Consider the following 43,070-nt stretch of genomic DNA (forward strand, 5'->3'; position numbering starts at 1 on the left):
ATGAGCGGTCACGATGCGCCAGAATGGTCGGTCACGATAGACCAGAATCGGTGGTCACGATCGGCCAGAATACCCAGCAATCTGATGCTGAAATGCTGCTGCTGTAATAATGCTGCTGAAATACGCTGATTTCACACTACCTATGTGACATTGCATATCTAACTCCGGCACCGTAATACGCATGTTGGAAAGACTGCCGATACCAGTCCCGCTAACGATTCATCTAAGCGTTCGTTATCAGGATGGGAGCTAAAAGTTTTCAAAACCTGTCAAGGACAGACAGAAAAGGGATGATTGTGAGAAAATCCGGCTGGAACCAAATAGTAACTGGCGAATGAGTAGCAACTCAGCAATGAATAACCGCCCAATAACTACCCATAACCGCCGACCGCCGCACGGTTGCGTACATCGTCTACATTCAATAAAAACACGCCAATTCTTTACTATGCCCTTCGTCGTCACTGATTCCTGCATCCTCTGCAAATACACAACCTGCGTCGACGTTTGTCCGATGAACTGTTTCCGGGAAGGTCCGCAATTTCTTGTAATTGCGCCCGACGAATGCATCGATTGCTCGTTGTGCGTGTCAGAATGCCCAGTGGGAGCGATTTACTCCGACAGCGATTTGCCAGCGCATCAACGCCACTTCACAAAGCTTAATGCAGAACTGGCGGCGCACGCCGACTGGAAGCGCATCACGCGGTCAAAAGCCCCGCTACCAGATCATGACGCGTGGCGCACTGCATCCAAAAAATTAGATTTATTGGATGACAATTTACTTGCGCCCCGCAAGGAAACTACAATCAAATAAAACAGCGAGGTCTGCGCTCCTCACTGTCGCATCATGATGCTGACATAGAAGCGCGCCGAAATTAATCAGCGCCTCCTCGCGCCACATTAATTATTAAAAACGTCAGCACCTTTTGGCACGACAAACTTAAAGCCGCCGCTAGGTGGCGCTGGATTTTTAACGAAATTCTTGAACGACAACATCGAAGTCTGCCCAAACGAATCTCTCAATTCCATCGCCTCAGGCAAACCATTCCGTAAGCCAACGCCGATGTGATCGAACGTTGTATCCTTGGCTTTTGGCGTCACTTCCAGCCATTCCAAACCATCCTTAGGCGTCCCCTCTTTGAGGGTAAAATTCTTTTCCAAATCGTTGCTGCCAAACAGGATCGCTGCCGGCGACGAGCCCAGCGCATTGCCAAGTTTTTTGGTCGTTACCTGATTCAAATCTTTGTCATAAATGAATAGTTTGTCGCCATCCGCTTGCAACACTTGCTCGTATGGCTTGGTATAGGTCCAAATAAATTTACCAGGACGCGCAAAAATAAAAGTGCCAGAAGAGGTCGTCGACACCTTTGGTTTATTTGTCCCGCTATCGGTTGTCACCAAACGTTGCGTGAACTCGCCCTTGGCAGATTGCGTACTGCTAACAAAGGACTTAAATTGTTCGAGCGCAGTTGCACTTGCCATGCCCGGCAGCAAAGCCGCGGACAGGGCTAGTATGCACATGACTTTGCGTACCTTGCACGGCGCTCCAAACCCACTACTTGCCGATTCTTTTGATTTATTCATCACAATGTTGTTACCTTCGATTGCTTGCCGGTTTTGAATCACAATAACTTTCATTTCAGAGTCACTATGGCAAAGACAATCACCACCGATCATCGTTGCAGAAGTTTGTTTGAGATAGCCACTTATCCATAAAGGCCCTGAACATTTTACGGCGTTCTATCTGTCCATCTTCAGCTATCAATATTTCCAATTTGAATGGTTTTGGGATAATCGCATTATTGGACAACCTTTTAACAACCCACCTAGGCCGCATCAACCGCTTTTACCCTACCATTCGAATTTACTCCGGATTGCCAACCGGCACCAAAATCTCACGATTTCCGTTTGATTGCATGGTCGAGACCAATCCACTTGTTTCCATTTGTTCAAGCAAGCGGGCCGCGCGGTTATAACCGATGCGTAAGTGTCGTTGAACCAGCGAAATCGAGGCACGACGATTCTTGAGCACGATAGCAACTGCCTGATCGTATAACTCGTCGCCTTCAGAACCACCGGCTGCCACGCCACTGCTACCGTCGACACCATCCTCCATAACGCCGCCTTCCAAAATACCTTCGACGTAATTCGGCTCGCCTTGTTCCTTCAAATAATCGACCACCCGATGCACTTCTTCATCTGACACAAAAGCACCATGGACCCGAATCGGCAAACCCGTACCGGGCGGCATGTACAACATATCGCCCATCCCGAGCAATGCTTCTGCGCCCATTTGATCAAGGATGGTACGAGAATCAATCTTGCTGCTGACCTGAAACGCGATCCGGGTAGGAACGTTGGCCTTGATCAAACCTGTTATGACATCTACAGATGGACGCTGTGTCGCTAAAATCAAGTGAATACCGGCCGCGCGCGCCTTTTGTGCAATCCGGGCAATCAACTCTTCGACCTTTTTACCCACAACCATCATCAAATCAGCCAACTCATCGATAATCACAACGATGGTGGGCAATTTTTCAAGCGGTTCTGGGGCGTCTGGTGTCAGGCTAAACGGATTTGGAATCTTGTCTTCGCGTTTGTCAGCATCGATGATCTTCTGGTTATAGCCAGCAAGGTTTCGTACACCCATCTTAGACATCAACTTGTAGCGCCGCTCCATCTCATTGACGGCCCAGTTCAACGCATGACCGGCCTGCCGCATATCGGTCACGACTGGCGCGAGCAAATGTGGAATGCCCTCGTAAATGGATAATTCCAGCATTTTTGGATCGATTAAAATCAATCTGACCTGCTTGGGATCGGACTTGTAAAGCAACGATAAAATGGTGGCATTAATACCCACCGATTTACCTGATCCGGTTGTTCCCGCCACCAGCAAATGGGGCATTTTGGCCAAATCAGCGACTACCGGATGACCGCCAATATCCTTACCCAAGGCAATCGTCAGACTAGAGACGCCATCGTTATAGACTTTGGAGCTCAGAATTTCAGTCAAACGCACAATTTGGCGCTTTGGATTTGGCAACTCCAGACCCATGAACATTTTGCCGGGGATCACTTCCACTACGCGTATTGATGTCAGCGACAACGAGCGTGCAAGGTCGCGCGCCAGGCCGACAATCTGGCTACCTTTGACGCCGGTTGCCGGTTCGATTTCATAGCGCGTAATAACGGGACCGGGATAGGCCGCGACTACTTTTACCTGTACGCCAAAATCCGAGAGCTTTTTTTCAATCAGGCGGCTTGTAAATTCCAGGGTTTCAACGCTGACCGTCTCCTGCACCGGTGGTGCTTCATCAAGCAAAGACAAGGGCGGCAAGTTGGTATCTGGGAGGTCCTGAAATAGCGTCGTTTGCCGCTCTTTCTCGACCCGCTCGGATTTTTGTACATTCACAATTTGCGGCTCAATCCGGATCGGTGCTGCCTCAACGGTTTTGGCGCGCTCCTGCACGACTACTTCTTCTCGCTTGACGGCGGCGACATGGCCGACCTTGCGATCTTCACGGGCGGCGATCAAATTTCTAAGCCAGAGAATGGCGCCTTCAACCCCGTGGCCGATACGTTCCGCGACAGTTAGCCACGAAACATGAAAAAACAGACTGACGCCGAGTGCAAACAGCAATAGCAACAATAACGTAGCACCGGTAAATCCCAGCGCGCTTTGTGCATTACCGCCTATTAAACGGCCTAATACACCTCCCGGCGCACGTGGCAGCTGCATGTGCAACGAATACATCCGCATATATTCGATACCCATACTTCCGACCAGTATCAATACGAAACCAACGCCACGCAAAATACCTTCGTATGGATGTTCTTCTTCGCGATCAACGTCTACCTCAAAACGATGTGATATGCGCTGATAACCACCCCACAACGAACGTAATAACAAGACACACCACCACCACGCCGACGCGCCGAAGACAAACAGCATCAAGTCTGCCAGCCATGCACCTAAGTGTCCGCCCCAATTATCGAGATGCGGCACGACTCGCGCCTGCGACCATCCCGGATCTGCTTTGGAATACGTTACAAAAATGATCACTAAATAGGCGGTCAGGACCGCAAAGATGATCCAGCGTGCCTCAGATAGCAGGCGAACCAGCCGATTCTGTGTTGGAGGCGCTGGTTTCGGTTTAGCGCTGCGGGTATAAGCTTGCGTTGTTCTAGTCATAAATCCAATTGGCAATACTAATACTGGTTAATACTGAAAATACTGATTGAAACGCTTCGACCAAACGCTGATCGTCCATCATTCATTGCTTACTTCCACTTTGACGGTCAGTAAGAACCAAACTGATCTCTAACTTGCTCATTTTTGCACCGTCAGACGCTTGCAAGTCTATGAAAAAGCAGGTAATAGACCTCCGTACCTTTTCAACAATTGCCCTACCACTACATTAACAATGTGAAATTATGCACTGTAATGGGCCTCGAATGATGGAATGGTATGCATCCTTTGATGCAGCGCGGCAAATTGGTTCTCGCTATCAATACAATTAGTTTGTTCCACACGTCAAAGTCGCTGCTTCGACTATAATCTTAACCAGTTTTGAGGCAACATTTGGATACGTCGAGAGAATATTTACGTTTTATCAGGGATTGCCAACTTTATACCAGTCCCTGTGTAGCCTGTTGAGGTAGCTTGAAATCCACACCCAACCTCCCCATGTTAGAAAATATGAAAGAACGACGGTCTTTTTGCAGCGCTTTTGCCCGTTATTTACCCCGCTGAGACATCGGGAGGCTTGATTTGTTAGCAAGATAGCCGCTTGCATCCGATGCCCACGACAATTTCACTGAGATTATTTTATGACCACCGAAAAAACCATTAAGCACGCCAAAGTATTGATTCTTGGCTCTGGCCCCGCCGGTTATAGTGCTGCGGTCTACGCAGCACGCGCCAATTTGAATCCCGTGTTGATTACCGGCATCGAACAAGGCGGTCAGTTAATGACCACGACCGACGTCGAAAACTGGCCGGGCGACCACGGCGGCGTCCAGGGTCCTGATTTAATGCAACGTCTGTTAAAGCATGCAGAAGAATTTAAAACGGAAATCATTTTTGATCATATCCACACCACTAAATTATCAGAAAAACCGTTTCGCCTGATCGGTGACTCTGGAGAGTACACCTGTGATGCGCTGATCATCGCCACCGGCGCATCAGCGCAATATCTGGGCTTGCCTTCGGAAGAAGCCTTCATGGGTAAAGGCGTATCAGCCTGCGCCACATGCGACGGTTTCTTTTACAAAGGTCAGGAAGTGGCAGTGGTCGGCGGCGGCAATACCGCAGTTGAAGAGGCACTATATCTCTCCAATATCGCCACTAAAGTCACCCTGGTCCACCGCCGTGAAAAATTCCGCGCCGAGCCTATTTTGATCGACCGCCTGATGGCGAAAGTTGCCGAAGGTAAAATTGCCATCGAATACAACCATACATTGGAAGAAGTCACTGGCGACACCAGCGGTGTTACCGGCATGAACATTAAATCAACCGTTGACGGTACGGTCAAGCCAGTAACCTTACACGGTGTATTTATCGCTATCGGTCACAAACCGAACACGAGTATTTTTGAAGGCCAACTGACTATGCACAACGGCTACATCAAAACCAAAACCGGCCTTGAGGGCATGGCGACGGCAACAAGTGTACCGGGCGTATTTGCCGCTGGCGACGTGCAGGATCACATTTATCGTCAAGCGATTACCAGCGCCGGAACCGGCTGCATGGCTGCGCTGGACGCTCAGCGCTTTTTGGAAGAATAAAGACCATGCCGTTGCCATCTCTGGTCGGCAACGGCGTTATTATGAGTACGTTGAGAACCACGCATTAAGCACGTTCGCTTGCGACCCCGTTTGTAGTCCATCTGATGTTTGCCATTGCATACAGACGCAGCGGATGGGCTTAGCAGAACACCCTCCCGAAGGAAGCCTCATGCCCGCCCCAATCAAAGACTTTAACGATCTTAAGTTTCTTCAACAAAAATTGAAGGCGGAAGAAGAAGTTCGTCTGGTCGAAGCAGCCGAACGCAAGCAACTTGCCGAGCAAGCTGATCGCGACGCCAATGTTTTTCGAAAGAGTGTTGGCAACATCCAGCCACTCGTATCGCCGTCAAAGAAAAAATAATCCGAATTTGAGACCACGTACATTTAAACCACGCTATGTCTGGCCCAATCAAAGATTTTCGCGCACTCAAACCGCTACGCAAAGAACTGACAGCGCAGCACCAGGCCCGACAAGAAGCTGCCGCTGAAGAGCTGCGCCAAAAACAACAACTAGAGCGTGAGAGCGAACAGTTTAGTCAAAAAGTAGGACCGGTCTTCCCACTGAAATCATCCAGCAACGCCCCACCGCATCAGCACCATCCAAAGCCCTTCCCCCGCACTAGCCAACACTTTACGCATCTGGACGCATCGTCACAGAACTCAGCTATTCTGGAAGCTTCGCTTTCAGATCAATTTAGTATAGAAAACCTGCTCGACTCGGACGATCATCTGCGCTTCGCCCGCGATGGCGTCGGGGCCGACGTGCTGACAAAACTCCATCGGGGACATTGGGCTATACGGCAACAGCTTGATTTGCATGGCCTGCGTACCGATCAGGCCCGCGACACACTGGCCGAATTTCTACAACTAGCCATTAAACGGCGTTGGCGCTGTGTGGCGGTCATTCATGGCAAGGGGTTCGGTTCTGTGAATCAAGTCCCCGTTCTCAAGGGCAAAGTGCGTGACTGGTTGGTGCAAATCAATAGCGTGGTAGCGTTCTGTCAAGCCAGCGATGCCAACGGTGGCTCAGGTGCAATAGTGATTTTGCTCAAAGCGCAATTGCGCGATTAAGCCGATCCGCCCAAGACCGGAATTCACCATGTCTTAGCGCTTATCCGGGTCACAATTAGACCTACAAGCTGACCGACGAATGCAGATCAGATTCGCGTCAATCACCAATCGTATCCCTCGACAGTAAGCGGTACGTTCCCCGCATCCCGCTAAAAGAAAGTTGGTAGAAGAACGTAACGGCTACGCGGCGCAAGTTCACCCGTCATACGAATCGTGCGTTGCCATGCTTCCTTTGCGCCAGTAGCCTGAAGCGCGGATCATTTTAGGATTAGCGGCGCACTCCGTCACCAGATACGCGCGCAAGGCTTTCGCCTGGGCTGACTCACAGCCGATCCATGTATGGAAAATACCGGGCGATATCTGCACATCATGCAATGCATCCAGTAGCGGCGCATCACCTTGGGCGGCATCACTACGATGTACCCACACAATGTCAAACTCGGCGGCACTTTCAAACGTGATGTGATCGGCGGGTCCGTCCACCTCAAGTAAAACCGTAGCCTTGGCGTTTGGCGGCAGTTCAGCAAGTCGCCTCGAAATGGCAGGCAAAGCCGTATCGTCGCCAATTAAAAGATGCCAATCAAAACCTGTTGGCACGATGAACGAACCTTTGGGTCCGCCAACGCCTAATTGTTGACCCGGACGCGCTTGCTCAGCCCACAACGTAGCTGGTCCAGCGGTATGCAAGGCGAAATCGATGTCCAGAGTACGAGCAGCGGCGTCAAATCGGCGTGGAGTGTAATCGCGCATAATCGGTTTTATACCTTCAGGCCAAATAAGACCGTCTGGGCCCATCGTCGGGATCACTAGTTTGCCGGTCAATGGATCCGGGAAAAACAACTTAACGTGATCGTCAAATCCCAGGCTAGAAAATCCTTCCAACGCGTCGCCTTCGAGCTTTACGCGCACCAGATGTGGCGTGATTCGCTGCACTTCACGCACCTCGAGCACGCGAAAACGCATTGGATAACGCACACGCTGCGGGGCAAGTGCAGACGCCCGATCAGACGCATGCTGCGTTATTGAGTCGGCCTGTTCGCAAAGGCCATTGGAAAATGTGTTATTAGTCGAGGTATTCATTAAATTTGCTCCAGTTGTTGCGCCGCATGATCAAGCACAGCAGCGAAAGCGTTGGCTTGCTCCGATGTTAGCGCATCACGCGAGAGCCGCATACGCATCGCCAGCTTAAGATTTTCAATCGCCCGCATTACCTGATGCGGGCGACCACCACGCGGACCAGCGCCATCAACGCCACCTTGCATACGCGCCAGCATCGCGTCCACGGTTACGCGGTTTTCCGCAAGAAAAGCCCGGCCGGCATCGGTGATGCAATAGCGCTTACGTCCTCCTGCATCGGCTTCTTCAACCTGAAGATAATCTTGCTCTTCCAGCAATGTCAGCGTGGGATAGACGGTACCCGGACTTGGGCTGTAACTTCCACCGACGCGATCCTCGATCAGTTTGATCAATTCATAACCATGGCTGGGCTTGTCACTGATCAGTTGCAGCAGTACGAAGCGCAAGCTGCCGTGACTAAAAATCCGGCCTCCTCTTGGACTGTGGACACCCCTTCCGCGATGCTCGCCAGCCGATCCCTCGCTATGACCGCCATGACCGCCATGATCATCGTGACCGTCGCGGCTTATGTTGCATTGAAAATCTCTGAAATATCGCATGACTATATCTCTTTAACTTATTTAGATTTAATTAAGATATATCTAAATAGGGTCTAAGTCAAGATTCTGTTTTATTGATATGCACTTGGCAACTGCCGACATTTCCCCAAGTTGGCATTCATGTCTTCCAAGTCAGCTAACGTATGACGTTGGCTTTAAGATTAAGACTGACGCCACTTTTTCTGAGTTCTCCGCAAAATAAGCGTCATGGTCTATTTTAAAAAAAGGGCTTTTGTAGCTATCAATCGACACTACCAATACAAACCGCAGTCCCGACAAACCAAACAGCGTATTGCCTATTGAACTATTGTTTAGTGGGAGACCGTCCCCCATATTGCTCACTAGGGCACCCACTTATTAAAAAAATGATAATCTACTTTTAGGAGTAGCCCTGCAAACTGCACAATCGTGCTCGCTTTCAAGGAATTGGTATGCGTACGTATGACAAGTTGATTGCTGTAATTCGTGTTGGTCAAAGGAGCGGCAGCTTGCGCTCATCCTTTGGCCGTGACATTGAAGATAGTGCAAATGCACCGTCCGGCAAGTTCAACGCATCACACTGCTACGAACACCCCCAGATATATTGGGAAAATACAACTTGAAAAGGCACTATCATGACCCGCAAGACCCCTATTGAGCGGTATCGGAATATCGGCATTAGCGCGCATATCGACGCTGGCAAAACCACCACCACAGAACGCATTCTTTTCTACACCGGCGTCAAACATAAAATTGGCGAAGTCCACGATGGCGCAGCCACCATGGACTGGATGGAGCAAGAGCAAGAACGCGGCATCACAATTACATCAGCCGCCACGACTGCTTTCTGGAAAGGCATGGGCGGCAATTTCGCCGAACACCGCATAAACATTATCGATACGCCCGGACATGTCGACTTCACCATTGAAGTCGAACGCTCCATGCGCGTGCTCGACGGCGTCGTCATGGTCTACGACGCTGTTGGCGGTGTGCAACCGCAATCCGAAACCGTATGGCGACAGGCCAATAAATATGGCGTGCCGCGCGTCGCGTTTATCAACAAGATGGATCGGGTCGGCGCAGATTTTTTCCGCGTTTATCAACAGATACAGGATCGCCTTAAAGGCCATCCAGTGCCGATACAGATTCCTGTCGGTGCAGAAGATCACTTTCAAGGTGTGATTGATCTCGTCAAGATGAAAGCCATTATTTGGGATGAAGAAAGTCAAGGCGTCGTATTTGAATATCGCCAGATTCCGGATGACCTGCTTGGGTTGGCGCAAGAATGGCGCGACAAGATGATCGAGCAAGCCGCCGAAGCGACGGACGAACTCATGGAGAAATATCTCAGCGGCGAACAACTATCCGAAGCCGAGATCATCCATGGCCTACGTTTGCGCACGGTTGCCAATCAGATCGTGCCGATGCTGTGTGGCAGCGCTTTCAAAAATAAAGGTGTGCAGGCGCTGCTTGATGCAGTGGTTGAATACTTGCCATCGCCGCTAGACGTTCCGGCGATTCTTGGTCATGACGAAAACGATCAGGAAATAGAACGTCATCCTGCCGACGCCGAGCCTTTCTCTGCACTTGCCTTCAAGATCATGACCGATCCATTTGTCGGGCAACTGACTTTTTTCCGCGTCTATTCCGGCGTAGTTAATTCAGGCGACTCGGTATACATCCCAGTCAAAGGTAAAAAAGAAAGACTGGGTCGCATCTTGCAGATGCACGCTAACGAACGCAAAGAAATCAAGGAAGTCTATGCAGGCGATATTGCCGCGGCTGTTGGATTGAAAGACGTGACGACCGGCGACACATTATCTGATCCCGACCACGTGATTATCCTTGAGCGGATGATTTTTCCGGAACCGGTTATTTCGCAGGCGGTGGAACCAAAGACCAAGCCCGATCAGGAAAAAATGGGCCTTGCCTTAAATCGACTGGCGCAGGAAGACCCGTCGTTCAGAGTGCACACCGATGAAGAATCCGGCCAGACGATTATCTCCGGCATGGGAGAACTGCATCTCGAAATTCTGGTCGACCGGATGCGCCGCGAATTTGGCGTAGAAGCCACGGTTGGCAAACCGCAGGTGGCATATCGCGAGACGATTCATAAAGCCGTTGAAGATGTCGAAGGCAAGTTCGTTAAACAATCCGGTGGACGTGGTCAGTATGGTCACGTCGTGCTGAAGCTAGAACCGCTTGCACCGGGTAAAGGCTATGAATTCGTCGATGCCATCAAAGGCGGCGTGGTTCCGCGTGAATATATTCCCGCAGTCGATAAAGGCATTCAGGAAACCCTAAAGAGCGGCGTGTTGGCAGGTTATCCCGTGGTTGATGTCAGGGCTACACTGACATTTGGGTCCTATCATGACGTCGATTCAAACGAAAACGCCTTCCGCATGGCAGGCTCCATCGCATTCAAAGAAGGCATGCGTCGCGCCAACCCGGTCCTGCTGGAACCGATGATGATGGTCGAGGTCGAAACGCCGGAAGACTTCATGGGCAACGTCATGGGCGATCTATCATCGCGCCGCGGGATGGTACAGGGCACCGACGATATCGCTGGCGGCGGTGGCAAAACTATCCGTGCAGAAGTGCCGCTGGCAGAGATGTTCGGCTACTCTACAACCCTGCGCTCATTGAGTCAGGGACGCGCCACCTACACGATGGAGTTCAAGCATTATGCGGCCGTACCGAAGCATATTTTGGATCATATCAAAGTCGCAAAATGAGAGGGATTTAATTGATGGTATGAAGCGCTACCGACCTCAAACATTCAGGGCTTGAACCCGCGCCGGCCATTTGACTTTAGGAAGTTCAAAGTTGAAGGTTATCAAAACACCGTAAGACATTTTTAGATGTCTTGCGGTGTTTTTTTGTCAGCTTGAATAATTGATTCGCACCGTAACCCCAATCACGCAATGCGCGGTTGGCTAACTGGTGCGTCCCCCGGCATTCTACAAGACGATTAAACGCTGGTTTCTATAACGATGACCAATGGCTTCAGACAGCTAAACCGATAGTGAATATAAATTGTTTTTTAAAATTCAATTAAAAACTCACATCAATTACTAGAATCTTCTTAGAACTATTCGTGGCAATTAGCGCTTAGTATGTCGGCAGAGTTTCTCACCTCTGCGATTTTATTAATCGTCCTCACAGTCGTTACGGAAGGCCTCCCCCCGTTTTAAGAAGTCGCCATTTAAGCGCATATTCGAGCGCTATTCCAACACGCCTGAAGCGATCTGCTTCGTTCGCAATATTCCCCTTTAGCCATATCGACCGGGATCCAAACGGCAACCGGGAAATCGATAAGAAAACGGCGGCTCCACATGGCACGGTCCCCATTCCAACCAATCTGAAAAAAACATATGATCTATTACGGCCTTGACCCACAGCATCCCGCATTATGCAGTCAGATCGAAGCAACCTTGGCTGAAGTTCATAATAAACATAGACGCCTTTCAACCTACCTGTTGATCAATGGCACATTTGATGATGACTTCGGTATCGAAATGTGGAAAAAAAGTCGAAGCGAAAACAGTGATGTTGTCTCGCTGTACGACAAGACGGTGTTAAGCGAGCTGGAAGAATGTGCACCCTTCCTGATCGCCATCACCGCAATGAATTTATCCGGTGTACTAAAAAATTGTGAGGGCAAGCCGATGCTCAGCATTATGCAAAGCCCGCTCACCATCCATGCGCTACAACGTCACTTCGCGCCATTCCTACAAATCCGCACACCATCTGACGGATTGTGTTTTTCGCTGCCATTTTCGGACACTATCTGCAGTGAAGATATTCTGTACAGCTTCGATGCCGCACAACGTAAAGCATTTTGTTCCGGCTTTGCCAAATGGCACTTAATCAACCGCAAAGGCACGCTGACGACCATCGACGGAACATGCATTGATACAGCATCCTACGTACCTTCAGCAGTGGGCGAATCAAACGCCTTCGATATTACCGACAAGCAATACGCATGGTTAATCGATAGCGGCGAGGCAGATTATATTTTGCGCCATTTCGCCCAAAACATACCTGCGATCACCGCACAGCGAAAGCCATCACAACTGTACGCGATGATCACTGATCTCATCACGGGCTTGAACAGGCGTGAAATTCTGAACGATCCAGAGCGCAGAAAGTTGATCGCTCACGCATTGGTGATGCCAGATCGGGAGCAAGCCATGGCGTTATTGGACGAAGCCCAAAAACACGGAACCGAGATTGCCCTTTTACGTTTCGCTTGATCTCTCCCCCGAATTTCCTACCTAATCTCAAGGATCAACCAATGCGTCTAAAAAGCACCTTATTCATTGCAGTAACAATTTTGCTAACCGCTTGCTCGACAGCGCCAACAAAACCCGCTCGCCCGTCAAAAGCTATTCCGTATGTTGATATACCAATGGCACCCGTATCGTTAGGTTGTCTAAGTCATGACGGTGCGCCCTCCATTTCTTCATTCAGGGTGCAGGAATTTTATAGCAAGCGCATGGTAGGCGGACTGAGTTGCGGCGGAATCGGTGCATTCGGCTACATGCTGCCTCTGCAGTGGCAACCAGGTATGAAAGTTAAAGTGCGCTGGAAACCGAATGCACGTGACTGGATGGAAAAAATTACCACGATTAAACGGTATAAAAAACCAGGAACGCTCTATGTACATTTTTTTCAGAACGATGAAGTCCGGGTGGTTTCCTCTCCGTTGGCCGGGGCACAAAGCCCTCAACATCCTATTTTGAACAACGCAACAATCGCCCCGCCGGAGGAAGAATAATGGACGCCCTCATCCAATCCGCGCCGCTGATTATTTCTGACCGCATCGAAAATGAAATGGCGATGTCAATCACCGAATTATGCGCGGTCCAGGCTGTCGATACACGTCTTGCAAAAATTGCCAATCCTTAACGGCACGTCACCACACAACCGCTTCAACTATCGATCCAAAGGTTCAATCAATGCGACTAAAAAGCACCTTATTTATTGCAATAACAATTTTACTCACCGCCTGTTCGACAGCGCCAACAAAACCCGCTCGCCCGTCAAAAGCTATTCCTTATGTTGATATACCGATGCGGGCGGTAGATATGGGATGCTTAAGTCATGACGGTGCGCCATATATTTACTCCTTTAGGGTGCAGGAATTTTATAGCAAACGCATGGTAGGCGGCCTCAGTTGCGGCGGAAGCGCCGCCCTCGGCTACATGCTGCCTTTGGAATGGAGACCAGGAATGAAGGTTAAGGTCCGCTGGAATCGGCCCATCAAAGGCGAAGATTTTTGGGTAGAAAAGTTTACCACGATTAAACGGTACGAAAAAGCAGGAACACTGTATGTACATTTTTTTCATAACGATGAAGTCCGGGTGGTTTCTTCTCCGTTGGCCGGGGCACAAAGCCCTCAACATCCTATTTTGAACAACGCAACAATCGCCCCGCCGGAGGAAGAGTAATGGACGCCACCGTCCAATCCGCACCACTGATTATTTCTGATCGCATCGAAAATGAAATGGCGATGTCAATCACCGAATTATGCGCGGTCCAGGCTATCGATACACGTCCGGCCAAAAACGGACCTCCGTGCCAAGTTGTAGTCAAGATTGGTTTATTCTTCGACGGAAGTAACAATAATAAGGAGCGGGATGAACCCCTGAATGGTCATACCAATATCGTGAAATTATTCAATGCCCATAAGGACGTCGATGAAAAAAGTGCGCTACAGGTTCCTTATCACTATAAATTTTACGTGCCCGGTGTAGGAACCCGCTTTCCAGAAAACGTCGAATGGCGCGAATTGCAAGGCGGTAAGGCTTTCGGCGATGGTAGTAAGGCTAGAATTTTATTTGGATTGTTACAGGTTTATAACGCAGTATTTCGAACCTTTAACAAAGATAACAAAATGCTTGATCTTGAGGAAATTACAGCCAAACTGAAGCAATACGGTGCAGATAAAGATCCCACCGATCCACTAGCCGATAGACATGACTCGCGTCCTGACCGGCACAGTTGGTTGGCCGAACTCACTGAAAAGCTACGTGCAGCGCGCAAATCGCGTCCGTTGCCGGGAATTGACCATATCAGAATTTCCGTATTCGGGTTCTCACGCGGTGCGGTAATAGCACGCGCTTTTTGCTATTGGTTTAACGACGTATTGGATGCAGATGGCACGTTTGCAGGGATGCGAGTCAGTATCGATTTTTTGGGATTGTTCGATAGCGTAGCAAGTATCGGGTTACCAAACTCTGCGAAGGAAACCATACCCGTGGTGTGGTCTGACGGTCATAAGGATTGGGCAGGAGAAGTCCTCAAACCGCTCCCGGACTGTGTCAGGCAGACCGTTCATTACATCGCCGCGCATGAGCAACGGCGCAGCTTTCCCCTTACCCGTGTGAAGGGAAAGAATGTGTCCGAAGTGATTTATCCCGGTGTTCACTCTGATGTCGGTGGCGCTTACAAACCCGGTGATCAGGGGCGCGGCATCTGGAATGGGAAGGGTGAGATGGGCATGTTGGCATCGCAAATCCCTTTGGCACACATGCATCGGGCCGCCAGCAAAGCGGGTGTGCCGCTCGCGGCTTACTGCGTGATGGATGAGCGCCTGAAGAAAGACTACATCATCAGTCCCAAATTAGCGCTGGCCTGGAATGATTATATGGCGGCCGGTAAAGCCGAGTTTGTTGGTGTGCCGGGCGACAAGATTGAGCGCAACTATCACAGTATTGTGCGCAAACACATGGCGTTGTATTACGCTTTTCGGCGGCTACGGCTGAGTGGTTTGGAGGAATCTTTCGGCTATAGTCGCGCCAATCCGCAAGATCAGGAGGATTTGCAAAGCTATAACGATCTGCTCAGAGGCGACGTGGCGGTGCTCAAAGAGCGTGCGCATTTAGCGAGAACGTCGGTTAGTCGCGACACTGCTGTCAGAGCGTTTGTCAGATTTTCAGATATGGTGGATGGCAGCGCCAATGCATGGCAACTCCGATTGGCGATACAGGGCTCCCCTCCGGGACCAGATGAGTTATGGGCCCTGGAAGAGATGACAAAAGTCGCGGCATCACAAAAGACCCCATTTTTAGTCCTGCTGGAAGGCTATCTGCATGACTCCTTAGCGAGCTTTTCTATCGCAGGATACGGCTCTGATGAGGATAAAGCGGAGGCATTACTTGAGATGGCGACAGCGTATGATAAAACCGGAAAATCGCCATCAACATCGTATAACGGTCAGGTATGGAGAAATTATCAACGTGCTATCGCGGTCAGCCCAGAGTTGAGCGACATACTGCAAAGCCGTATCGATACGATGAAGCAGGCCGATAAGGCACCCGGCTATCGGGCAGACCAAATCAGGGCTATGGAGAGCGCCAAAAAACAAACGGTTTTTGCTCCCCATGAACAGGCTGCACTCGCTAAGTTTTTTCCCATACAGACCGATGCTGATGCACCTGAGTTGCGCTCCGTCTTTATTCGCACGCAAACCAAAACGCGGCGTGAAGGCAGTGGATACTTACGACAGCGCCATGTGTTTGAATAAGAAATAATCGAATAATCGATAACGATCTACTCGCGTAGATAAAATCAAATAAAGATAAATTTGTACGCATCACAACGACTATTTTGTCACTGCGATGCGTACTTTTTTAGCGCCACCTTAAGTTTTAAGCGCGTGACTTACATTCCAAAGCGGCATTACGTAGCGATCGGGAGGCAACCCACACACCGATTATATCGCTGACTTTCTATCGCCGGATTCAGACCTCAGGATCAGGACTCAATCAATACTATTTAAGCTTCAAAGTCCAATCCTGTAACGCCACGAGCATTGTTGCCATAAATTCACGCGTTGGCTCGTGTGTTAGTTTGCCTGCGCTATCAAAACGATCGCCAGCCCCGCCAATCATCACCTCCGGCTTATTCAACACTTTCAAGTCAAGAAATACCGCAATCTGACGCAAATGATATTGTGCACGCGCCGTACCGATTACACCGGGACTAGCGCCCATGATTGCCGCCGGTTTACCCGCGAATGGTTGCTCCGGTGGACGCGAGGCCCAATCAATGGCGTTTTTTAATACGCCGGGAACCGAATAATTATATTCTGGCGTCACAAATAGAAGCGCATCGGCGTCGCGAATTTGTTGCCGAAATCGTTCCACTGAAGGTGGTCGGCCTTGGGCATTAACGTCTTCGTTGTAGAGCGGAATATCCGAGATATCGGCTTCGATGATGGTGACGCCTTCCGGTGCCAATTCGATAGCGGCGCGTAACGCTGCTGTATTAAACGAGCCCTTTCGTAAGCTGCCCGAAATGCCCAGTATTTTGATAGGTGGTTTAGCCATTTGAAATTCCTTTTAAATTACATCATCGACCTCAAAATAGTTCGCGCTAATGCTCAAATAACGTGCTTACTCGCCTAACAATTCTGCAATCGGCGACATTCCTTCTACATGTTCTGCGATAACTTTAATGATCACCACAATCGGAATGCCAACCAGCAGTCCGGCAATTCCCCACAGCCAGCCCCAAAATAATAAAGCCACAAAAACAGCCGAAGGATTCATTTTAGCTATTTTTCCAGTCATCCACGTAGTGACAAACGTGCCGACAATCGCCGCGATCCCGAGAGAAATACCAGCCAACAAAAACATCATCGAAAAGGTTCCAAACTGCATAAACGCCGCCACGCTAGTTGCAATGGCGATTAACAGCGAGCCGAAATAGGGAATAATATGCAGAAAACCACCCGCAACCGCCCAAGCCCCGGCATTTTGTAGGCCAATCAGACGAAATGCTATCCACATCAATAACGCCAGCAAAATATTGGTGACCAGCAACATAAACATGTAATTCTGTATCGACGTATTAATCTGATCCAGAATCTGCACGGTGACCTTTTTGCGACTCAATGAAGGACCGGTCAACTTCACCAATTTTCGCTTAAATGTATCTCCCGACTGCAAAAGGAAAAATACCAGGAATAGAACGACCAGCGCCTGTCCTAACAAACCAATCGCACCTAGCGATCCGGCCAGCAACCAGTCACTCAATCTGGAAGCCGACGATGATTCGCGTGCGGAGGGTTGCCCACCCGTAGCTTTTGCAATTTCATTAGCCGCGGCTTGCATTTGCTGCATGGTCGTTGGCTGACCGTCACGCAACTTCGCTAGTCCTCGCGATAACTTATGCGAAGCCTGTGGCAATTGTTCCAAAATAGACTGAAATTCTCCCCGCAAAGCATCTGTCACCACTGCGCCACCACCCAAAATGGCTAGCAGGACGATGCTGGTAGCGACGACGCGGGGTAGCTTTAATCGCTGCAACCATACGACGACAGGATTGAGGGTGTAGGCAATGAAAATTCCAAACACCACGGGTGCCAGAAATTTTTGCGCCCATTGCAGCGCAAAAATAAAAACCACCGTGGCGATAATTGCCAATGCCGCGCCACGAGCGTCAACATGCAGCCGGCTGGCAAGCGGTTCGCGCGCCCGCGTCGAAGTCAGAGCGGAAATCGGATCGCCAAAATGTGCAGGTTCGGGATTGGCTTTGGCGCCAGCGGTCCCCAATCCGCTTTCCGCTGAGGGTGGCATCGCGTCAAGGGCCATATCGGTTTTTGATTCAAGTCGCTGGCTATTTTTGGGTTGCATAATATTGCCTATCGGTTGCCTATCTTAAATCGTCACTCAACTATGGCGATAGTATATTTGTCCAATTCGCATCTATCGTGCACAAATATATCTTATCCTTCCTCGACCATAAATGGTTAAGGTTTAGCTTCAAGAAGGCGATTTTTAGACAATGCAATGCTAACTTTTAAGGGAATGTTACTCGTGACGCAAGGACTGCGATCAATTCAAGGTATGATTCTGGTCGCTCCTTTGGAGGTGCGCTGACCACGTTGCAGGTTAAACAAGATGTAATGTTCATCGGGTTATTGTTAAAAGCAGTTGGATTTAATTGAGTAAAATAGTGATACCACAAGAATTACTGAAACCAGCAACAAGACAAATAGTCGTCATTGGCGGCGGTATTATTGGCATGTCGACCGCTTACTTTTTGGCGCAAGCAGGACATCAGGTGGCGCTGATCGAGCAACACCGCAATGTCGCCGAAGTGTCCACACTGGGAAATTCGGGGATGCTGGCAACGGCCTCAACCACGCCGTGGGCAGTCAACGGGATGCGAAAGCGTATCTTTTCTGGCCTGTTCAGCCAGGAGGCCTCCACTATCTTAAACGCGCGTCTTAGCCCATCGTTATGGCGCTGGTTAATGCGCTGGACCTCAAAACCCGAGTTACAACGCTATCAATTACACAGCGAACGCATGCACCGCTTAGCCCGTTATAGTCAGCAAATTTTGCTTCAGCTTCAGCTGGACTATCAACTTGATTTCGAACAAAGTAGCGGCTTGCTACAACTATTTCGTACAGAAAAAGAATTAGCCGCAACCGCCCCGCTTCAAGCTTTGCTGACGGAACGAAATGTTGCCCATCGATTGTTGGATGGAGCGGGTGCACAAGCGCTGGAACCAGCCTTACAGACCGCCCGCAGCGTTGCTGGAGGATTATACTTTCCAGAATTGTCGTCAGGCAATTGCACCTTATTTACCAAACAGCTAAAAGCCATTGCGCAGGCGAGCGGCGTACAATTTCACTTTGATGTTCGCGTCGATGCCATTGATCCACATGATGGACGGGTGGCACTAAAAATTGGTGATGATGTGCTGCAAGCCGACGCTGTGGTCGTTGCTGCAGGAACAGGAAGCGCCCGCCTTCTGAGGAAAATTGGCTTAAAAGTGCCCTTGCAGGCCGTCAAAACCTACACTATAACGGCAGCAATTAAAAATTATGAAGTTGCGCCTAAACTGGCGCTGCAAGATGATGCCTATAAGGTCACCATGGCGCGCCTCGGCGAGCGCATACGCGTAGCCGGAATTGCGGAACTGGGCGCGCGCGACACTGGCATCGACGACAAAGCACTGCGCACACTATTAAAGGTCACGCAGGACTGGTATCCCGATGCCGCCAATTATCACAATGCACAAATGTGGACCGGCAACATTCCTATGTTAGCCGACGAAGTACCACTCATTGGCGCTACCAGCAGCAGCAATGTATACATCAATGTCGGTCATGGCGGCAGCGGTTGGAGCATGGCATTGGGTGCCGCTAAAATTGTAGCAGACCAACTATCAGGTCGTCTGCCCGAGATTGATATTGACGGACTGACATTGGCGCGCTATCGACGCTAACAGCACGTCATCTATTGGGCGGCTTTTTTTACCCCAACATAGAATGAGGCAAAATTACCATGACGGCACTTTACGCAAGCGCAGAAATTCGCCGTATCGAACAAGCGGCTCAAACTGCGTTACCGGCCTATACGTTGATGCAGCGCGCCGGTCAGTCCGCTGCGGATGTTGCGCTGCGCTTATTAACGGGAAGTCCGCATAAAGCACGTATTCTCGTGCTGGTCGGCCCCGGTAATAACGGTGGCGACGCACTCGAGGCGGCGACGATCCTCACGCAGGCTGGTGCGGACGTTGTTGCGTTGTTGCAAGCTGAAGTCAACAAGTTACCGCCCGATGCGGCCAGCGCCCTTGCCCGCGCCAATCGTGCCGGTGTCCACATGATGCCACCTGAACAGTTTGCCATTATCGACAGCATCGCCTGGACGCTGGTGATAGACGGATTGCTGGGAATAGGCCTGACCCGTCCGCTGGACGGCCCTTTACGCAGCTTAGTCGCGACCATTAATACGCTGTCTTGTTTAGTCCTGGCACTCGACGTACCAAGTGGACTCAATGCAGATACCGGTATGGTGGTCGGTCCCGATGGGATCGCCATAGTTGCCGACCATACCGTCACCTTTATCGGCGATAAAACCGGATTACATACTGGCGATGGCCCTGACTACGCCGGTCAGGTCACCGTTGCCGGACTCGGCCTGCCAGAAAACTCTTCGGTTCCGGCAAGATCATGGTTGAATTCAAGCGATCTATTCGCGCGTAACCTGCAACCACGCGCACGGAACTCGCATAAAGGCAGCTTCGGTAGCGTCGCGGTAATTGGTGGTGCGGAAGGCATGGCTGGTGCGCCAATCCTTGCGGGACGCGCTGCTGCCAAATCTGGCGCGGGTAAAGTATTTATCGGCTTTCTCGATGCTGCACCTGCCTACGATAGCGGTCAGCCAGAGTTAATGTGTCGCCGTGCGGCTGACCTTGACCTGACATCGGTGACATTAGTGGTCGGTACCGGACTTGGCGCATCCCAAACAGCACACGACTTGTTGGTAAAAACGTTAATGGCACCCGGCCACTTGCTGCTGGATGCGGATGCGTTGAATTTGATTGCCGTTGAGCCCGCATTACAGCAACTCGTGGCGCAACGGCGTCATTCAGGCCTTGCTACCGTCATGACACCTCATCCGTTGGAAGCAGCGCGACTACTTGGCATCAGTACCATTGAAATCCAATCCGACCGTTTGGCAGCAGCACGCAGATTGGCGCAGCACTTCAATGCGGTAGTGGTGCTTAAAGGCGCAAGCAGCATCATTGCTCGGCCTGATGGTTCTGCTGTGATCAATCCGACTGGAAATCCGGCGTTAGCGACGGGCGGCAGCGGCGACGTATTATCTGGTATTTGCGGGGCTTTATTGGCGCAAGGTTGGTCTGACTGGTATGCAGCGCTCGGTGCTGTCTGGTTACATGGCAGCGCAGCGGATTTGCTGGTATCGCAAGGATGTGGGCCAATTGGCATAACTGCGGGGGAATTAATTCCTGCCGTGCGGAGCTTATTGAATGAACTGGTCGATAGTCAGTCGGCCAGTTAAGAAAATCGCAGAATCGCATGCATATGTCCATGCATCTCAACGATGCAAAACGCAATGCAAAAAAAAATCGCAAACAGACTTAATAAGTCGGTTTGCGAAATACATATCATGAACGTTTTTACTAAAACCAACTACCTCAATTCACCCTTCGCAGCACGGCCGGAAGCGCGGATCACGCCGATCACGCAGCGTAGAGTGAATAGGCAGGTTAACTTACGCTGCCAGCGCAGGATAGTCGGTATAACCTTCCAACGTTGCGGCATAGAAAGTTTCTGATTTTGGTGCATTCAATGGTGCGTCAAGTTTCAAACGACGCGGCAAGTCTGGGTTAGCGATAAACAACTGACCAAATGCAACAGCATCTGCCTCACCTTTTGTCAGTAGTTCTTCTGCCGCGGCTTTTGTAAGCTGTTGGTTGGCGATATATGTTCCACCGAAAGCTTGTTTAAGTTGCGGCCCCAGACGATTTGGCGTTTGCGGTTCACGTGCGCAGATAAACGCGATGCCACGTGCGCCTAATTCGCGCGCCACATAGCTAAACGTTTCCAGCGGATTAGCATCGCCCATCGAATGGGTGTCGCAAGCTGGTGCCAAATGCATGCCAACGCGTGCAGCACCCCAGACGCTGATACAAGCATCCGTAATTTCCAGCATCAAGCGTGCGCGATTTTCTAACGAACCGCCATACATATCGGTACGTTGATTGCTACCGCTTTGTAAAAATTGATCCAGAAGATAACCGTTCGCACCGTGAATTTCAACGCCGTCAAAGTTGGCAGCTTTAGCATTTTCAGCGCCCTTGCGGAAGGCTGCAACTACACCTGGGATTTCAGCAAGATCCAAAGCGCGCGGCGTGACAAAGTCACGTAACGGACGTAGCAGACTGACGTGGCCTTCGGCTGCAATCGCACTTGGCCCAACCGGCAATTCACCATTCAACAAGCTTGGGTCCGAGATACGACCAACATGCCACAATTGCAGGATGATACGACCACCAGCAGCGTGCACGGCCGAAGTTACGTTTTTCCATCCGGCGACTTGCTCTTCAGACCAAATACCTGGCGTATCAACATAGCCGACACCCTGTGGTGTCACGGCAGTCGCTTCACTGATGATCAGTCCTGCTGAAGCGCGCTGAACGTAATACTCAGTCATCAAAGCGTTCGGTACGCGACCTTCGCCGATGGCACGCGAGCGCGTCAGTGGTGCCATGATGATACGGTTAGAAAGTTGGATATCGCCAATTTTGATAGGATCAAATAATGTAGTCATGGTATGCGTAGTCATTTCAATAAAAAAGTAAATAGAAAAATCAAAGTGGTAAAAGTCAAAATTTAAAAAGCCAAAAGTAAATTTTTAAGCGCAGAACTCCTATGCGCAAAACATAAAGCGCAAATAACCTCCTGATACTTAAGGAAAAAAATACTTCAAAAAAATGGGGTCAGCCCATCGCTGGAGAAACTATTTTGGTCGTTGTGACCGATTTTTCTGTTTTAGCTAAACGAATTGATAACTGCATCGCCAATACTGCGACCAAGGCAAGTGCACCCGCCGCGATCGGTATTGCTTGCAATCCAAGGCCATGCGCGATCACCATTCCGCCAACCCACGCACCGAGTGCGTTACCAACGTTAAAAGCGCCAATGTTCAGTGTGGCCACCAAATTTGGCGCAGCCTTACCAAAAATCATGACATTGATCTGAAGCCCAGGAACCGCTGCAAAAGCGACCATTGCCCATATGAACAAATTCACTTCTGCCGGTATCAGCGCCACGCTAGTCCACCTGATCGTCGCAGTCGCCAAAGCCAACAGCATAAAAATAGCGGTCAACGATGCGCCCAAACGCCAATCAGCCAATCGACCGCCGAGGTAATTGCCCAGCGTCAAACCGAGACCGATCAAAAACAACGTCCAGGTCACGCCACGTGGCGTCACTTGCGTTACCTGCTCAAGTAATGGTGCGACGTAGGTAAATAACGCAAACATCGCTGCCGAAAAAAACGTCGTTGTCGCCAGCGCTGCCCAAATACCGGCGCTGCCCAATTGTTTGAATTCGCTACGCAGATCAGTTTTTTTCTCATCTTTTTGCGAAGGCAGGATGCGCGCCAAACCAACGAACGCCAGCACGCCCAATACTGCCACAGCCCAAAATGGTGTGCGCCAACCGGCAAACTGACCGAGTGCGGTACCCAACGGCACACCCAACACATTGGCCAGGGTCAATCCGGTAAACATCAATGCCACGGCAGATGCTTTACGATTTTCTGGCACCAGACTGGCGGCAACGACTGAGCCAATACCGAAGAAAGCACCATGACAAAGCGCCGTCACCACCCGTGCAAACATCAAAAAGCCGTAATCGGCAGCCACCGCACACATCAGATTGCCAACAATAAATACGCCCATCAATATCAGCAATGCGCGTTTACGTGGCAACGCGGCAGTCGCCACGGCCATAATCGGTGCGCCGATCGCGACGCCCAGCGCATATCCACTAATTAACCAACCCGCGCTTGGAAGCGATACAGCAAGGCTACGCGCGACGTCCGGTAACAAACCCATGATGACAAATTCAGTGGTTCCGATGGCAAAAGCGCTAAGCGCCAACACAAGTAGAGCTAAAGGCATGACAAATCTTTACAAAAATGGATAGAACGATTCAACAGCATTTTGGGCGGAAGCCAAGTTACGGCATCTGTATCGATATCCACTAATGTGGTCCCGATACCAAACCCTGACAAAGGTACTTAACCCTGGTTGTTACGGGAAATACCTATCAGAGATCGCCATTCATATGTGCAAGAAAACCTTGAATGGTGTCTTCGTTGCGTCGATAAAAAACCCATTGCCCGACCCGCTTTGTGGTCACCAGTTCGGCCCGCTGCAAGGTGGCTAAATGCGCTGAAACGGTTGATTGCGACAATCCTGTGCGCTTATCAATCAAACCGCAGCACACGCCGATATCGAGCGGATATTCCTGCTCAGAAAAATACTCTCCGGGCGTTTTAAGCCACTGCAGTATTTGGCGTCTAACTGGATTAGCCAGCGCTTTATGTATAAGGTCGAAGTTCATCTTTTTGGCCGAGACACGTATTTCGTTTTTAATAGAATTAAATATTGGGATTTTCAGAACTTAATATCGCTATATTACGATACATTCAAAAAGTCCGCTCGGCGTCTGCCAAAATGCTTGTTTAAATTATTGAAAAAAAAAGAGTCCAAGCCACGTGCAGGCACGAGAAATTAAGACGTAAGCAGCCTTACAGCAAGAAACTAACCGCAGCTACCACTTCATGAGCCGAACCATATCGCCTCATAGAGGTAGCTTGCAGTCAAATGGGATCAATACAGTACGGGACAACCATTTACTCGGTTACTTTTACCCCCTTCCAAAACGCTACGCGTCCGCGAATTTCCTTTGCGGCATCCTTCGGTTCTGGGTAGTACCACACTGCATCAGGATTCATTTTTCCGCCTACTTCCAGAGTGTAATAATTCGCAGTGCCCTTCCAGTGGCAATTTGAGGTTGTTTCGCTGGGTTTCAACAAGTCGGAATCAATCGACGTGCGTGGAAAATAATGATTCCCTTCAACAACAACGGTATCGTCAGACTCCGCAATAACCATGTCATTCCAAATAGCTTTCATTTTTTCTCCTTGATGTGGTTGGCGCTAAGAGAGACTAGCGTTTTCGCCAGATTGGCGAGCGTAAAAAAGATCGCGTTGATAGATCACAATAAACTATCAATACGGTGATTAATAAATTGACTGATGTGCGCGTTAATACTATTGCAATAAAAAACCGTTTTAATCAAGCAATAGCAAGCTATCGCTCTATTGCTCTATCGCACCATATCGCGACATGTCGCCCTGTAGAGTCATCCACACTTAAGGGTGATTGTTCGTCAAACTGAACTGCTCTGGTCCAGGCAAGTTTGTAAAGTGAAGCAGAAATGCGTAACTTAAACGAGGCGTCAACATGTGTGGCTTAACATTTGTTTGAGTTCGCCTCCCATTTTGCAGATTTTTTTAGCATTTTCACCACCATGTCATCAGAATGCCATATTCGGTTGGTAACGTGCCGGGGTGCGTAAAAAAATATATCATATCGATCTAAAACAGCTTTGAAAACTATGTCAAACGTATACCTAACATTGCCTGAGCATTGCTTGAACTTTATAGTCATCTCCCGACAAATTTAACATAGTCACCGGGCCATTTGCCCTTGAGGAAGGAAAAGGTATTAGACAGAACGCGAAATATCACCGCCGCGCTCAACCTTTACGACATTTATCACTTAGGTAATCAGGAATTCCAGGTATGACTTCAAACGTTCACGCATTACCTTTGTCAAAAAGACTCACCCCTAATCGTTGGGACTTTCTGGTTTTTCCGTTGGTTATAGGCATCATTGCCTTTAGCGGTATCGGCGTCAAAGATACCCTCGCCCCGCTCTCAAGTCTAACTGCAAACGTCGTCACGCTAGACCCGCACAATTTGCCTGAATATGCCTTGCGCACAACTTTGCGTATGTTGGCCGCGATGGTTGCATCGCTGATTTTCACCCTTGTTTATGCGACTGTTGCCGCCAAGAGCAAGCGTGCCGAGAAAATTTTGATTCCGGCACTAGATGTATTGCAATCCGTACCGGTGCTTGGCTATATCTCGTTCACCGTGACATTTTTCATTGCACTTTTCCCTGGGCGCGTTATTGGTGCCGAACTGGCGGCGATTTTTGCCATTTTCACCAGTCAGGCATGGAACATGACATTCAGCTTTTATCAGTCATTGACTACCGTTCCTGATGATTTACAGGAAGTTTCGCGAAGCTTTCATCTTTCTGGCTGGCAACGTTTTTGGAAACTGGAAGTCCCCTTCGCGATCCCGGGCCTGATCTGGAACATGATGATGAGTATGTCCGGCGGCTGGTTTTTCGTCGTGGCAGCTGAGGCGATTACGGTCGGGAATAAAAGCATTACGTTACCCGGGGTCGGTTCATATCTGGCGCTGGCGATCAGCGAGCACAATCTAGGTGCGGTCGGATGGGTCATCGTCGTCATGACCGCCGTCATTATTTGTTATGACCAGTTACTCTTCAGACCACTCGTGGCATGGGCGGACAAATTTCGTATGGAAAATACGACAGCGCAATTTTCGCCCTCGTCATGGCTTCTTAATCTGATCCAGCGGACGCGTCTGATTCAAGCGATATTATCGCCATTCAGCATGCTGTTTCGCCGCATTATCACGGCACCTTTACGCTTCAACCAAAGCAAAACGAAGCCAAAGAAAACCAACGATGTATCAAATAAGCTAGTCGATTTTGCATGGAACGCGACGCTCTTGGTATTGGGTTGCTGGGTAATGTGGCGCGTAATCGCCTTTATCGGATCAGAAGTAAGTATCGGCGAAGTCGGTACCGTCCTTTTACTGGGCTTCTACACGTTACTGCGCGTGATGCTGCTGATTGCTATTGCCTCCGTGATATGGGTACCGCTCGGCGTGCTGATTGGCTTACGTCCGCGTCTGGCTGAAAAAATTCAGCCCTTGGCGCAGTTTTTGGCGGCTTTTCCAGCCAATCTGTTATTTCCCGTATTTGTCATTCTGATTGTTCGCTTCAATGGCAATCCCGACATTTGGTTAAGTCCCTTAATCGTGCTGGGTACGCAGTGGTACATCTTGTTTAATGTAATTGCTGGCGCAATGGCGTATCCCAACGATTATCGTGAGGTCTCGGCGAATTTCAAAATCCGCGGTTGGCAATGGTGGCGTAAAGCGATGTTGCCAGGTATTTTCCCTTACTACGTGACGGGCGCCATTACAGCGTCTGGTGGTGCATGGAACGCCAGTATTGTGTCTGAATCAGTATCTTGGGGCGATACCAAACTCAACGCCCACGGCCTTGGCTCTTATATTGCGCAGTACACCGCTGCTGGTGATTTTCCCCGCATCATCCTGGGAATTGTTGTGATGTCGTTATTTGTGGTGTTATTCAATCGCCTGCTTTGGCGACCGATGTATCACTATGCAAATAACAAACTGAACGCCACTTAGGACTTCATAGAATTCAAAGATTGATCAAGGATTACGATGCAAAAAATAACTGAAAACGAAATACTTAACGTCAATCATGTGCGCCGTGGTTTTGCCAAGGCGCAAGGCGAGCTCTTAGTTCTTGATGATGTCAGTTTGACGTTGCATGAAGGCGAAATCGTTGGCCTGCTAGGGCGTTCAGGCTGCGGAAAATCATCTTTGTTGCGCATCATCGCCGGATTGATTCAACCCACTGGCGGCGACGTCAGCTACCGTGGCCATCCAGTAAATGGACCTGCCGATGGTGTCGCAATGGTATTTCAGACTTTCGCGCTCTTTCCGTGGTTGACCGTTTTAGACAACGTTGAAGCAGGTCTCGAGGCGCTTGGCACACCGCCTGCCGAACGCCGGAAACGTGCGTTGGCAGCGATTGACCTGATCGGTCTCGATGGTTTTGAAAATGCCTATCCGCGTGAGCTTTCCGGCGGGATGCGGCAGCGAGTTGGTTTTGCCAGAGCGCTAGTGGTTGACCCGACTTTATTATTGATGGATGAGCCTTTTTCTGCACTCGATGTATTGACCGCCGAGACGTTGCGCACCGACCTGCTCGATCTATGGAACGACGGCAGATTGCCGATCAAATCCATCTTGATCGTCACCCACAACATCGAAGAAGCGGTGTTCATGTGTGATCGCATTCTGGTTCTCTCGTCCAATCCCGGTCGTATCATTGCAGAGATCAAGGTCCCCTTCCCGCATCCGCGCAACCGATTAGATCCTGCGTTCCGGCAACTGGTGGATGATATCTACGCCAAGATGACAGCCAGATTGCAGCCAGTGTCGAACCGCAGCAATCCCGGTCTGGAACTCGCCAGCCGCCTTAATCCGGTATCGACCAACTCAATGGCAGGTTTGTTAGAAACCGTGGCTGCCGCGCCGTATAACGGACGCGCAGATATGCCGGATATTTCCGCACGTCTTCACCTGGAGATCGACGATCTTTTCCCCGTCGCCGAAGTCCTGCACTATTTGGGGTTCGCGGAAATGACGGAAGGTGACATCACACTCACGACGTTAGGTCTGGAGTTTGCCGATCATGGCGTGCAACAACGTAAACAAGTCTTCGCACAGCAACTGCTGCGCCAGGTACCATTGGCAGCCCGAATCAAGGCAATATTGCAGGAAAGGCCAAACCAACGCGCCCCGCGTGCCCGCTTCCAGCAAGAATTGGAAGACCATTTAAGCGACGATGCTGCAGAAGAAACAATCGACGCGATTATTCGCTGGGGTCGTTACGCTGAAATTTTTTCATACGACGATAAAAGAGAAATCTTCAGCCTGGAAGACATCGCAAGTTAGCCAAACCACGAGCGATCAGCTTCAATGGAAATTCCAAAAGCCCGAATCTCGAGCTTTTTTTCACGTCAGCCCCGCGGGTATTTACGAGGCTTTACCCCTTGCCATCATCTTGAGTAAGAACCTGGCTTAATAGAAGAAGTTACTCCCAACATGCGCCTTGATATTGCAGATAACGTTGTCCAAAAACGCAAAACTAGGGAAGATGGCTTGGTGACGTATAGCAAGGCGGGTTGGCGGGCATGTATAGAATACCAACCAGAGCGCGGCGCAATCCACTCACCGCTTCCGTCCAGCCCCATTTCTTCTTTCCATCCATAGCAATCCATTTGCATATTATTGACCGTCACGCATACATTCCCCTCCCGTAAAATCACGCCAGTGCCGGAGCTGGCGTAAAAAGTGGTTGTTTGTCCTGTCATCAATTTGCAAGTTTCCATGGCGGTGGCGCATAAGCAGCGCAGACGTTGTTGAGTGATATTGCAGAATAAGCCGCCAGCAACGGTAGCGAAATAGACAGCCCCACACAATCTGTATCGCATCACATGCAAATTGAATCATCTGTTATGGTTTGGTTTCATCCCTTCTGTCTATATACGCCCACGAACATCCGTAGGATCATCACGCATGGATAACAAAATGCTTCAACCGCCCGTACCTCAACAGTCGCTCTATCGCCAACTCGCCACGCATTATCTGGAGGCGATGAAAACGCGGGTTTTGCATCCTGGTGACAAAATGCCATCCGTTCGGGCGCTGGCGCGGCAACACGCGCTCAGTCTCTCCACCGCTTTGCAAGCCTGCCGCTTTCTGGAAAGCGAAGGCTGGTTAGAGGCACGACCTCGTTCGGGGTATTTCGTCAAATCGCAGAAGCGAACCGAGATAATGGCGGTCACCGAGCCGGATATGAGCCGACCACACGATACCGCCCAGTTCATAGGTATTCACGAAAAAGTATCCGAAATCATCTCTATGGGACAGCGGAAGGTACGTATTAATTTAGGGCGAGCCGCAGGAGCGCCCGAACTCTATCCGGGCAAGCAACTGAATGTGCTCGCCACCAGAGAATTGCGCTGCCATACGGATATGTTTTCGAAACAAAGCCGCCCTACCGGAAATGTCATCTTCAAGGATGTACTCGCAAGGCGCGCGCTGGCTAGTGGCATGATGCTCAATCCGGATGACATTTTGGTCACCAATGGCTGCATCGAAGCGCTCAATCTTGCGTTGCGCGCTGTGGCGCAGTCGGGCGATGTCATTGCGGTCGAGTCACCCACTTTTTATGGTTTGCTTCAGGTGATGGAAAGTCTGGGTATGCGTGCGCTTGAAATTCCCACCAGTGCGCAAACTGGTATCTCGCTTGAGGCGCTGGAACTCGCGATCCAGACTTACGACAATATCAAGGCGGTCGTTGTCGTTCCGCATCTACAAAATCCACTAGGTAGCATCATGCCGGAAGCACACAAAAAACGTTTGGTGCAGCTATGTGAAACGTCGCACATCGCCTTAATCGAGGATGATTCGTATAGCGCTTTGGTGCATGATGGGCCGCCTTTGACATCGCTAAAAGCCCACGATATGACCGGCAATGTCATCCACTGTGCATCGTTGCACAAGATCCTCGCTCCCGGACTTCGGCTCGGATGGATGGTGGCTGGCCGCTGGCAAGCCCGTGTCAATATGTTGAAGTATGCACAGACACGTTACAACGATGAATGGTCGCAAACAGTTGCAGGGAAATTTATGGGTTCGCCAGCTTACGACAGGCATCTGCGTAAGATACGCAGTGCGCTGCGCGTTCAACGTGATCTGACAGCCGAAGCCATCTCCAGACACTTTCCGATCGGTACGCGTTGTAGTCTGCCAAACGGTGGCGTCTCGATATGGGTCGAGTTGCCCGCTGGCCTCTCATCCAGGAAAATCTTCGAAGCAGCGCTAGTGCGCGAAATACTGATCTCACCCGGTATGCTCTTTTCTAACTCACAACGTTTTGATCATTTTATTCGTCTCAATTGTGGGATGCCGTTCTCAGATGAAGTGAAGCAAGCCTACGCTGAATTGGGCGCGATCATTCATACACAACAAACATAGAATTCGACAAGCGAGGAACCGGCCTCGTTTAGATAAATATCTGAACGGTCAATTTTTACAGAGCGTTCAGTTTTACATTCCCCATACTTCTGGTGCGGAGATGCTGCTGTAAAAAAACCTCGAACTGTTCAATCAGCAAAGGCCGGCTAAACAGGAAACCTTGATAAAAATGACAGCCGTGGCGGGCCAAAAATTCACGCTGTGCTTCGGTCTCCACGCCCTCGGCAATCACCATCAGGCCAAGGCTTTCCGCCAACGCGACGATGGTGCGCGCAATGGCTGCATCATTTGGATTAGTCATAATGTCCCGGACGAAAGACTGATCAATCTTTAGTTGATCAAGCGGCAAGCGCTTGAGATAATAAAGTGACGAATAACCGGTCCCAAAATCGTCTAGCGAGAAGCGTACGCCCCGATTTTTTAGTGCGGTCATTTTAGCAATGGTCGAGTCCATATTATCGACCATCAGACTTTCGGTAATTTCCAGCTTGAGTCTTTCCGGATTCGCACCGCTCCGATCTAACACTTCATTCATCAACTCCACGAAGTTAGCATGACGGAACTGACGAATACTCACGTTAACAGCGATCGTTAGTTGTGCCGTTTCTGGACGCTCTGCCCATACCACCAACTGCATGCACGCAGCCTCCAAAATCCATTGGCCCAATGGCAAAATCAGCCCTGTCTCTTCCGCCATCGATATAAAATCGACAGGCAGAACCAATCCGCGCCGCGGATGCACCCATCGCAACAAGCCTTCTGCGCCAGTCACGCGGCCTTCGCCGTCCATCTGTGGTTGGTAATAAAGAAGAAACTCTCCGTGCAGCAAAGCTTGCCGCAAATCGACCTCCAAAGCAGCGCGACTCGTCACCGCCGCCTGCATTTCCACGTCAAAAAATCGCATCGCGTTACGACCCGCCGCCTTACCTTGATACATCGCCAGATCGGCTTGCTGCAATAACTCCCCAACAGTATCTCGCTGATCTCGGAATTGCGTAATCCCGATGCTAGCGGTGCCGTGATGTTCTATGCCGGCAATTTGATAGGGCTTGCTGAGTACCGCCAGAATTTTTTCTCCAACAAGCTTGGCTTGTGCAACAGCCGAATCAGGCTCAGCTTCAAGTCCGAGCAGCATCACCACAAATTCATCACCGCCAAGGCGAGCCACTGTATCACTCGCACGCACGCATATTGCGAGTCTTAACGCAGCTTGCTGCAACAGAAGATCACCTTTGTCGTGACCTAACGTGTCGTTGATCGTTTTAAAGTTATCCAGATCGATGAACAACAACGCGCCCGAATGTCGCCCACGAACATTCGCCGCCAACGCTTGCTGGAGACGATTAATTAATAGCAAGCGGTTCGGCAGCAAGGTGAGTTGATCGTAAAAAGCCAGGTGTTGTATCTCAAGCTCAGAGGCCTTGCGTTGGGTAATATCCGTATCAATCGCCAGAATGGACTGTGGTTGCCCATGGTCATCCCGGACCAATGTCCACCGACTTTCTACAGTCAGCGTGGCACCGCTCTTGCACCGTTTTGCAATTTCCCCACTCCACTCCCCGCTATGCATTATTTTCTTTTTTGCATCCTCAAAGATAACGGAATAATCAAATGGAAGGTCTTCAATCGGAATACCGAGTACTTCGTCCTGAGTCCAGCCATAAAGCCGTTCTGCACTTTTATTCCAAAACATGATGCGATGATCCATACCGCGCACAATGATCGCGTCCTGCGCTTTATCGAGCAACGATGCCTGATCTCGAATGCGTACATCGGTTTCCTGTCGCTCCATTTCGGAGGCCACCCGCGCAGCAAATATCTGTAATGTAGATGTAATGAAATCGAGGTTTTTTAGAGGCTTGCGAAACAAAATAAAGAGAAGACCGACAGGCTGATTAGCCGCGTTATCGAGTCGCCAGCCTATTGATGCTTGCGTCCCCAGCGACTTTAATGCCGGTGAACGGGAAAAGTCCATTGACACTTTATTTGATATTAAAAATTTATCCGCATTAAACACTTCTTCGTAGCTGTCCCATGCAACGACATAGTCAAAATTTTCCGTCACCTTCCCATCAATCACGGCCGCTAGGACGCGACTGGTCACTGGTTCACCGGGTAACAAGCGTGTAACAAAGCCCGCACTCGCCCCTAAAGCTTCCGCCATATTACGGGCTACTTGCTCAAAAAATACCGTGCCAGTACTCGCCGAAACGCCTACGGCAATCTTTAAGACTGCTGCCTGAATTTGGCGTTGTTGTTGTTGAGCCCGAATGCTTCTTATGCCAAATGTCAGATCACCAGCCAATTCCGTCAGGAGATTAATTTCATCGACAGCCACTACCATCATCTCTTCAGAATATAACGTCAACAATCCTAAGGTTCCGTCCTTGTCATGCAACGGTAGATAAATTCCACCCCGATAACCATGAAGCTGGATATCAATCAACCAAGGAAAAACACGCGGATCGTGCGCCATATCCTCAATCACGATAGGCTTCCCGCTACGAACCGAGCGCCCGGCAGGGCCGCGGCCGAAAGGGCTGTCCTCTGACCAACTAACCTGTAAATTATCGACAAAGGCCGCGTCGTTATCAATCCCCGCATGAGACTCAATCGTAATCGACCGGGCTTCGTCGCCCTGCGCATAACCCACCCATGCCATGCGGTATCCACCGATGTCTACCGCAACGCGACATACTTGAGAAAGCAAATCGCGTTCATTTTCAGCTCGGATAACAGCCTCACTACACCGGCTTAACATTTTCAATGCTCGATTAGTACGCGTCAATTCCAGTGCTGCTTTTTTTCCCTCTGTGATATCAACAATTGCACCGGTCATCCGTATCGCGACACCACGATCATTAAACTTAGAACGTGCACGCAGGCGTACCCATCGCAACTTGCCGGAGCGCGTAACGATACGAAACTCTATGTCATACGACGATCTATCGTCTAAATGCTTTTCTATTCCTGCCCGCACTAGCTCTTGATCCAGGGGATAGATGTATTTCAGAAAGTAGCGCGATGAATATGACAAACCATCGTCGGGCTGCTCCAACAACGCCAGCAAACGTGCTGAACAAAATACGCTATTTTTTTCGATATCCCAGTCCCACAACCCATCGCCGGTACTTTGTATCGCAAAGTAAAGACGCTCTTCACTGATGCCGAGGGCACGTTCCACGCGTTTGGTTTTGCTAAGTATTGAGCGTGAAATAAGTGTACCGATGGCGATCAACAGCGCACCGATTAAAAGGGTTCCCAGCAACAACAATCGTTGTAACTGGCGCGAAGTGTCCCCAAGGCTAAATGAAAAATCTGCCTCAAGGCGGTCAAGCGATAGGCTAATTGTCCTAATTCTTTCTTTCGCGGCTTGCGAGGAAACGCTGTCATAGACACCGGAAATCGTCTCCTTGTGCAGCTGTTGTGCCTCAGTATTCAATGCGGCTATCTGTCGATCCGCTTGCGCCCAAATGGAAGTCACGGGACTCATCAAATAAGAGTGACTAAAATGAAGAAACAAGCCGACCATGTCGTTGAAATCATCTGGGTGATTCTTACCCTGCAAAAATCCTTGATGCACGATCGCCATATCAGGCGTGGCCTTCTCAAGCTCAAGCCGCGCCATCCGATCCCCCAACGGTATCGCAATGGCGTCCGAAAAGGCCTGATATTGCAAAGAATCGCGTGTATCAATATATGCAAACAACTGCATGACTGCAACACGCTGCGCTTTAGAGTAGCTGTTTTCACCCGCGACAAACCCGCGAACCGAGGACAAAATATTGATACTAAAAGTCCCAAACGCCACCAAGAGTGCAGCCGAAATAATAAGCGACCACATCACCTTTAGCCTATGCAAATTGAATTCAATTTTCAAAAGCGTTTTTAGTCTATACATAGAAAGACGTTGGCATAAAAAAGCGAATGAAGAAACTGGTCTTAATAACCTCTGAATGTAAAGGGATTAAGCAATACTGTGGCTTAACTGATCATAGTTTTAATGATTTTATAAGTGTAATTTTTATAATATCTCTGAAGCAATAAAAAAACTCAAGCCCGCACATGGTCAGCGTCGCTTCGGGTTTTAAAGTTTGATGGCTCACTATTTTTAAACTTTTTCCCTCTACACACATTAACAAAATCCAGGCGGTAAAAACAATCTGCACATTTTCCGCTGTATCCCATTCTCTGCGTTGTAAGTTTCTGTAAGTTTCAAGCAAGATTTGCGTAAGGTTGTGGTCGCACACTCCGTTGGTCTAAACGCTAATTAAAAGCGGACATACATACTATTTGGGTATCAATACCGACATGAGAACGCCGTCGGAAGCAGATCGCAAAGAGTGCATAACAATATTAATATTCAAGGAGACAGTCATGGCAACCAGTATTGCTGCAGGAAAAGTTGCTTCACGCGGCATCACGCCCGAAGAAAGAAAAGTCATATTTGCATCATCACTCGGTACCGTATTTGAGTGGTATGACTTTTATTTGTACGGCTCGTTGGCTGCGATTATCGCTAAACAATTCTTCGCTGGTACGGACCCAAATACGGCCTTCATTTTTGCGTTGCTGGCATTTGCTGCGGGCTTTATTGTGCGGCCATTTGGCGCTTTGGTATTTGGTCGTTTGGGTGACATGATTGGCCGCAAATACACCTTTTTGGTGACCATTCTTATTATGGGTGCGTCGACATTCATCGTTGGCATTTTGCCAAATTACAATTCCATCGGGATCGCTGCACCAATCATTTTGGTGGCGTTACGGATATTGCAAGGTCTGGCACTGGGCGGCGAGTATGGCGGTGCCGCCACTTATGTCGCTGAGCATGCGCCGAATGACAAACGCGGTTCGTTTACAGCATGGATTCAAACCACAGCAACGCTGGGCTTATTCCTATCATTGCTAGTGATTTTGGGCGTACGTACAGCCGTGGGTGAAGAAGCATTTGCTGACTGGGGCTGGCGCATTCCGTTCCTGGTGTCGATCGTTTTGCTTGGCGTCTCGGTCTGGATTCGTTTATCCATGAGTGAGTCCCCTGCTTTTGTAAAAATGAAAGCAGAAGGCAAAGTCTCTAAAGCACCGTTGACCGAAGCATTCGGCCAGTGGAAAAACATGAAGCTAGTCATTTTGGCTTTGTTTGGTTTGACTGCCGGTCAAGCTGTGGTCTGGTACACGGGTCAGTTTTATTCGCTATTTTTCCTGACACAAACCCTCAAGGTTGATGGGCCAACAGCCAACATTCTAATCGCACTGGCTTTGCTGATTGCTACGCCATTTTTCCTGATTTTTGGCTCGTTGTCGGACAAGATTGGTCGCAAGCCAATTATTATGGCGGGCTGCCTGATAGCGGCGCTCACGTACTTCCCCATCTTCTCGGGGCTGACGCATTATGCTAATCCAGCACTCGAAGCAGCACTCAAGAGCGCACCGGTCATCGTTACGGCAGATCCAGCGACTTGCCAGTTCCAGTTCAATCCGACTGGTACCAAAAAGTTCACTTCTTCCTGTGATATCGCGAAGGCAAAGCTGTCTGCGATGTCGGTTAACTATGAAAACGTCGCTGGTGCGCCGGGTTCAGTAGCAACGGTCAAGATCGGCGATAAAACGCTGACTTCGTACGATGCAAATGGTCTCTCGAAAGAAGATGCAACCGCCAAAGATAAGGCTTTCTCTACTGAGTTGACCGCTGACATTAAGGGTGCAGGCTATCCAAGCAAAGCGGATCCTGCTCAAATGAATAAGCCAATGGTCCTGTTATTGCTATTCATTCTAGTGCTGTATGTGACGATGGTGTACGGACCAATTGCGGCGATGCTGGTCGAAATGTTCCCGACCCGTATTCGTTATACCTCAATGTCATTGCCTTATCACATCGGTAACGGCTGGTTCGGCGGTCTATTGCCCACTACGGCGTTTGCACTGGTTGCCTACAAGGGCGATATTTATTATGGACTGTGGTACCCAATTGTGATTGCCATCGCGACCTTTGTCATCGGTATGCTGTTTGTCAAAGAAACGATCCACAACGATATCTACGCCGAAGAACGCTAGATTTAAAGGGAAGTCGGCTTCAAAGCTTAGCTTGATGTCGACAACCCAATTCCTTCAGCGATTTGAGCCGATCAGGTTACCGGACCTGATCGGCTTTTTTGTTTCTGGCACGCAATATTCAAGCCTTCCGGTCTAGTAATTCCTTTTTGTACGTGCATTTTTTCGTATATTTACCACCTTATTTGACCGCCTTTTTCATCGCAAAATGCTACCCTTTGGCAGTTCGCTTGACTAAATAAAACTGCGCAACTACGCCTCACTGTCGTTTCTGAGGCAATCTGTCCTCTTAATCTGCATCTTGCTTGCTATTGCTTAAATTTGCTTGCAAAATTTGACATTTATGGCTGTCCAAAACCCCCAAGATTTGCTATCGTCGTTAGCCATCTACCCACTTACGAGAATATGAAGCCACCTGTCAGAATTGGTACTCCGCTTTCCCCATCCGCAACTAAAGTCATGCTGCTGGGTTCGGGCGAACTTGGCAAAGAAGTCATCATTTCACTACAACGTCTTGGCGTTGAGGTCATCGCGGTTGATCGTTATCCGAATGCTCCCGGCCATCAGGTTGCGCATCGTTCGCATGTCATCAATATGACCGATGGTGCGGCACTGGAAGCGCTGATAGCGTTGGAAAAACCCGATCTGGTCGTGCCTGAAATTGAAGCCATTGCAACCGAGACGCTAGTTGCATTGGAAGCCGCTGGAAAAATTACCGTGATTCCGACTGCACGCGCGGTATGGTTGACCATGAATCGCGAAGGGATTCGCCGCCTCGCCGCAGAAACGCTGAGTCTTGCGACATCTCCCTATCGGTTTGCCAACAATCTGGACGAACTTAAGGCAGCCTGTGATGCCATTGGATTCCCTTGCGTGATCAAGCCCGTCATGTCATCGTCCGGCAAAGGCCAATCCAAGATCGACAGCATCAATGAAGTAGAAGCTGCGTGGGCGCATGCCGCGGCTGGTGGTCGCGTAGATGCCGGGCGTGTCATCGTTGAGGGCTTCGTTGATTTCGACTATGAAATCACCCTCTTGACGGTACGTGCGCTTGAAGCAGATGGCAGCATCAGAACCCATTTCTGCGAGCCAATCGGCCACGTTCAGGTGCAAGGCGATTACGTCGAATCCTGGCAACCGCATCCGATGCATTCCGAAGCATTGGTCCGCGCTCGCGATATCGCAAAAAAAATCACTGATAATCTTGGCGGCCTTGGTGTCTTCGGCGTCGAACTGTTTGTCAAAAACGATATGGTCTGGTTTTCTGAAGTTAGCCCTAGACCACACGATACCGGCATGGTCACCATGGCCAGTCAACTACAAAGCGAGTTTGAGTTGCACGCAAAGGCGATATTAGGCTTGCCTGTCAATGTTGCACTCAACAGCCCGGCGGCATCGGCAGTGATTTATGGCAAGCACGACGCTAAGGGTATCGCCTTTGAAGGTGTCGCCGATGCGTTGCGGGAACCGGGCGTCGACATCCGTCTATTCGGAAAACCAGAGTCTTTTGAGCGCCGCCGTATGGGCGTGATACTCGCGATTGCGAACGACGTCGAAAGCGCCAGAGTTCGCGCCAAACAAGCCGCCGCCAAAATAAAACCTGTGATTGTCGCTTAACCTCGGCTCAACAGCTTTAGCAAGCGGTTTGGCAAATCGCTTGCTAAACCGCTTGCCAAATATTTGTAGCTGAGTCTGGCTCGGTCTGGCTGACTATTGGAGCGACTTTAGAAAGCCAGTGAGACAGCCAATTAGCGCAATTAGCCGAACCTATAGACGCGTAAGCGGATTAGTCGCTTTGCATCCAAAGGGGCGCGCATCACTCCTCGCCCACTCCTTTATGCATCCAACAACCCAGCAGTTAACTCCTACGCACACCGATGTGGGTATGGAGATCAAACCAAGTATGCGGTTCAAAACATGCTTACGCAGACCCGTTGCATAGTTGACCAACAGATGGCGTCGACTTCCCTCTTGCGAAAACCTACAGATAGTCGACAGCACGACGTGGCTGCTTGCGCTACACTATCCCACTTTGTTAGCCTTTTATTCTCTTTTAGAGCAATCAGCATTTCTACATTCACCTATTCACTATGAAATTCGATGTCGCTATTATCGGTAGTGGTTTGGCCGGCCTGTCAGTTGCCCTCCATCTTGCAGAACAAAGAAAGGTGGTTGTCATCTCCAAGCGTGCTCTGCTTGACGGGGCCAGTAACTGGGCACAAGGCGGCATCGCCGCGGTGCTTGATTCCGGTGATAGCTATGATGAACATATCTCCGACACGCTGATTGCCGGTAGCGGATTATGTGATGAGACGGCGACACGTTATATCGTCGAACATGGCCGCGAAGCAATCGAATGGCTGATCGAGCAAGGCGTACCATTTACGCCCGATGCCAGCGCCGAGTTGGGGTTTCACCTTACCCGAGAAGGCGGCCATAGCCAACGCCGCATCATTCACGCCGCTGATGCAACCGGGCATGCCGTACAAGTGACGCTGGAACAAAAGGTACGCTCACATCCGAATATTACGTTGCTTGAAGACCACTACGCCATTGATCTGATTACCTCTAAAAAAATTGACGGAAAAGGGGTTTCACCGCAGTGCCTCGGTCTATATGCCAAGAACGTAAAGACCGGTAAAGTCCTCACCATCAGCGCTGGTCATACTGTGATGGCGACCGGCGGCGCAGGTAAAGTCTATCTTTATACCACCAACCCTGATACCGCTACTGGTGACGGAATTGCGATGGCGTGGCGGGCCGGATGCCGCGTTGCCAATATGGAATTCATCCAGTTTCACCCGACCTGTCTATACCACCCGTACGCCAAATCTTTCCTCATCACCGAAGCGATTCGTGGCGAAGGTGGCTTATTAAAGCTTCCCGATACAGAAGGTCAAGATGCAGGTAGACGCTTTATGCCAGACCACGACGAACGTGCGGAATTAGCGCCACGCGATATCGTTGCGCGGGCAATTGACTTTGAAATGAAAAAACGTGGTTTGGATCATGTTGATCTCGATATCAGCCACAAATCACCCGATTTTTTAAAAGAACACTTTCCGACTATTTATTCACGTTGCCTGGAACTTGGTATCGACATCACCAAACAACCGATCCCGGTCGTGCCTGCGGTCCATTTCACCTGCGGCGGTGTGGTCACCGATCTGAGCGGACGCACGGATCTGCCCGGTTTATACGCAGTCGGCGAAACAGCTTATACCGGTTTGCATGGTGCTAATCGCCTCGCTAGTAACTCACTCCTTGAATGCGTTGTGATTGGCCGTGCCACTGCCAAATACATCGAGCAACAAGCCAAACCAAAATCGAGACCGCTCCCGGCCTGGGATGAAAGTCGGGTTACCGACGCCGACGAAGAGGTCGTCATCGCCCACAACTGGGATGAGTTGCGCCGCTTTATGTGGAACTATGTTGGGATAGTTCGAACCAATAAACGGCTTGAGCGCGCCCAGCACCGCATCCGATTATTGAAGGAAGAAATCGATGAATATTACACACACTTCCGCATCAGCCGTGATTTGCTGGAACTGCGTAATTTGGTGCAAGTAGCGTCTTTGATTGTGGAAAGTGCGCTGTCAAGACGCGAAAGCCGCGGGCTGCATTACAGTCAGGATTATCCTGAAACATTGGCAAAGGCCTTGCCAACGGTATTGACGCCTGACAGGCATTAAGTTATCGGGTCTGACGGTGCCGCAGAATGGCAATTTTTCAGATATTACCTCTAAAGACTGATTGTTTCTACGCCCTACTTCTGCGTCATCATCAATCCCAGGAAATCAAGATCACCATCCTGGTTCTTGATTTCCTGTTTTTTCGGGAAGCTTACCTTTAGCGACCCATCTTAATCGAGTACGCGCAGTGAATAATCTGCTGCGCGGATATCCTTGGTCAGACTGCCAATCGAAATCCGGTCAACGCCAGTCTCAGCAATCGCCCGAACGGTTTCCATATTAATGCCGCCAGACGCTTCCAATAGCGCCCTGCCCGCAGTTAACTTGACCGCATCCCGCATTGCATCAAGGGTAAAATTATCGAGTAGAACCGATGTTGCACCGGCATTCAGCGCTTCATCCAACTCCACCAAATTTTCCACCTCGACCTGAATCGTTACTCCAGCATTCAGGTTTTGAGCGGCACGCATTGCCGCGCTGATTCCACCAGCGGCGGCGATATGGTTTTCCTTGATCAAGATACCGTCATACAATGCCAGCCGTTGATTATGACCGCCACCCACACGAACCGCGTACTTTTGCGCTAAGCGTAAGCCCGGCAACGTTTTACGGGTATCGAGTATTTTCGCGTTAGTGTCGGCAATCAGGTTGACGTAACTGCGGGTCGCGGTGGCAACACCGGACAGCAACTGCAGAAAATTGAGCGCACCGCGTTCAGCGGTCAGCAAACCGCGTGCTGGTGCAGCAATATCGCAGACTTTGCTGTCGGCGCGCATTACATCACCTTCGGCGTAATGCCATTCAATCTGAATGCGGCTGTCGAGCCGTTGCATGACCGCCTCAAACCAAGGCGCCCCACAAAGAACCGCTTCCTCGCGCACGATCACGCGCGCTTTTACCATGGCATCGGCCGGTACCAACATACCGGTGAAGTCTCCACTGCCGACATCTTCAGCAATACCAGTATTAATATTATTTTCAAATGCCGCTTGCAATGCCTGATCAAACGGTGCGAAACGGTTTTTCAATGAGCTATTTGCATTGTTTACATTACTGATAGGGAGACTCATGCGGGACCGATTCCTGAAAATAGTGTTTGTTCTTGTGCCAGATCGCTGGACGGACGGGTATTGGCTTTGCGCTCCGCTGCAAAGTCGAGCATGCGGTCAATACAGATCACTGCCTTGCGGCTGACTTCAGTATCAACGTGAATTTCGTTGCTACCAGACTCTAATACGTCGGCCAGATTCTGCAATCCGTTCATCGCCATCCAGGGACAATGCGCACAGCTTTTGCAAGTAGCGCTGTTACCGGCAGTGGGCGCGTCAATGAAGCGCTTGCCAGGTGCGGCCATACGCATTTTATGCAAAATACCGTTATCAGTCGCAACGATAAACTCATCCGCATCCAACATCTGCGCAGCAGCGATCAACTGAGAAGTGGAGCCAACAACATCGGCCTGATCCACCACATCTTGCGGTGACTCCGGATGCACCAACACTTTAGCTTTCGGATGCTGCTTGCGCAACAGTTCAAGTTCAATCCCCTTAAACTCATCATGCACCAGACAAGAACCTTGCCACAGCAACATGTCAGCGCCGGTTTTTTTCTGAATATATCCACCAAGATGCTTATCTGGTGCCCAAAGGATTTTTTTCCCTTGTGCGTGCAAATGGGCGACGATATCCAAACCGATTGACGATGTCACCATCCAATCAGCACGCGCCTTCACAGCGGCGCTGGTATTGGCATACACGACCACAGTACGGTCTGGATGGGCGTCACAGAACGCACTGAACTCGTCAGGAGGACAACCTAAGTCCAACGAACAAGTAGCGTCAAGATCGGGCATCAAAACGCGTTTGTGGGGGCTAAGAATTTTAGACGTTTCGCCCATAAACTTCACACCAGCAACCACCAACGTCTGGGCTGGATGATCGCGACCAAAACGCGCCATTTCAAGCGAGTCCGAAACACAGCCACCTGTTTCTTCTGCCAGATCCTGCAAATCTGCATCGACGTAATAATGGGCGACCAATACTGCTTGCTTTTCTTTTAACAAGCGTTTGATACGCGCCTTTAATTCAGTTTTTTCCTGCTGTGTAGGGTTGGCAGCGACCCTAGCCCAAGCTTGCGCGGTACAACTGCTGCCTTGCGCCATTTGCGGGCGCTCGAATTCAATAGTTTTAATAAGTTGCGATGGCATAACGATAATGAACCTGAATCTAGTGAAACGCCAATAAGAACTGAAACCAAAAAAAATCTGGCCTCAGCCGGTAGGAGCCTAATTTTAACGCCAACGCCGATTCAATGCTGCGGTATAGTTTTATTGCTTCTGTTAAAAATTTCACTTACTATCAATTTAACAAGAATTAGAGGCCTGACAGGGATGACACTTTTTGACAAAACCACCCGTGGAAGAGCAGAAATCGCCATCCGTGGAAATAATTTATCACCACGCTTGCGTACCTTGTTATTGCTCGTCGATGGCAAAACGGACAGCGATA

General features: G+C 49.8%; 32 protein-coding genes. 18 read left to right on the forward strand and 14 right to left on the reverse strand.

Features of this window, described 5'->3' with window-relative positions; genetic code table 11:
• Positions 1-445: 445 nt before the first annotated feature.
• Positions 446-811 carry a ferredoxin FdxA gene (gene fdxA / locus QN379_RS18880; RefSeq protein ID WP_322239146.1) on the forward strand — a complete coding sequence of 122 codons (366 nt, stop codon included), beginning with the start codon at positions 446-448 and terminating at the stop codon, positions 809-811.
• 86 nt (positions 812-897) lie between these two features.
• On the opposite strand, the gene lolA is transcribed toward fdxA, so the two are convergent.
• Together lolA and QN379_RS18890 are read right to left on the reverse strand one after the other, a co-directional pair.
• A complete protein-coding gene (gene lolA / locus QN379_RS18885; protein ID WP_322240693.1) occupies positions 898-1,518 on the reverse strand; it encodes an outer membrane lipoprotein chaperone LolA in 621 nt (206 codons plus the stop codon).
• Between the two features lie 343 nt (positions 1,519-1,861).
• Positions 1,862-4,192, reverse strand: a complete 2,331-nt coding sequence (locus QN379_RS18890) for a DNA translocase FtsK (RefSeq protein WP_322239148.1) — start codon at positions 4,190-4,192, stop codon at positions 1,862-1,864.
• 638 nt (positions 4,193-4,830) lie between these two features.
• Here QN379_RS18890 and trxB point away from each other — a divergent pair.
• From trxB to QN379_RS18905, 3 genes are all read left to right on the forward strand, one after another.
• The gene (gene trxB, locus QN379_RS18895; RefSeq protein WP_322239150.1) at positions 4,831-5,787 is read left to right on the forward strand and encodes a thioredoxin-disulfide reductase; all 957 of its coding nucleotides are present in this window, start codon (positions 4,831-4,833) and stop codon (positions 5,785-5,787) included.
• Positions 5,788-5,956: 169 nt separating this feature from the next.
• The gene (locus QN379_RS18900) at positions 5,957-6,148 is read left to right on the forward strand and encodes a hypothetical protein (protein WP_322239152.1); all 192 of its coding nucleotides are present in this window, start codon (positions 5,957-5,959) and stop codon (positions 6,146-6,148) included.
• A gap of 35 nt (positions 6,149-6,183) precedes the next feature.
• The gene (locus QN379_RS18905) at positions 6,184-6,858 is read left to right on the forward strand and encodes a Smr/MutS family protein (RefSeq protein WP_322239154.1); all 675 of its coding nucleotides are present in this window, start codon (positions 6,184-6,186) and stop codon (positions 6,856-6,858) included.
• A 195-nt stretch (positions 6,859-7,053) separates the two neighbouring features.
• On the opposite strand, the gene QN379_RS18910 is transcribed toward QN379_RS18905, so the two are convergent.
• Positions 7,054-7,938, reverse strand: a complete 885-nt coding sequence (locus QN379_RS18910; protein WP_416186834.1) for a siderophore-interacting protein — start codon at positions 7,936-7,938, stop codon at positions 7,054-7,056.
• Positions 7,938-8,534, reverse strand: a complete 597-nt coding sequence (locus QN379_RS18915) for a PadR family transcriptional regulator (protein WP_322239156.1) — start codon at positions 8,532-8,534, stop codon at positions 7,938-7,940. The genes QN379_RS18910 and QN379_RS18915 overlap by 1 nt, the downstream gene beginning before the upstream one ends.
• A gap of 614 nt (positions 8,535-9,148) precedes the next feature.
• Here QN379_RS18915 and fusA point away from each other — a divergent pair.
• The 6 genes from fusA to QN379_RS18945 all read left to right on the forward strand — a co-directional run bounded on the left by fusA (position 9,149) and on the right by QN379_RS18945 (position 16,044).
• Complete coding sequence (gene fusA, locus QN379_RS18920) at positions 9,149-11,248, forward strand: elongation factor G (RefSeq protein WP_322239160.1); 2,100 nt, start codon at positions 9,149-9,151, stop codon at positions 11,246-11,248.
• A gap of 639 nt (positions 11,249-11,887) precedes the next feature.
• On the forward strand, positions 11,888-12,769 hold the full coding sequence (locus QN379_RS18925) for a DUF4123 domain-containing protein (protein ID WP_322239162.1): 882 nt from the start codon (positions 11,888-11,890) through the stop codon (positions 12,767-12,769).
• 41 nt (positions 12,770-12,810) lie between these two features.
• Positions 12,811-13,293 carry a DUF3304 domain-containing protein gene (locus QN379_RS18930; protein ID WP_322239164.1) on the forward strand — a complete coding sequence of 161 codons (483 nt, stop codon included), beginning with the start codon at positions 12,811-12,813 and terminating at the stop codon, positions 13,291-13,293.
• Positions 13,293-13,424 carry a hypothetical protein gene (locus QN379_RS18935; RefSeq protein ID WP_322239166.1) on the forward strand — a complete coding sequence of 44 codons (132 nt, stop codon included), beginning with the start codon at positions 13,293-13,295 and terminating at the stop codon, positions 13,422-13,424. The genes QN379_RS18930 and QN379_RS18935 overlap by 1 nt, the downstream gene beginning before the upstream one ends.
• A gap of 50 nt (positions 13,425-13,474) precedes the next feature.
• Positions 13,475-13,966 carry a DUF3304 domain-containing protein gene (locus tag QN379_RS18940; RefSeq protein WP_323507313.1) on the forward strand — a complete coding sequence of 164 codons (492 nt, stop codon included), beginning with the start codon at positions 13,475-13,477 and terminating at the stop codon, positions 13,964-13,966.
• The gene (locus QN379_RS18945; RefSeq protein ID WP_322239170.1) at positions 13,966-16,044 is read left to right on the forward strand and encodes a DUF2235 domain-containing protein; all 2,079 of its coding nucleotides are present in this window, start codon (positions 13,966-13,968) and stop codon (positions 16,042-16,044) included. The genes QN379_RS18940 and QN379_RS18945 overlap by 1 nt, the downstream gene beginning before the upstream one ends.
• Before the next feature lie 247 nt (positions 16,045-16,291).
• On the opposite strand, the gene QN379_RS18950 is transcribed toward QN379_RS18945, so the two are convergent.
• Complete coding sequence (locus QN379_RS18950; RefSeq protein ID WP_322239172.1) at positions 16,292-16,849, reverse strand: NAD(P)H-dependent oxidoreductase; 558 nt, start codon at positions 16,847-16,849, stop codon at positions 16,292-16,294.
• Positions 16,850-16,915: 66 nt separating this feature from the next.
• Positions 16,916-18,157: an AI-2E family transporter gene (locus QN379_RS18955; RefSeq protein WP_322239173.1), complete on the reverse strand. Its 1,242-nt coding sequence runs from the start codon at positions 18,155-18,157 to the stop codon at positions 16,916-16,918.
• A gap of 310 nt (positions 18,158-18,467) precedes the next feature.
• Between QN379_RS18955 and QN379_RS18960 the strand changes: the two genes are divergently transcribed.
• Positions 18,468-19,760 (forward strand): FAD-dependent oxidoreductase, encoded by a 1,293-nt coding sequence (locus QN379_RS18960; RefSeq protein ID WP_322239175.1) that lies wholly within the window; start codon positions 18,468-18,470, stop codon positions 19,758-19,760.
• A gap of 59 nt (positions 19,761-19,819) precedes the next feature.
• On the forward strand, positions 19,820-21,340 hold the full coding sequence (locus QN379_RS18965) for an NAD(P)H-hydrate dehydratase (protein ID WP_322239177.1): 1,521 nt from the start codon (positions 19,820-19,822) through the stop codon (positions 21,338-21,340).
• A 213-nt stretch (positions 21,341-21,553) separates the two neighbouring features.
• On the opposite strand, the gene QN379_RS18970 is transcribed toward QN379_RS18965, so the two are convergent.
• From QN379_RS18970 to QN379_RS18985, 4 genes are all read right to left on the reverse strand, one after another.
• Positions 21,554-22,612 (reverse strand): alkene reductase, encoded by a 1,059-nt coding sequence (locus QN379_RS18970; RefSeq protein ID WP_322239179.1) that lies wholly within the window; start codon positions 22,610-22,612, stop codon positions 21,554-21,556.
• Between the two features lie 169 nt (positions 22,613-22,781).
• Positions 22,782-23,969, reverse strand: coding sequence for an MFS transporter (locus QN379_RS18975; RefSeq protein WP_322239181.1), 1,188 nt, complete (start codon positions 23,967-23,969; stop codon positions 22,782-22,784).
• Positions 23,970-24,117: 148 nt separating this feature from the next.
• Positions 24,118-24,414 (reverse strand): metalloregulator ArsR/SmtB family transcription factor, encoded by a 297-nt coding sequence (locus tag QN379_RS18980; protein WP_322239183.1) that lies wholly within the window; start codon positions 24,412-24,414, stop codon positions 24,118-24,120.
• A 292-nt stretch (positions 24,415-24,706) separates the two neighbouring features.
• Positions 24,707-24,988 (reverse strand): DUF427 domain-containing protein, encoded by a 282-nt coding sequence (locus QN379_RS18985; protein WP_322239185.1) that lies wholly within the window; start codon positions 24,986-24,988, stop codon positions 24,707-24,709.
• A gap of 672 nt (positions 24,989-25,660) precedes the next feature.
• Between QN379_RS18985 and QN379_RS18990 the strand changes: the two genes are divergently transcribed.
• Together QN379_RS18990 and QN379_RS18995 are read left to right on the forward strand one after the other, a co-directional pair.
• Positions 25,661-27,394 carry an ABC transporter permease subunit gene (locus QN379_RS18990; protein WP_322239187.1) on the forward strand — a complete coding sequence of 578 codons (1,734 nt, stop codon included), beginning with the start codon at positions 25,661-25,663 and terminating at the stop codon, positions 27,392-27,394.
• A gap of 36 nt (positions 27,395-27,430) precedes the next feature.
• The gene (locus tag QN379_RS18995; RefSeq protein WP_322239189.1) at positions 27,431-28,732 is read left to right on the forward strand and encodes a nitrate/sulfonate/bicarbonate ABC transporter ATP-binding protein; all 1,302 of its coding nucleotides are present in this window, start codon (positions 27,431-27,433) and stop codon (positions 28,730-28,732) included.
• A 104-nt stretch (positions 28,733-28,836) separates the two neighbouring features.
• Here the strand turns inward: QN379_RS18995 and QN379_RS19000 are convergent, their stop codons facing one another.
• The gene (locus QN379_RS19000; RefSeq protein WP_323507314.1) at positions 28,837-29,169 is read right to left on the reverse strand and encodes a hypothetical protein; all 333 of its coding nucleotides are present in this window, start codon (positions 29,167-29,169) and stop codon (positions 28,837-28,839) included.
• Between the two features lie 187 nt (positions 29,170-29,356).
• Here QN379_RS19000 and QN379_RS19005 point away from each other — a divergent pair, with 187 nt between their 5' ends.
• A complete protein-coding gene (locus QN379_RS19005; protein WP_322239194.1) occupies positions 29,357-30,820 on the forward strand; it encodes a PLP-dependent aminotransferase family protein in 1,464 nt (487 codons plus the stop codon).
• 55 nt (positions 30,821-30,875) lie between these two features.
• Here the strand turns inward: QN379_RS19005 and QN379_RS19010 are convergent, their stop codons facing one another.
• The gene (locus QN379_RS19010; protein WP_322239196.1) at positions 30,876-34,664 is read right to left on the reverse strand and encodes an EAL domain-containing protein; all 3,789 of its coding nucleotides are present in this window, start codon (positions 34,662-34,664) and stop codon (positions 30,876-30,878) included.
• A gap of 533 nt (positions 34,665-35,197) precedes the next feature.
• Here QN379_RS19010 and QN379_RS19015 point away from each other — a divergent pair.
• From QN379_RS19015 to nadB, 3 genes are all read left to right on the forward strand, one after another.
• Complete coding sequence (locus QN379_RS19015) at positions 35,198-36,874, forward strand: MFS transporter (RefSeq protein WP_322239198.1); 1,677 nt, start codon at positions 35,198-35,200, stop codon at positions 36,872-36,874.
• Between the two features lie 402 nt (positions 36,875-37,276).
• Positions 37,277-38,488: a formate-dependent phosphoribosylglycinamide formyltransferase gene (purT, locus tag QN379_RS19020; RefSeq protein WP_322239200.1), complete on the forward strand. Its 1,212-nt coding sequence runs from the start codon at positions 37,277-37,279 to the stop codon at positions 38,486-38,488.
• Between the two features lie 473 nt (positions 38,489-38,961).
• A complete protein-coding gene (gene nadB, locus QN379_RS19025) occupies positions 38,962-40,563 on the forward strand; it encodes an L-aspartate oxidase (RefSeq protein WP_322239202.1) in 1,602 nt (533 codons plus the stop codon).
• A 170-nt stretch (positions 40,564-40,733) separates the two neighbouring features.
• Here nadB and nadC read toward each other — a convergent pair whose 3' ends face one another.
• Both nadC and nadA read right to left on the reverse strand, forming a co-directional pair.
• The gene (gene nadC, locus QN379_RS19030; RefSeq protein WP_322239204.1) at positions 40,734-41,633 is read right to left on the reverse strand and encodes a carboxylating nicotinate-nucleotide diphosphorylase; all 900 of its coding nucleotides are present in this window, start codon (positions 41,631-41,633) and stop codon (positions 40,734-40,736) included.
• Positions 41,630-42,769: a quinolinate synthase NadA gene (gene nadA, locus QN379_RS19035; RefSeq protein ID WP_322239206.1), complete on the reverse strand. Its 1,140-nt coding sequence runs from the start codon at positions 42,767-42,769 to the stop codon at positions 41,630-41,632. Before nadA ends, nadC begins: the two co-directional genes overlap by 4 nt.
• Between the last annotated feature and the right edge of the window lie 301 nt (positions 42,770-43,070).

Source organism: Glaciimonas sp. Gout2, assembly GCF_035018905.1.
Lineage (GTDB): Bacteria > Pseudomonadota > Gammaproteobacteria > Burkholderiales > Burkholderiaceae_D > Glaciimonas.

What these genes read in the sequence shown, in the direction of transcription:
- fdxA (WP_322239146.1), top strand. Translation starts at nt 446, where the DNA reads ATGCCCTTCGTCGTCACTGATTCCTGCATCCTCTGCAAATACACAACC.
- lolA (WP_322240693.1), bottom strand. Translation starts at nt 1,518, where the DNA reads ATGTGCATACTAGCCCTGTCCGCGGCTTTGCTGCCGGGCATGGCAAGT.
- QN379_RS18890 (WP_322239148.1), bottom strand. Translation starts at nt 4,192, where the DNA reads ATGACTAGAACAACGCAAGCTTATACCCGCAGCGCTAAACCGAAACCA.
- trxB (WP_322239150.1), top strand. Translation starts at nt 4,831, where the DNA reads ATGACCACCGAAAAAACCATTAAGCACGCCAAAGTATTGATTCTTGGC.
- QN379_RS18900 (WP_322239152.1), top strand. Translation starts at nt 5,957, where the DNA reads ATGCCCGCCCCAATCAAAGACTTTAACGATCTTAAGTTTCTTCAACAA.
- QN379_RS18905 (WP_322239154.1), top strand. Translation starts at nt 6,184, where the DNA reads ATGTCTGGCCCAATCAAAGATTTTCGCGCACTCAAACCGCTACGCAAA.
- QN379_RS18910 (WP_416186834.1), bottom strand. Translation starts at nt 7,938, where the DNA reads ATGAATACCTCGACTAATAACACATTTTCCAATGGCCTTTGCGAACAG.
- QN379_RS18915 (WP_322239156.1), bottom strand. Translation starts at nt 8,534, where the DNA reads ATGCGATATTTCAGAGATTTTCAATGCAACATAAGCCGCGACGGTCAC.
- fusA (WP_322239160.1), top strand. Translation starts at nt 9,149, where the DNA reads ATGACCCGCAAGACCCCTATTGAGCGGTATCGGAATATCGGCATTAGC.
- QN379_RS18925 (WP_322239162.1), top strand. Translation starts at nt 11,888, where the DNA reads ATGATCTATTACGGCCTTGACCCACAGCATCCCGCATTATGCAGTCAG.
- QN379_RS18930 (WP_322239164.1), top strand. Translation starts at nt 12,811, where the DNA reads ATGCGTCTAAAAAGCACCTTATTCATTGCAGTAACAATTTTGCTAACC.
- QN379_RS18935 (WP_322239166.1), top strand. Translation starts at nt 13,293, where the DNA reads ATGGACGCCCTCATCCAATCCGCGCCGCTGATTATTTCTGACCGCATC.
- QN379_RS18940 (WP_323507313.1), top strand. Translation starts at nt 13,475, where the DNA reads ATGCGACTAAAAAGCACCTTATTTATTGCAATAACAATTTTACTCACC.
- QN379_RS18945 (WP_322239170.1), top strand. Translation starts at nt 13,966, where the DNA reads ATGGACGCCACCGTCCAATCCGCACCACTGATTATTTCTGATCGCATC.
- QN379_RS18950 (WP_322239172.1), bottom strand. Translation starts at nt 16,849, where the DNA reads ATGGCTAAACCACCTATCAAAATACTGGGCATTTCGGGCAGCTTACGA.
- QN379_RS18955 (WP_322239173.1), bottom strand. Translation starts at nt 18,157, where the DNA reads ATGCAACCCAAAAATAGCCAGCGACTTGAATCAAAAACCGATATGGCC.
- QN379_RS18965 (WP_322239177.1), top strand. Translation starts at nt 19,820, where the DNA reads ATGACGGCACTTTACGCAAGCGCAGAAATTCGCCGTATCGAACAAGCG.
- QN379_RS18970 (WP_322239179.1), bottom strand. Translation starts at nt 22,612, where the DNA reads ATGACTACATTATTTGATCCTATCAAAATTGGCGATATCCAACTTTCT.
- QN379_RS18975 (WP_322239181.1), bottom strand. Translation starts at nt 23,969, where the DNA reads ATGCCTTTAGCTCTACTTGTGTTGGCGCTTAGCGCTTTTGCCATCGGA.
- QN379_RS18980 (WP_322239183.1), bottom strand. Translation starts at nt 24,414, where the DNA reads ATGAACTTCGACCTTATACATAAAGCGCTGGCTAATCCAGTTAGACGC.
- QN379_RS18985 (WP_322239185.1), bottom strand. Translation starts at nt 24,988, where the DNA reads ATGAAAGCTATTTGGAATGACATGGTTATTGCGGAGTCTGACGATACC.
- QN379_RS18990 (WP_322239187.1), top strand. Translation starts at nt 25,661, where the DNA reads ATGACTTCAAACGTTCACGCATTACCTTTGTCAAAAAGACTCACCCCT.
- QN379_RS18995 (WP_322239189.1), top strand. Translation starts at nt 27,431, where the DNA reads ATGCAAAAAATAACTGAAAACGAAATACTTAACGTCAATCATGTGCGC.
- QN379_RS19000 (WP_323507314.1), bottom strand. Translation starts at nt 29,169, where the DNA reads ATGGAAACTTGCAAATTGATGACAGGACAAACAACCACTTTTTACGCC.
- QN379_RS19005 (WP_322239194.1), top strand. Translation starts at nt 29,357, where the DNA reads ATGGATAACAAAATGCTTCAACCGCCCGTACCTCAACAGTCGCTCTAT.
- QN379_RS19010 (WP_322239196.1), bottom strand. Translation starts at nt 34,664, where the DNA reads ATGTGGTCGCTTATTATTTCGGCTGCACTCTTGGTGGCGTTTGGGACT.
- QN379_RS19015 (WP_322239198.1), top strand. Translation starts at nt 35,198, where the DNA reads ATGGCAACCAGTATTGCTGCAGGAAAAGTTGCTTCACGCGGCATCACG.
- purT (WP_322239200.1), top strand. Translation starts at nt 37,277, where the DNA reads ATGAAGCCACCTGTCAGAATTGGTACTCCGCTTTCCCCATCCGCAACT.
- nadB (WP_322239202.1), top strand. Translation starts at nt 38,962, where the DNA reads ATGAAATTCGATGTCGCTATTATCGGTAGTGGTTTGGCCGGCCTGTCA.
- nadC (WP_322239204.1), bottom strand. Translation starts at nt 41,633, where the DNA reads ATGAGTCTCCCTATCAGTAATGTAAACAATGCAAATAGCTCATTGAAA.
- nadA (WP_322239206.1), bottom strand. Translation starts at nt 42,769, where the DNA reads ATGCCATCGCAACTTATTAAAACTATTGAATTCGAGCGCCCGCAAATG.